Origin of the sequence: Saccharothrix deserti, assembly GCF_009769385.1 — a bacterium.
GTDB classification, from domain to species: Bacteria; Actinomycetota; Actinomycetes; order Mycobacteriales; family Pseudonocardiaceae; genus Actinosynnema; species Actinosynnema deserti.
In genome coordinates this window covers 115,343-173,013 of the sequence record NZ_VKAB01000024.1, presented here as the reverse complement: position 1 = coordinate 173,013, position 57,671 = coordinate 115,343, and the positions used below count along the sequence as shown (strand labels likewise).

Genomic DNA, 57,671 nt, shown 5'->3' with positions numbered 1-57,671 from the left:
GCGCCCGAGCCGCCCGGTTGGGCCGGTACCCCAACCGCTCGATGACGTCGAGGACCTGCCGGCGGGTGTCGGGGTTGACGTTGGGCGAGTCGTTCAGCACCCGTGACACGGTCTGGTACGAGACGCCCGCGGCCGCCGCGACATCGCGGATGCTGGGCGCGGCCTCGCGCCCACGCCTCCGAGCGGGAATGCCGGATGAACGTCCTGTCACCCCGTCATCGTGATCGGTGGCGACGGTGACGTCAAAACCGCTTCAGCTACCGGAGGGCGTCCCGGCGCTGTGGACGGAGACCGCGTAGTCGCCGCCGGCGAACGGCTCGCGGTCCCAGGTGGCGAACCGCTCGACCAACGTCAGCCCGGCCGCGGCGGCGTGCGCGTCGTAGTCGGCGACGGTGTACCCCCGGTCGAGGCTGAACCCCGCGACCAGCAGCCGGCCGACGTGCCCGGCGACGCCGGCGACCAGGGCACGCTGCGTGCCGGGCGGGGTGAAGAGCGGGACGTTGCCGGCCATCACCACGACGTCGAACACCCGGCCGAGGTCGAGGTCGGCGAGGTCCGACTCCACCCAGGTGATGTGCGGTGCCCGTTTGCGCGCGGTCGCCAACATGGACGGGTCGACGTCGGCGCCGACCACTTCGATCCCGTGCCTGGCCAGCTCGATCCCGACCCGCCCGGTCCCGCAGCCCGCGTCCAGCACGCTCGCCGGCCGGTAGGCCCGGACGAACGTCGCCTCGCCGTGGACGTCGGCGCCCGTTGCCGCGAGATCGTCGAACCGGCGCTGGTACCCGTCGCCGTCCCACTGGATGCCCGTCACCGGGTCAGTGTCCCATTCGCCCGTGTCCGTTGTGGATCGACGGCGGCCCGCACCCGCGCGGGCGTCAGGCCGGGACCAGGAAGACCCACGCCCGACCGGGCGCCAGTGGCAGCTCCGTGCCGTCCGCCGTGGTGAACCGGGTCGGGTCGGCGGCGGTGGGGCGTGACCAGGTCGCGTCGAACGCGACACCGTCCCGCAGGACCACGGCCGCGCCCGACCCGATCGTGACGACCACCGGCGACACGGTGCCCGAGGCGTCCTCCACGAACCGACCGGTCCGCGTGGGCACCCGCTGCACGACCACGCTCGCCGCCTGCACGGGTCCGGAATCCGTCGACACCAGCGGAGTGCCGTCGAGCGAGATCGCCCAGCCCGCCGACCACGAGAGGTCGAACGCCGCCCTTTGGAAGGTCACGGACCAGTTGGTGGCAGGGCGGCCACCGGGCGGCGCGGGCCCGTACTGCAACACGGTCGCGCCCGCACCGGTCTCGGGCTTCGGCAGCCGCGGCGGGTGGACGTAGAGGTTGTGCGGCGCGCGCTTGCTCTCGTCGCGCACGTAGGCGTCGCCCACGTCCTGCGGTGACGCCTTCGTCAGCCGGGCCTCGTCGAGCAGCGGGACCAGCTCCGGCGCGGAGCCGGAGAAGGCGAGCACGGGCGTGCCGTACTGGGCCAGCAGTTCCACGTCGGTCTCCCGCGCGCTGCGCACGGGACCCACCACCTCGGGCAACGCGTTCCAGTACACGGCCGCCAGCCTGGTGAGGCCTCCCTCGACGGGCTCGACGTACACCACGTCGGCGGACCCGATCCCGGTGTGCGGACGGGCCGCCGCCGCGTTGTCGACCTTGACGACGAGCGCCGCCGGCTGAGCCGCCCCCGACGCGCCGGGGGCCGTTTCCGCGACCGGTTCGGCGCCGCACGCGGACACCGCCACGACCAGCAAGACCGCACACACCGCGGAGAACCACCGAGCACCCACCGGACTCACCTCGCACGGACCCAGCCCCACCGCGGACCGCCCGCCCGAAGCGGATGGCGATCCGCGACTCCAATCATCCTCCGAAATCGCCTGCGCACCAGGGAAAAGGAAGAAGAACCGGTCCGATCGCCGGATCGGCGACCGGACCGGTCTGGTTCACCCTCGGAGGATCACGGTCAGCGGACGTGGGTCAACGTGCCGAAGCCGAGGTGGTCGAAGCCGCCGCTGTTCGGGCCGTAGTCGCCGCCGCCGCCCTCCGGGTAGACCCGGTCCATGTACGCGGTGGTGTTGGGCGCGGCCAAGCCCCGGCGCTTGACGTAGTGGTTGCGGATCAGCGCCCAGATCGGCCGGTTGTCGCCCCGGCCCGCCTCCGAGATCACGGTGTGCTCCCGCTGGGCGCAGTTGGTGCCGGTGCCCCACCGGTAGGTGGTGAACGGCACGGTGTTGCCCAGGTTGTACCGGGCCACGTACTCGGCCGCCTGGAGGACCCGGTTGTTGCTGTAGCCGTACAGGTCGATGCCCTGGTTCCAGGCCATCTCGCAGAAGCTGCCGAGCAGGCCGATGCCCATCATGGTGTGCCCCTGGTCCCGGCCGCTCTCCTGGAACTGGGCCAGGCCGCCGGAGTGCAGGAACGGGATCGCCTTCATGATCGAACCGTTGCCGGCGCCGGTCTTGAAGTAGTTGACGGCCTGGTCGATCTTGGCCTGGTCGTCGCAGAGCACGCCGATGGCCAGCACCGAGTTGATCGTGCACAGGTCCCAGTTCGCCCAGTAGTTGGTGATGCAGGCCCCGTTGTGGTTGCGCAGGAAGTCGTTGTTCAGCGGGTAGAAGACGTTCAGCATCATGGTCTTGAACCGGTTGAGGTCGAACCCGCTGTAGCCGCGCATGATCTCGGCCGCGTTGGCGAACTGGTAGCCGTAGATGCCTGCGGCCAGGAACCGGTCGGCGTTGCCGGTGACCGTCTTCAACCTGCCCGACCAGGCGTTGAGGATGTTGCGCGCCGCGTCGCCGTGCGCCGCGTCGCCGCTGATCTTCCAGCGCAGGGCGTTCTGGTAGGCGGCGTGGATGTCGTTGTAGAGGATGCCGTAGTTCTGGCCGTCACCGCCCCGGATGATCGTCTCCTGCGGGTTCGCGACCCAGGAACTGGCCGAGTGGCGGTTCGCGACGAGCTTGTCCCAGCCCGCCTTCCACGGGTTGGTACCGGCGCTGACCCGCGCCTTCATCCGGTCGAAATCGGCCTGCGTGTGCAGCAGGCCGGGATGGGTGGCGGCGTACGCGGTGCCACCGGTGTGGGGCAGGACCGCGGCCCCGACCCCGACGGCGAGCGCCGCCTTGAGGACGTTGCGGCGGCTGGGGGCGTTCGAGGGCGTGTTCGTGGACGAGTCGTCGGTCATGGCACTCCTTTGTGCACTGGTCACGACGGCCGGCAGGGGCGGCGGAGCCCACCGTTGCATAGATAGAAAACGATACCGGAATCCGTGCTGCCGAGACAGCGTTGAGACGCCGGTTGACGTGCATGACGCTGGGCTTCTACCGTAGACAACGCTTTCTAGACCGGCCTGGAATGGAGCTGACTCGGTGGCGAATCGCCCGACCGCACTCTTCGCGATGAGCCGCGAGCACCTGCCGATGATCTTCCCGGAGCACGTCATGAGCCAGCTGCGCCGGCTCGTCGAGGTCGACGAGACCCTGGTGGCGGAGCGGTTCGACACCCCCGAGGCGGTCGCGGCGCTGGCCGACGTCGAGGTCCTGGTGACCGGCTGGGGCTGCCCGCCCATCGACGCCGCGGTCCTGCGGGCGGCGCCACGCCTGCGCGCCGTCCTGCACACGGCCGGCTCGGTCAAGACCCTCATCACGCCCGAGTGCTGGGAACGCGGCGTGGTGGTGTCCTCGGCCGCGGACGCGAACGCGTTGCCGGTGGCCGAACTGACCCTCGCCATGATCCTGTTGGCGGGCAAGGACGTGCTCGGACTGCGCGAGCGCTACCGGACCGAACGCCACTTCACCCTCGGCGAGGTCGTGCCCGACATCGGGAACTTCCGCCGCCGGGTGGGGATCGTGGGCGCGTCCAGGATCGGCCGGCGGGTGGTGGGGCTGCTGGAGCCGTTCGACCTGATCGTGTCGCTGACCGATCCGTACCTGACCGCTCCCCTGCCCGGCGTGCGACTGGTGGAGCTGGACGAGCTGTTGCGCGACAGCGACGTGGTGAGCCTGCACGCCCCGGCCACCCCCGAGACGCACCACATGCTCGACAAGAGGCGGCTGGCGCTGATCCCCGACGGCGGCGTGCTCATCAACACCGCGCGGGGCAGCCTGGTCGACACCGACGCGTTGATCGACGAACTCTCCACCGGCCGGATCAGCGCCGTCCTCGACGTCACCGAACCCGAGCCGCTGCCGTCCGACTCGCCGCTGTTCGACCTGCCGAACGTGTTCGCGACCCCGCACATCGCGGGTTCGCACGGCAACGAGCTCGGCCGGCTCGGCCAGTCCGCGGTCGACGACCTGGAACGCCTGATCGCGGGCGTCCCGCTGCACGGCCAGGTGCTCCCGACCGACCTGGACCGGGTGGCCTGAGCACCCGCCGACACCCCTCCGGGCCACCGTTCGCCCCTGGCCGCCAAGGAGATCCGGGGCGCCGCCGGCGCGCCTCGGCTGTCGTGCGAGGGGGTGCACTATCGTGGTCGTAACCGGTTCCGCCACGACGAGAAGGACCACATTGGCCAGACGAGCCAGCCCCGAGCAGGTGGGGCAAGCCACGGTGAAGGACGTCGCCGCGCTGGCCGGCGTATCGATCTCGACCGTGTCGAGGGTGCTCGGCGGAACGTACCCGGTGGCCACCGCGACCCGCGCCAAGGTGGTCCGGGCGATGCGCGAGCTGGACTTCGTGGTGAACGCGCACGCGCGGGCACTGGCCGGAGCGCACACCAAGGTCGTGGCGTTCGTGCTGGACGACGTCACCGGGCCGTTCCACGCGGCCGTCGCCAGGGGTGTGGAGCACCAGGCCACCACCGAGGGCAGGCTGTGCCTGCTGTGCACCACGCACGGTGACCCGCAGCGCGAGCTGGCCGTGATCGAGCTGATGCGTGAGCAGCAGGCCGACGCGGTCATCCTGGTCGGCGGCGCGTGGGAGGACTCCGAGCACCAGGAGCGGATGACGCACTTCGCGCGGGCGCTAGACCGGTCCGGTTCGCGGATGGTGCTGTGCGGGCGTCCCACGCTCGGACCGGACGTGCCCGCCACTGTCGTGGAGTACGACAACGAGAACGGCGCGTACGCGATCACCAGCCACCTGCTGTCGGCGGGTCACCGGCGGATCGCGTTCCTCGGCGTGATCGACAAGCTGACCACGACCACCCAGCGGGTGCGCGGGTTCACCGAGGCCCACCGCGCCTACGGGCTGGAGCCGGATCCGGGTCTCATCCTCAACGGCGACTTCACCCGCGCTTCGGGCCACCAGATGACCAGGCAGCTGCTGGCCGACGGCAAGCGGTTCACCGCGATCTTCGCGGCGACCGACATCGTGGCGGCCGGCGTGTACCAGGCACTGCGCGAGGCGAACCTCCGGGTGCCGGAGGACGTGTCGGTGGTCGGCTACGACGACATCCCGCTCGCGCTCGACCTGGTGCCCACCCTGACCACGGTGCACGTCCCGCACGACGAACTGGGCCGCACCGCCGTCCGGCTGGCGATCAACCGCGCCACCGAACCGGTCCAGCACGTCATGCTCGGCACCCACATCGCCGTCCGCCACTCCGTAGGCCCACCCCCAACCCCCTAGACGTTCAACTCTCGCGAGAGTCGAACCCCCAGGTGCCGAGAGTCGAACGCTCAGGTGCCGTGAGTTCAACGTTCAGGGGCGCGTGACCGGAACCTGAGTGTTGAACTCGGCCTACCTGAGTGTTCGACTCTCGGCACGCGAACGTAGGACTCTCGCGAGAGTCCTACGTTCGGACGGGTTGGTTCAGCGCTTGGGGCGTAGGCGCAACAGGCGGGCGCTGGTTTCCTCGGGCAACGTCAGCTCCAGCACGCCGTCGCCGACCGCCACCGCCTCGCCGGCCCACGTCGGGTACAGCACTTCGACCTGCGGATCCGGGCCCAGCCACTGGGGCAGCGGGATCCTGGTCGCGGCACCGCCGCCGCGCCGCCATACGGCGAGAAGCAGTTCGTCGGAGGGGGTTCGCGTGCCCAGAGCGATCCAGTCGTCACGCCACCCCGGCAGGCCGAGCGGCCACACCGGCTCACCGGCGGCGATCGACGGCCGCAGCTCGCGGTAGACGTCGAGCGCCGCGCGGACCACCTCGCGCCCGCCCTCGTCGAGCGTGTCGATCCGGCCGGCCAGGTGGATGCGCGCCGACATGCCCGAGATCAGCGAGAACGCCAGCTCCTCGTGGCTCATCGTGCCGTCAACCGACGCCCACACACCGGCCTGTTCGGGGGTGATGGCCAACGGCGCGGCGGCCGCGATCGGCGGCATGTTGCGGAAGTCCTGCTGGTCGGTCAGCGACTGGATCGGGAACAACGCCCCGGTCGCCGCGTCCGTGCGGCTGCCCCCGGCGGCACAGCCCTCGATCGTCAGGCCGGGATACCGGTCGAGCACGTCGCGGACCCAGTCCAGGTGCGCGCGGTTGTGTTCGAGCAGGCCCAGCCCGACGCTGCCGGCGAGTTCCGTCCCCGCGCCGATGTCGATGTTGTAGTCCAGCTTCAGGTAGCCGAGGTCGAAGTCGGCCATCAGCCGGTCCACCACCCCGTCGAGGTGCTTCAGAGCCGCCGGGTGACGCAGGTCGAGCTGGTACCGGCCCCATTCGAGCACCCGTTCGCCGGACCGCCGGAAGAAAGCGGCCTCGGGCAGCGACTCCGCCAGCGGACTGCGCAGCCCGACCACCTCCGGCTCCAGCCACAGGCCCGGCCGCAGCCCCGCGGAGCGGATCCGGTCGATCACGGCCTTCAGCCCGCCGCCGGGGAAGCGCCGCGCCGAGGGCAGCCACTCGCCGACGGCGTCCCACCAGCCGCCGTCCTCGTCGTCGTACCAGCCGGCGTCGATGCAGTACCCGTCGACGCCCAGCGCGGCGGCGGCCTCGACCAGCGGCAACACCCGGTCGGTGGTCGGGTTCGACATCAACGCGTTGAGGAAGTCGTTGTACACCACCGGCAGCTCGACGTTGTCCGGGTGCGGACGGCGGATCCGCCTGCGGTGCGCGGTCAGGACGGCGCCAACGGCGTCCAGCCCTCCCCCGGGCACCACGGCGACCGACGCGGGCACCGTGCGGAACGACTCCCCCGCGCCCAACGGCACCGAGCACTGGTGCTCGGCGGCGGTCGGGCCGGACACGACGAGGTACACCGCGCCGAGCCGGTCACCGAGTTCCCAGTGCCACGCGCCGCAGTGCTCGACCTGCCAGGCGAGCATCGCACCGGACCGCTCGTCGGAGAGGATGCCCATCGGCAGCATCTCCGACGTCGACCACGCGCCGGTGCTGGTCGCGGTGATCCGGTTCTTCGACCCGAGCTGGTCGTAGGCGACCATCCCGACGTCGTAGAGCCCCTCGGCTGCCAGGGTGCGGGCGCTCCACCGGAACTCGCCGCTCCACGGGTTGGCCGCCCGCCACAGCACCAGTTCCGATTCCCAGCGCCTGCCGTGCCCGAGCCCGGCGAGCACGAAGCTGGACACGTACTCGACCACGACCGGCCGTCCGCCCGCCACGACCTCGGCCCACGTGCGCACGACCGGGATGCCGGAGGCGATCTCGTAGTGCGCCCGCACCCGCACGCCGTCGTCCGGTTCCGCCAGCTCCAGCACCAGCCGGTGCACACCGTCAACGACCTCGGAGTCCTTGGACACCAGGCGCAACCGCTGTGCGGCGGCACCGTCGACGTGCCGCTTCCCCGCCGTGCCGTGCCGCCCGTCGCCCGCCAACGCCAACTCGACCACCGGCAACGCCGACCGCCACAACGCGGCCGGGTCGTCGGGTGCCCGGTCGTCAGGTTCCCGGTCGGCCGGCGTGACCGCGAGCAGCCGCGGTGGCGTCTCCGGGCCGTGCGCGAAGTGCAACCGGACCTCGTCGCTGCCCCACTGCCAGTGCTCCACACCGTCAACAGACGTCACGACTTCACCGCGCCGAGCGACACGCCGCTCTTCCAGAACCGCTGCATCATCAACATGACCGCGGTCAACGGGATCACCGACAGCAACGCGCCCGTGATGACGATCGCGGTGAAGTCGGTCGAGGCCGAGGCGTTCGTCATGCTCTGCACCAGCCAGTTGTAGATGCCCAGCGTCATGGTCCAGTTCTCCGCGCCCTGCAACATCGTCATCGGCAGGAAGAAGCCGTTCCACGACGCCACGAACGAGAGCAGGAAGATCGTCGCGCCGCCGGTCGCCACCATGCGCACCACGATCTGGAAGAAGATCCGCAGCTCGCCCGCGCCGTCGATGCGGGCCGCCTCCAGCAGTTCCGGCGGGATCGCGCCCTCGGTGTAGACCTTCGCCAGGTACACGCTGAACGGCGAGATGAACGTCGGGATCAGCACCGCCCACACCGTGTTCACCATGCCGAGCTTCGAGAACAGCAGGTACAGCGGCAGGGTCAGCATGGCGTACGGGATCAGGAACGAGCCGATCACCAGGCCGAGGATCAGCTTCTTGCCGGGGAACGTGAACCGCGCCAGGCCGTAGCCCGCCGCGAGCGCCAGCACCGTGTTGACCACCGAGCCGACCCCCGCGTACAGCAGCGAGTTCAGCGTCCAGCGCAGGAAGATGCCGTCCTCGTAGGCGAAGATCTGCCGCAGGTTGTCGAACAGGTTGAACTCGGCGAACCACAGCCCGTTGGTGTTGATCAGGTCCGACTCGTTCTTGGTGGCGGACACGAGCAGCCACCACACCGGGGCGACCGAGTAGATCAGGAACAGCACCAGCCCGACCAGCACCAGGATCCGCGACGACCGCGGCACCTGCACCCCGACGGCCGGTTCGTCGCCCCCACCGCGTCGCGGCTTGCCGGTGACGCCCGGTTGCCGCTCGGACGCGTCCAGCTGATCGCCGTCTTTGCCGGTGGCAGCGAGAATGGTCATGACTGCGTCCTGTTCCCGAGGCGGTAGAACAACGCCGAAGCCGCTCCGACGACGATCGCGAGGATCACCGACAGTGCCGCCGCGTAGTTGTAGTTGCCCGCCTTGAAGGCCTGGTTGAAGATCATCATGATCGGGGTGAAGTTCGACGTCACCGTCTCCGGCGAGGTCACCCGGAACACCGTCGGCTCGGCGAAGATCTGCAACATCCCGATGATCGACAGCATCCCGGTCAGCACGACCGTGCCGCGCACGTAGGGCACCTTGATCGACAGCGCGATGCGCAGCTCGGAGGCACCGTCGATGCGCGCGGCCTCGAACAGCTCCCTCGGCACCGCGCGCAGCGCGCTGTAGAGAATGAGCATGTTGAAGCCGACGTGACCCCAGGTCAGCAGGTTGCCGATGGAGTACCACAGCAGGTCGACGGAGAAGAAGTCGAGCTCCAGCCCGAGTCGCCGCCCCGCGTCGGTGAGCGGGCCCAGGCGCGGCGAGTACAGGTACAGCCAGATCAGCGAGCCGACCATCAGCGGGATCATGTACGGGATGAGCAGGCCGAGGCGGAAGTACCTGGTCTTACGCCCCGTCACGGCGTCGAGCAGCAGGGCCATCACCAGGGCCAGCAGCAGCATGACGGGGATCTGCACGACCGCGAACACCACGACCCGGAACGTGGCCTGCCAGAAGACCGGATCGGACAGCCCGCGCACGTAGTTGTCGACCCCGACGAACTCCGTCACGGCACGGCCGAAGCCGGAACCGGACTTCCGCTCGACGAACGCGCTCTGGTACAGCGCGTAGCCGAACGGGACCAGGAACACCAGCGCGAAGCCGACCAGGAACGGCGCGGTGAACAGCAGGCCCGACAGGCGGGGAGCGCCGTGCACCCGGCGCGACCGCCGTCCGGGCGCCGCGCGCGGCGCGGCATCCGGCCTCACCGCGCGCGGTGGCCGACTTGCCGTGTCAACGTTGACCATCCGACACCTCTCCGGTCACGTAACGGAACCACCCTTGGAAACCGTTTGCTGACGCTACAACTCAAGCTTTGATCGGGTCAACGAGCAGGCAACAGACTCGTACACCTGGTGAGACGACCGTTGACAGTGACCGCAACGGGCCTCAGGATAGAAAGCGTTTTCTTCCTGCTGCCGGGAGACCCCTTGCTCCTGGCGGTCGTGCGGGTCGGCAAGGAGCAAAGATGCGAAACGCAAGGACGCGTTGGGCAACCGCGGTGGCCGGGGTGCTCATCCTCTCGCTGGCCGCCTGTGGTGGCGGCGGAGCCGGAGGGTCCCAGGAGGCCGCGGCGCCGAGCACGTACTCGGGCGAGCCGGTCACCATCGAGTTCTGGGGCAGCAACCAGTACCTGAAGGGTCTCGCCGACGAGTACAACAAGCTCGGCGGCCCCATCACGGTGAAGTTCACCCAGCAGCAGGGCAACCCCGAGTTGCACAAGGCGCTGCGCAACGCGTACGCCGCCGGCGGCGGTCCCTGCGTGTTCGACACGATCACCGAGACGGTCAACTCGCTGGCCTCCGACGGCATCGTCGCGGACATCAGCGACTACATCGAGCCGTACAAGGCCGAGTACACGCCGATCGCGTGGGAGGCCGCGCGTGCCGGCGACCGCGCGTTCGGGTTGCCCGCGGCGAACATCCCGAACTTCATGCTCTACAACGCGGCGGTGTACCAGAAGGCCGGAGTGCAGTACCCCACCACGTGGGAGGAGTTCGTCGAGGCGGGCAAGAAGCTCAACGCCCAGGGCGTCAAGATCTTCAACCTGGCCGGCGAGGACTACACGACCTACGTGTACCTGGCGTGGCAGGCGGGCGCCCGCTGGTGGCAGCTCGACGGCGACGGCTGGAAGGTCGACGTGGACAGCGCGGACACCAAGCAGGCCGCGGACATCCTCCAGCAGCTCATCGACAACGACCTGGTGGAGAAGATCTCCTACGCCGAGTTCGCGGCGATGATGCAGCAGTACAACGACGGGCGCATCGCGACCCGCCAGCTGTCCACCTGGCAGACCAAGAGCATGCAGAAGAACCTGACCACCGGCCTCGGCCAGTGGGAGCCCGCGCCGAACCTGACCTTCGCGGGCGAAGCGCCGGCCAACGTGTCGTTCACCCGGGTGTACTCGGTCAACACCAAGTGCGCGAACCCGGCCGCCGCGGTGGAGTTCGCGCACTGGGCGTCGACCGACAAGACCGCGATCAGCCTGATCGCGGACCCGGAGAAGGGCTCGTCGTGGTTCCCGGCCGTGGCCGACCCGGCGCCGTACACCGACATCTCCAAGCCGGTCCAGCTCATCGGCGCGCACGCGGACAAGTGGCAGTCGGTCGTCACCGGTGCGGTCAAGACGCAGAAGGGCGACTGGCAGTACGGGCCGAACTCCCAGCCCGCGTTCGAGCACCTCGCGGACCTGTGGGGCAAGGCGGTCGACAAGCAGATCCGGGTGGCCGACATCGCGCCCGAGATGCAGAAGTGGATCGTCGACGACCTCAAGCAGAGCGGGATCACCGTAGTCGAGTGATCCTGCGGTGCACGGCCCCTGGCGCCCCTGCAGCGCCAGGGGCCTGCCCGTTGTGTCAGAGCGTGGAGAGCCAGTCCAGCAGCAGGTCGCAGAACGCGGCCGGTCGCTCTTGGTGCAGGTAGTGACTCAGCCCCAGCCAGGTCACCACGCGTGAACCCGGCGGCAACGGCAGCGACTCCGCCCAGTGGGCGGCGTACTGCGTGGAGTACAGGCTGAGCAGCGGCACCGGCAGCCGGGACAGGTACTCCGCAGCGGCCTGTCGACCGCCGATCGCACCGTCGTCCAGGTACATCGACCGGTACAGCCGGGCCAGCACGGTGCCACTGGTGGCCGACATCTGGCGGCGGGCGTCACGCCAGAGCGCGGAATCGCCACTCCCACCGTCGAATGCGGCATCCACGAACTCCGCTCCCGCCTCACTCCCCCGTCGTTCGAGGTCGGCGAGCCGGTCGGCACACCCGGCCAGTTCGTCGTCGTCGGCCCCGTAGGCCGGGTCGATCACGGCCACGGCGCGGACCAGTTCGGGATGGTCGACGGCCAGCCGCACGGCGATCTGCCCGCCCATCGAATGACCGACGACGACTGCGGGCGTTCCGGCCGACGCGGCGATCACGGCGGCCAGACCGTCCACAATGCCCGGGATGTCGGCGCCCGCTCGACATCCCGGCGTGACGCCGTGACCGGGAAGGTCCAGGACGATCGCGTGACGACCGGCGAGCAACGGCAGGTGCGCGTCCCAAGCGGCAGCCGACGCACCCCAGCCATGCACGAGCACAACCGCTTGCTGTACTTCCATCTTGTCTGTTCCCTACCTCACCGCTAGGTTCATAGAAACCGCTTTCTACACCTGCACACAGAGGGTGGCACTCGCGATGATGCGATACGTCCGGCTCCCTGCATCGGTGACCGCGGTCACCCTCACACTCGTAGCCGCGCTCCTGCCGGCCACGACAACAGCCGCCGCGGCAGCCACTGGCGGCACCGTCGACACGGTCACGTTCGGCGACCCGGAATCCGAACGGGCGCACGACTTCTCCGGTGACTCGACCACGGTGGTCGACGGCGCCAACGGGCGCAAGGCGCGCGTGGCCGAGCCGTTGTCGCCGCCCACGAGCCACCTCGGCGACCTCAGACTCTCGGTCAAGGTCGACCCGGCCGCGCAGAACTACCTCAGCCTGAAGTTCTGGGGCGAGGACGTCTCGACCTACAAGACCGTGCTGTTCGTCAACGGCGCACAGACCACCTACCGGTCGCAAGGCGACTACGAGGCCATCAACACCGGCACCGGCAAGGGCCTCGACGGCCGGTTCTTCGTCAACACGGCCATGTTGCCGCTCTCGTCGACCCAAGGGCGCGAGCGGGTCGAGCTGATCCTCCGCACCTACCACCCGAGCCTCACGGCCACCGCCACCGAGCGGTCCCGCAAGTACTACCAGGCCCTCGTGCACACCAGCCCCGAACTGGACATGGCGGACGAGGACGACACCGGCTACCAGCCGACCACCAAGGCCGCGCCCGCGCTGACCGCCGCCGAGGAGAAGGCCAAGATCGACGGGCTGCGGTCCGAGCAGCTCGCCCTGTTCGACCGGCTGAGCGCGAAATCGGACGCGAGCCCCGGCGCCACCCTGAACATCAGCCGGTACCAGGACGAGCTGCGGTTCTACACCGAGGTCCTGCTGACCGACTGGTCCCCCGCCAAGACACCGGCGGACAAGCGACTCGCGCTCGACCGCGTCTTCAAGTCGATCGACAACTTCACCAAGCAGTACTACGGCAACGTGCGCAGCCTCGGCGACGGCGGCCACCAGTCCGACTGGGGCGGCTACTACTCCGCGCTCGGCGAAGCGCTGTACATCGTGGAGAACCTCATCGCCGACGACCAGGTCTACGGCGCGCAGCGGTTCACCGACTTCCTGGGGCAGCCCTTCGAGACCGGCACCGCCGACGGCCCGAACAGCCTCGCCGGCGTCGACTGGACCGGCGGCGCGCTCACCAGGGGCGAGGCGTGGGAACGCGTCCTCAAGGCCAACTTCGACTTCGCGCGGTCCCGGCTGTCCTACATCTACAACCAGGTCATGTACACCTACGAGGGCGCGTGGAAGGCGCACGAAGGCCTGCGCGTCATCGGGTCCGGGTTCTTCGAGGGCAAGCCGCGCAGCCACGCGATCGTGGGCGAAGCGCTCGGCTCCCGCCCGTTCCTCGGCGAGGAAGTGCTCGTCGGGCCGAACGGCGAGGAGCTGGACCTCTACCACTCGTTGTTCCAGCACGACCGCAACGCCGTCTACAACGAGGCCTACCTGAAGGTCGTCATGCGCGGGTTGGCGAAGAGCAAGCTCGACGCCGAGGGCAAGGTGGTGCGGCGGCTGCCGTACGGCAAGCACTACACCGGCGTCACCCGTGACGGCCAGACCCGCGAGAACACCTACGTCGGCAACTACGGCGAGTCTACGAACTACGTGACGTCGTGGTTCTTCCGCACCTTGGACCACGCGGGCGACGAAGAGCTCAACAACGAGATCCTCAAGCTGGCGCTGCGCAACGTCCACGCCCGCGGCCACACCCGCTACCAGAGCACGGACGCCAACGGCAACCGCGTGATGCTCATGCAGCAGGTGATCGACGAACGCAACGCCGCCTACCCCGGCCGCATCGCGTACGCGTCGGACATCAACTCCGGCCGTGGCCTCATGTTCGCCGCGCTGGAGCAGTTCATGGCCGACAACGCGGACAAGTACGCCGGTCCCGAGTGGACACCGTTCTGGGGCTACGCCCGCGAGGCGGTCGGGTTCGCGCAGCAGCAACTGGTCGACAACCAGTACTTCCCGTACTTCAACAACGTGCTGGCGAACCACAAGTACGACCTGCGGCTGCCGAAGACCTACGAGTACGTCACCGGCAAGCGCGCGGAGTACGCCGTGCTCGGCGGCAAGGCCGCCGCCGGTGTCGTGCTGCCGCACACCGACCCCGCCCGGTACACCGACGAGGAGCTGGCCAGGCTCGGCATCTCCCGCGACGACGCCAAGCGGCCGTTCGCGTGGGTGGACATCGACAACATGTACGTCTCCGTCCGCGACGGCGACACCCACCTGTTCGGCAGCCTGTTCCAGCGCAACCGCGGCTTCCTCGGCAACGGCAGGCTGCACGCCCAGCACGGCGACCACGACCAGCTCGTCCAGCTCCAGACCCAGGGCGTGCTGGCGTACCAGGACTACGTGCTGCGCCCGAACGCGGTGGAAGACCCGATGTTCTACGACCGGTACACCGCGCCGGACCGTCCGCTCGCGATGACCGGCGAACTCGCGCCGATCGCGTACCAGCCGGGCGTCGGCACGGTCGTCCGCGACAACTGGATGTCCGACAACCCGTACTCCGGCTACCCGGACCTGCTGACCGCCCGGTACGGCAAGTACCTCATGGCCGTGAACGGCACCCGTCCCGAACACGGCAACGCCAAGGCGCACCACGTGCGGCTGCCCACCGCCGCCGGAGGCGGCAATCAGACCACAGCCGGGGAAGGTGACGGTCAAAACGCAGTCGTGGACCTCGTGACCGGCAGGCGTCTCCCGATCATCGCCGGTGTGGTGGCGGTGCCGCCGTCCAGCGCCGTGGTGCTGGACCTGGGCACCGACGAGGTCAAGCCGAGCGCGCCGTCGGCCGTCGACGTCGCGGTGGCCACGCCGGGCTCGAACGCGGTGGGCCTGACCTGGCGCCCCGCCGCGGGCGCCACCTCGTACACGATCACCCGGGCCGTTCGCGAGCAGGGCCCGTTCTACCCGGTCGCCCACGGCGTGCGGGGCACGTCGCACATCGACAAGACGCCGTCGGCCGGGACGTTCTTCTACCGGGTCACCGCGGTCAACGGCCAGGGTCTCGGCCGGCCGTCGAACGCGATCAAGGCGGTGGTCACCCAGGCGCACACCGCCGGCCTGCGCAACGGGCCGTGGCGGGACGACGTGATCGGCAACGCGACCGGCGGATCGTCCTCCGTGGAAGGCAGTGCCATCACGGTGAACGGCGCGTCCGGCACCGGTTTCGGCGGCGGTGACGACACCGCCATCTACAACCGCTTCCACGCCGACTCGCTGGTCACGGTCAGCAGGCTCGCCCAAGGCAGCACGGTCGTCTCCGCCAAGCTGGACGGCGCGGGCGGCGTGATCCTGCGCGACAGCGCCGACGCGGTCGGCCGGTACGCCTACCTCGGCGTGGACGCCACCGGCGCGCTGTCGTTCAAGTACCGCTCGCTGGACACCCGCACCGACATCGGCACCGGCACCGCCGGCCAGAACGCCACCGGCGGGATCACCCGGAGCCCGTTCGCGGTGGACCTCAAGGGCCACCAGGCGGCCACCCACCCGTACGTCAAGCTGATCCGGCTCGCCGACAGCCACCGGATCACGGCGCTGGTGTCCGAGGACGGGCAGGTGTGGGAGCAGGTGGCCACCGCGGACGTCCCGATGGTGGACGTCGTGCACGCCGGTGTCGCCACCACGCAGACCGCCAGGTTCGGCGACGTCGAGGTCGACTCGCTGCCCGCCGGCACGGTGCTCGCGTCCGGCCGGTTCGGCGACCGGACCGGGACCGTGTCGTGGACCAGGCCGCGGGACGTGATCGCGTTCGACCTCTACCGCACCCGTGACGCGGCGGTGGCCGGCACCGACCCGAGCACCGATCCGGGCTCAGGCTGGGAGAAGATCGTCGACAACCGGTGGGCGCTGTCCTATGAGGACACGATCTACGGTGGCGCCATGCACTACAAGGTCGTCGCACGACGGCTCGACGGCTCCACCACGGTCAGCGCACCCGTGACGATCACCGCCGAGCCGTTCCCGACCGTGCTGGCGAAGGCCAGGACCGTGTCGGCCGACGACTACACCGCGGCCAGCTTCGGGGCGTTCAAGGCCGAAGTGGACGCGGCCGAGCAGGCGAGCACCCAGCCGGGCGCCGACGAGGCCGCGTTGATCAAGCGGGTCTACGACGCGTACCGCCTGCTGGTGCCGGTCCACCGGCACAGCTTCGAGGCGGACGAGTCGGACGTCTGGCAGGCGGCGGGCACCGGCCCGTACACCAGGGTGATCGCGTCCGACCGCGGCCGAACAGGCACCCGGTCGCTGTACTTCGCCAGCACCGACACCAGCGGCAACGGCTCGTTCAACATGTCGTTCCACAACCGCAAGCAGGGCGCGTCGCCCATCTCGGTGACTCCGGGCAAGACCTACAAGGTGTCGTACTGGTACCAGCTGACCAACTACGTGCCGGGACGTACCGTGGGCGCGTACCTCTTCGTGTCGTCACGTGACGGCGGCGCGCAGATCGGCGTGGAGCAGCGGACCTGGCTGCCCGCCGGCGACACGGCGCCGGGCCAGTGGAAGTACGTCGAACGCACCTACCGTGCGGACGCCAACCCGGTCGTGGACAACGTGTCCCTCGACTTCGGGTTCCGGGGTTCCTCCGGCGAGTTCCGCGTGGACGACGTCCGCGTGGAACCCGTGGACTGAGCTGTTTCATCGTGTGTGGAGAGGTGGAGTCGGTGTCCGGGTTCGTGTCGTCGGGTGGCGTCGAAGTGCGCAATCCGATCCTGCGGGGTTTCCACCCCGATCCCTCGATCGTGCGCGTCGGGGCGGATTACTACATCGCCAACAGCACGTTCGAGTGGTTTCCCGGCATCCGGCTCCACCACTCCACCGACCTCGCCCGGTGGCAACCCGCCGGGTACGCGCTCACCGATCCCGACGCGCTCGACCTGCGCGGCGTGCCGGACTCCGGCGGGATCTGGGCGCCGTCGCTGAGCTACCACGACGGGCGGTTCTGGTTGGTCTACGCCGTGGTGTGCACCAGGGAGGGTCCGTTCAAGGACCTGGACGTCTTCCTGGTCACCGCGCCGTCCGTCGAAGGCCCGTGGACGACGCCGCTGCACCTCGGTTCGGGCGGGTTCGACCCGTCGATCTTCCACGACGAGGACGGCAGGCACTGGCTGGTCAACATGACCTGGGACCACCGGCCGGACCGACCGAGCTTCGCGGGCATCGTGCTGCAGGAAATCGACCCCGCCCACGGGCTCGTCGGTGGACGCAGGCTGATCCACACCCATGACGAGCTGATCGAAGGACCCAACCTGTACCGCCGGGACGGGTGGTACTACCTGATGCTGGCCGAAGGCGGCACGGGCTGGAACCACGGGATCAGCGTGGTGCGGTCACGTGACATCGCGGGCCCTTACCAGGCCGATCCGGACGGCCCCCTGCTCACCACGCGGGACAGGCCGGACCTGCCGTTCCAGAAGGCCGGGCACGGCGAGCTGGTCCAGACCGAGACCGGCGAGTGGTACCTGGTGCACCTGGCAAGCCGCCCGCTCGTCGTGGACGGCGAGCGCCGGTGCATGCTCGGCCGCGAGACGTGCCTGCAGCAGTTGGAGTGGAACGCCGAGGGCTGGCCACGACTCGCGCACGGTGACCACTGGCCACGGGAAACCGTGACGGTGCCGTCGCCGGCCGGACCGCCGTTGTCACGTCCGTCGCGGGACGAGTTCGACACCGATCGGCTGTCCGACGAGTGGAGTTCGTTGCGCCAACCGGTGAGCGAGCGGTGGTTGAGCCTCACCGAGCGTCCCGGCTGGCTGCGGCTGCGCGGCAGGCACAGCCTCCACTCACGCTTCGCGCAGAGCCTGATCGCACAACGCCTGACCGACGACCGCACGGTGGTGACCACCGCCGTGCAGATCAGTCCCGAACACCCGGGCCAGCAGGCGGGTCTGGTGTGCTGGTACGACACCGGCACGCACTTCTTCCTCGGCGTCACGACGGGAGACGACGGCCCGTTCGTCGTCCTGGCCGTGTCGGACCTCGGCACGTACACCGAACACGACACCGGCATCCGGCCCGCGCTCGCGGCCGTGACGCACCTGCGCGCCACCATCGACCGGGATCGACTGCGCTTCGCCGTGTCCCACGACGGCACGGACTGGGTGGACATCGGCCTGGAGTTCGACGCCAGCGTCCTGTCCGACGACTACGGCACCTCACTCCGCTTCACCGGGGCCTTCGTGGGCCTGGCCGCACACGACCCGGTGACCGGAACCCTGCCCGCCGATTTCGCCTACTTCGATCACCGCGAATTCGATCACCGCGAACCACCCGGCTGACCGCCGCCGCGACGTGAATGGTTTTCGGTTTACACTGAAGCAATAGTGATCACGGAACGGCGCGGATCCACTCCAGCACGAGCCGGGCGACCTCGTCAGGTCGGTCGAGGTGCATGAAGTGGCCCGCGCCGTCCAGGATCCGCACCGAGGAGCCGGGAGCGAGCCCGGTCTCGGCGTCGGCGAAGTGCTCCGGAGCGACGCAGCCGTCGTCCGCACCGCCGAGCACGAGCAGCGGAAGCGTCGCCTGCACCTCGCTCCGGGCGGCCACCGGCGCCAGCTCGGGGTCGTGCGACGTCCGGTCGAAGTTGCTCCGGTAGATCCGCAACACGTTGCGCAGAACCCGGGGATCGCCGTACATCTCGTGCACCCGCACGCGATGCGCACCGGGATCGAGCCCGGGAGACCACGTGGACCACAGGTAGTCGATCAGGCTCCGGTCGGCTTCCAGCACGGCCTCCGCCACACCGGGCACCTGGAACAACCACATGTAGAAGAACCGTTGCTGCTGAGCCGGATCACGCAGCGCAGCGGGCAACGTCTTCGGCGGCGGCACAGCCATCGTGACCCCACGCCGCAACCGCTCCGGCCACGCCGCCGCGACCCGCCCCACCATGCCCGCACCGATGTCGTGCCCGATCATGTCGACCCCGGCGTCCGGCGCCAACGCCTCGGCGACCGCGGCGGCGTCAGCGGCCAACGTGAGGCCGTCGGCATGAGGCATCTGGTCCGCGGTCGCCGGGTGGTGCCCACGCAGGAACGGCGCCACCACCCGACGTCCGGCGGCCACCAGGTGCTCGGCGAGCGGCCCGAAGGTGGCCGGGTGGTCGGGAAACCCGTGCCAGCACACGACAACCGGCCCCTCCCCCACCGCCAGCGCGGGGAAGTCGAGCCGATCGGTCCGGATGACGATCTCCTCGAAGTCCATGGACCGAAATCTAGTCCCGGACGACTCCGGCGCTCACCGGGGCAACGGCGAGGTGGCTCCGTTCGCGGCCGGGCTTGCCGGGCACGTGCCGGCGGCCAGCCACTTCTCCTTCAGGTCGGCCGGGATGTCCAGGGTGGTGGACTGTCCGTCGGTGAGGGTGCGGACGCTGCCGCCGAGGAGGAGGGCGCCCGCTTTGTCCAGGACGGTCGCGGCGATCCTGCTGCTGTCCTCGGACCGTTCCAGGGCTCGCATCAAGCGGGTTCCGGCGCGGACGGCTCGGGTCCAGCCCCGCGAGTGGGGCACGTTCATCCAGTCGGCGACCTGCGGATCGATCGTCTGGCGGACCATGGCGGCGACGACGCCGTCGAACACCTTGCCGGGGACCATGTCCTCGTACAGGTCGAGGAGATCTCGGGTCAGCGCAGCGCCTTCGGCCGACGGTCCGTAGGACGCCTCGACGAGCGCGGCGTTGAGCCACCGGGCATCGTCCAGGGTCTCCGGCATGGCCGCGGCCGGAATGCCGAGCATCGCGCCGGTCACCCGCCAGACGTAGTAGTACGCGGCGGCTTCCTCCTCGGTCACCGCGATGCCGATGCGCCGCATACCGTCGATCACCTGCACCGAGAAGATGAGCAGTGCGCCGAGCATGTCCTGCTGGCACACGGGAACACCGTCGGCCTCGACGTCCCACTCGCCCGAACGGGTGATGAAGTACCGCACGGCCGCGTGGATCAACCGGGTTTTCTGGACCGTGGGCACGAACGCGCCACCGGAGCCGAACGGCTCGGACCCCATCATGTTCAGCACGAACTGGGACGTCTCCGACAGGCGCCGGTGCGGTTGGTTCAGCCGGTGGGTCAGGCTCAGCACCCGTGACGGGCGGGGCTGGGCGTAGCAGTTCACCATCGCGCCGAACGACAGCACGGACGCGACGTGCACGCCGTCGTCGACGAAGAACTCGTACGCTCCCGCCACCCGTTCGAGATCGGCCCAGTCGGGTGGGTCGTCGGTGGCGACGAGGTACGCGCGCACCGACTCCGGCAGGTCCTCGGGGATGGGCTGGTCGTTGGCGCGGAACTGGCCGAGCACCCGGTTCACGGAGTCGATCCGCCCGGTCGCGACGAGATCCGCGATCACGGCGTCGGCGAGCGGGTCACCCTGGAACTTCAGCGCCTCCACGGCGGCCATGTCGATCACGTCGGCGCCATCCCCCACTTTTGCACGATGCGCACATTGCGCCCGCTGAGTAAACGGTTCCACCGGTGATGGGGCCATACCCCGGACAAGCCGGCCCCCCGAATGCCCGCTCGCATCATCCGAACGGCCTACGGTTCGGGTGTCACGGGGGCCGCGGAGTCTGCCGTCGCGGTCTGTCGCAAGTGGACGGTGCCGAGCGCTGCCGCTGCACCGGACGCCCGGTGTGCCGCGACTCGTCGTGCCCCGTTCGGCGGCCCAGTTCGCGCGGAACTCCTCGCTGCGCGTGGACAGCTCACCGACGAGGTTCGACAGGGCCTGGTCGTGCGGGTTGCGGCTGCTTCGGCTGGTCCGCACGGATTGGGTGGGCACACCCGACCGCCCGAAATGATATGCATCCCGCTCGGTTCGGCGCAGGCCTTCTCGTTGCGCGACATCTTCGATAAAGTCCGCCGGGAGCGCTCCCAGACCTTGTCTCCGGCTCGACTTCCGAAGCCGGCAAGAGTCCTGTCGTCAATCAACGAAGATGCGGCGGTATTCATGCTCCCGATTGCCAAGACCGTCATGCGCACGGCGCGATCCCGGCTGGCGGTCGCCGCCGTCGTCACGACCACCGTGGCCGCCGCCGCGATCACCGCCACCGTCCCCGCCCAAGCCGCCGCCGGCTGTCGGGTCACCTACAAGGTGACCAGCCAGTGGTCGGGCGGCTTCGGCGCGGACGTGAGCGTCGCCAACCTCGGCGACCCGATCACGAGCTGGCGGCTGACCTGGTCGTTCACCGCCGGCCAGACGATCAACCAGCACTGGAACGGCAAGGCGACCCAGTCCGGCGCGCAGGTCACGGTCGACAACGCGAACTGGAACGGCGCCCTCGGCACCGGGGCGAGCGCCGGGTTCGGCTTCAACGGTTCGTGGAACAACTCGTCCAACCCGGCGCCCACCGACTTCGCGCTCAACGGCACCACGTGCACCGGCTCCGCCGGTCCCACCACCACGACGACCACGACGACGTCCACACCGCCCGGGTCCGACGTCCTGGCCCGAGCGCACACGGCAGGCCGCGTGGTGAAGACCGCCGAGAACACCGCCCAGTACACCTGGCCCGGCGTCTACTTCGAAGGCCGCTTCCGCGGCACCGGCGTCGGGGTCGTGCTCAACGACGCCAACAGCGACTACGACATCCAGGTCGACGGGACGACCGTCGCCAGCCTGGTGACCCCGGGCCGGACCACGCACTGGATCAACAACCTGACCAACGCCGAGCACAGCGTCCGGCTGGTCAAACGCTCGGAAAGCCCGTGGGGCGCAGGCGAGTTCGGCGGTTTCGTGGCCACGACGGGTGGCGGGATCCTGACCAAGCCCGCCGCCCGCACCCGGCAGATCGAGTTCATCGGCGACTCCCTGACCGCCGGCTACGGCAACACGTCCACCACCCGTGACTGCTCGAGCAACGGCGGGATCAACCGGAACACCAACGCCAACCTCAGCTTCGGCGCCCTCGCTTCGCGCAGCCTCGACGCCGACTACCAGATCAACGCACAGTCCGGCCTCGGCATGGTCCGCAACTACAACGGCGGCACCCCCGACGTCGACTTCCGCACCTACTACGACCGGGCACTGCAGCACGTCCCCGGCGACGTGTGGCAGAACCCCGGCACGTGGCGACCGCAACTCGTCGTGGTCGGCTTGGGCACCAACGACTTCTCGACCGCCATCAACCCCGGCGAGCGGTGGACCCCGGAAACCCTGCTCGCCGCCTACAAGACCGCCTACCAGGGCTTCCTCGACAAGCTCCGGGCCCGTTACGGCCCCGACACGATCATCGTGGTCGGCGGCCTGAACGGCTTCGCGCAACCCGCCGAACAGGTCGTGCAGGACCGCAACGCGCAGGGCGACAGCCGAGTCCGCTACTGGTACTACGACGACCCGAGCCTGGACCGCCTCGGCTGCGACTGGCACTTCTCCCTCCGCGACCACCGCGTCATCTCGGGGCTGCTCACCGACTACATCGCCACCCTTCCGCTCACCTGGTGACCCCCGAGGCCAACACGGTCTCGTCACCCGAGCGCTCCCCCGACCGGCCGTTGCCCTGGGGCCCCAGACGAGGCCCTGCCCACTCCTTCGGGCAGGGCCTCGCGGCACATCACGTGCTCGTTGGCGCTTTCGGCAGGTCCGTTGCGGTCTGCCGGCCCAGGTGGTTGAACAGCAGGTTGAGCGAGAACGCGAGGATCGCGGTGACCGTGATCGGGCTGCCGCAGATCGTCTGCAACCACGCCGGGAAGTGCTGGAAGAAGATCGAGTTGCCGAAGCGGTCGACCGCGAACGCCGGCAGCAGCCCGACACCGAGCGACACCGCGACGACGAAGGTGTTGTGGTTGCCGGAGAACTCGACCTTCTTCAGGTTCTGCATACCGACCGCCGCCACCATCGCGAACATCACCACCGCGACCGCGCCGATCACCGGCTCCGGGACCGCCGCCACGATCGCGCCGACCTTCGGCACCAGACCCATCACCACCAGCACCCCGCCGGTCACCGCCACGACCCACCGGCTGCGCACCCCGGTCATCTGCACCAGGCCGACGTTCTGCGCGAACGCGGTGTCGGGGAAGGAGTTCATCACCCCGCCGAGCACCGCCGAAGCCCGTCGGTGGCCAGGCCGCGGGCGAGGTCGGCGTCCGAGGGACGCCGTCCGGTGATCTCGCCGACCGCGATCAGGTCCGCGGTGGACTCGGTCAGCGTCACCAGCATCACCACGCACATCGACAGCACGGCCGCGACCGGGAACGTCGGCGCGCCGAAGTGGAACGGCGAGGCCAGGCCGAACCAGCCGGCCTCGCCGATCCCGTCCCAGTGCACCAGGCCCATCGGGATCGCCGCCACCAGGCCGATACCCATCGCCAGCAGCGGCCCGATCTGGCCCGCGAACCCGCGCAGCACCCTGGTGAACAGCACGACCAGCGCGATCACCCCGAACGCCAGCGCGATGTGCGACGGCGAGGCGTAGTCCGGCGACCCGGTGTCGTGCCCGGCGATCATCGCCGTGCCCGGCCCGACCAGCGACACCCCGATGACCACCAGCAGCGTCCCCGACACCAGGGGCGGGAAGAACCGGATCAGCTTCGCGAACGGCCTCGCGATGAGCAGCCCGAACACACCGGAGACCAGCATCGCGCCGTAGACCGCGGGCATCCCGTACTGCGAGGCGATCAGGATCATCGGGTTCACCACGCTGAACGTCGCACCCGCCACGACCGGCAGCCGGATGCCGAGGACCCGCCCGACGCCGACGGCCTGCACCAGCGTCGCGATCCCCGGCGACCAGCAGGTCCGCGTTGACCAGCAACGCGATCGTCGCGGCGTCGAGCTTCAACGCGCTGCCGACGATCAACGGCACCGCGACCGAACCGGCGTACATGATCGACATGTGCTGCAGGCCGAGCAGCGCGAGCCGCCCGGCGGGCAGGCCCTGGTCGACCGGATGGACATCCCGACTCGTCATACGACACTCCCCGTCCACGTGACTGGGCACGACAGCCAACACGGCGTGCATGACCGCAGGGGGGGTCGAGGTCATGATGATCCTGTTTCCCGACCCGGACGACCCGGACGACCCGGACGGTGGCGGCCGGTGGCGGCTGGTGCGGCACACCGAACCGCGGTCACAGGTTCATCGATTCCGACGACAGCGCGCAATTGCTGTGATTCACTCGATAGAGATCACCGAAAGGCCAAGGCGCAGACCGCAATTGTGCGGAGGTGTTTGAGGGGGTGGCGTTGGTGCGTGAGCGTTTCAGCGCCTATCTCCGGCGCACCGAAGGCAGGTTGGCGCTGATCGCGGCTCTCACCGCCGTGTCCACGATCGTCCTCGGTCTCGTCGGGATGACCGTCCTGCGGGATCGGCAGGCCCTGCTCGACGACGCGGTCGACCGACGGGGCGCGCTCACGTCCGCCGCGCTCGACATCTACCGCACGTTCGCCGACGCCGACGCCACCTCCCTCGACGCCGTCCTCGTCGACCAACAGCGCTCACCCGGGCTCCAGCGGAAGTTCCGCGAGGACATCTTCGACGCCGTCGACGCCTTGCGCGAGGCCGCGTCGCGGGACGCCGGAGGCAGTTCCTCCGAACGGGTGCGGAGGCTGACGGATCTCGTTCCGCAGTACGTGCAACTGGTCGAGGTCGGCTGGAGCGCCAGCCGCAACAACCACCCCGTCGGCACGTCCTACCTCTCGCAGGCCTCGTCCCTCGTGCGCGACACCATCCTCAAGGACGCCGACGAACTGCACGACGAGCAGATCAAAGCCCTCACCGAGGCCCAGCGCAACGCGTCCGAGCACGCCTGGTTCACCTACCTGCTGGGCGTCGTCGTGCTCTTCATCCTCTACCGGTCGCAGCGGTTCCTGTTCGCGCGCACCCGGCGCAAGGTCAACATCGGCCTGCTGGCGGCGACCGCGCTCACGGCGATCGCCGTGCTCTGGTTGCCGATCGCGCTGCTCGTCTCGTCGGGCAACGCGGAGGACAGCATCGTGAAACGGGAGCAAGTGGTGGCGCCCCTGGCCGAGGCGCGCAACGTCGGCCGGTCCGCCGACGGCAACGAGGCACGCATACTGATCTACCCCTCGGTGGGCGACATCAAGGCGCTGGAGAACGACTTGAAGAAGATCGGCGCCCTCATCGAGGAGGCCAGGAGGTTCGCCGAGCCCGGCCCCGACCGGGACCGGGTCGACCAGGCCGCCTGGGCGTTGCAGTCGTGGACCGAGATCGACACGGCGTTGATCAAGACGCCGAACGAGCCGTTGACCTACCCCGAGACCGTCGCACTCGTGACGCCGCCGGTGGGTGACGAGAAGTCCTACGCCGAACAGGTCGACGAGCACCTCACGGCAGCGATCTCCGGCTACACCAGGAGTTCCGCCGAGTCCACGGCGTCCGCCCGCGCCGCGCTCAACGGTCTGGACATCGTCTTCGCGCTGCTGATGGGCGGCGCTGCGGTGGCGGCGGTGGCCGGGTTGTGGCCCCGGATCGCGGAGTACTACCGATGAGGGCGCGCGCCGGCTTGGTCGCCGCGGCCCTCACCCTGCTCGTGGCCGGGTGCTCGGCTCCCGCTCCGGCGCCGCAGGAGGAGCGCACCGCGCCCCTCGTGCTGCCCGACGGCTACTCCGACCCGGGGCTCGAGGCCACGTTGGTCCCGGAGTGCGGCACACCGGAGGGCAGGGCCCAGTACAACCCGCGACGCACCCTCAACCCGGCGGGCCTGACGCGTGACGCCGCGGGCACGCCCACCGGCCCGAAGTTGGACAAGATCCGGGAGGACGGGCTGCTGGTGGTCGGCGTCAGCCAGACCACGCCCCTGCTCAGCCGCCGCAACCAGGCGACCGGGCGCATGGAGGGCTACGAGATCGACATCATCAACCGGATCGCGGCCGAACTGTTCGGCGGTCCGCTCCCACCCGACGACCCGCGCCTGCGGCTGGTGACGATGCCGACCGGCAGCCGGCTGCTGGCCCTGGACACGGACAAGAACGACGTGGAACGGCAGAAGACCCCGGAGCTGGCCGAGGTGCCGGAGGTCGACATGGTCGTCGCCGACGTGACCCTCACGTGCAACCGGGTGTTCACCCACGACGTGATGTACTCCTCGCCCTACCTGACGACGAACGCGGGCCTCCTGACCCGCACCGGCGCCGAGCGGCGCGACTCGCTGGCGGACCTGTACGGGCAGAAGGTGTGCGCCGCGTCGGCCACGACGAGCATCGCCGACCTGACCGCCGCACGGCCGAACACCGGGATCGTGCCGGTGTCGGTGCCGGACTCCAGCGAGTGCCTGATGCTGCTGCAACGCGGCCTCGTGGACGCGGTCTACACCGACTTCCCGATCCTGCAGGGCCTCCAGTTGCAGGACCCCGGCACCGCCCTGGTCGACCTGCGCGGCCAGGGCGGCGGGGAGGCGGGCATCGCGATGAGCAAGGACCACCAGGACCTGATCCGGTTCGTGAACGGCGTGCTGGACGAGATGCGCGCCGACGGCACCCTGGTGGCCTCGCGCAACAGGTGGTTCGTGGACGAGGTGCGGGCGGCGGGGCTGGGCGACCCCGGGCCGCCGCTGGACCTGCCGCCCGTCAGCTACATCGACTGAGCCGTCACATCGACTGAGCCGTCACGGCTCCTCGACGGTCTCCTCCTCCGCCGGCAGGCCGTCGCGGCGCCACCGGAGCTTGACCTCGAACTGGCCCTGAACACCGGTCCGGGCGATCACCGCGCCCGCCTCGGCGTCCATCTTGAGGCCGAACTTCAGCTCGACCTCGTCGGGCGCGCGGGTCATCGACGTGAACTGCGCGAGGGCCGCCGCCGCGGCGTCCCGGACCCCGGCGACCGCCTGTTCGAACGTGGCACGGGCCTCCTGCAACACCCTGGTCGATGACCGGCCGGCGCGGGAGATGCCGGCACGCTCGTCCACCTCGATGAGGACCGAGCCACCTTCGGCCAGCGGGAACCGGATGAGCTCCGAGTACGGGTGCTCCGTCGTCACAGGGTTTTCTCCTCGGTGTTCTCGGTCGTCGCGCGGTGTTCTCGGTCATCACGTGGTGTTCTCGGTCGTCACGCGGTGTTCTCGGTCGTCACGCGGTCAGCGCCGTGCGGCAGCCGCCGCAGAACCGTGCGGTCGCGGGCCACGTCTTCCCGCAGTTCGGGCACGTGATCTCGGGCGCGGCCGCCGTCGTGGCCTTCGCGGCGGGTGAGCGGTAGTCCACCGGTGGCGCGTCGGGGCTCATGCTCGACATGACCGAGCTCATCCCCACGGACAGCAGGTCGACGGCCGCGAGGTTGTCCTTGAGCCGCACCACGCCCTCGCTCGGATCGCCCACGACCTCGACCAGCCTCAGCAGCCGGCCCAGCACCTTCTCGTTGCCCAGAGCCGTGGCGAGGGCGACCGCGCGGCCCCACTCGACCGCCGCCGTCACCAGGTCGTTCGCGTCGTGGGCGTCGCACCCGCGCAGCACCGCCTGGCCCAGCTCGGCCTGGTCGGTGTAGTGGGCGACCTTGGGGTCCATCTTGCTGGACTGCTTCAGGTCGTCGGTCCAGTGCGCCAGGACGAGCACGGGCGGGCACGCGCTCTCGAACTCCGTCGCGCCCGCCCGGCGCACCTCCAGGTCCACCCGGCCGACCCGGATGTCGCTGTCCAGCTCGGCGTCCGACGAGTCGACCGTGAGCCGCAGGTGGAACTCGCGGCTCTCCGCGCCCCACGACCCGGTGGTGAACGCGGTGGTGCGGGCGTCGAGTCCGTCGCCGACGAGCGCGGCCTCGGTGGGGAAGGTCTGGCGCAGGAAGTCCACTTCCGCGCGGGTCGTCGTCTTCACCACGATCCGCGCCTCGGGGACGATCTTGTCCATGGCGGCCTTCGTCATGGCCTCGAAGTCGGCGACGAGGTCGGCCGGCCGCCGGACGGCGTCGGCCGTGCCGTGCAGCGCCGCCGCGATGCGGAGCAGCTCACGCTTCTCCCAGTCCGCGCCGATGCCGCGGGCGTCGCAGGTGAACACCCGCGAGCACAGGGAGAGTTCGGCGTCGAGCTTGCGGTCGGACGGGTTGTTCTGGCCGTCGGTGAGCATGATGACGTGCCGCACGGCCGTCGGGTGGTCGGAGAGCAGGCCGCGGGCCAGTTCCAGCCACTCCCCCATGTTCGTGCCGCCGCTGGCCTGCAACCGGCTCACGGCCTTCTTCGCCGCACGGCGGGTCTCGGGGGTCGCGGCGACCAGGCGCGGGCCGGTCGGGTAGACGACCCGGGCGCCGTGCGTGCCCTCGATCACCGCGAACAGCGCGCCGTCGCGCAACGCGTCGATCGCGGCCTTCGTCGCCCGTTGCGCCGCCGCGATCTTCGTCGGCGGGTACGTCATCGAGCCCGAGCAGTCGATGGCGATCACCTCGGCCACCTCGGGCGCGGCGGCGGCGGTCACCCCTTCGGCGGTGACGGTGAGGACGGCGTGCATCTCGTCGTCCTCAGTGGACAGATAGCGGTTCTGGCTGACCGCCAGGCTGAAGCCGGGCACGTTGTCCATGTCCTCGTCCCTGTGGCTCATCGGAAGGTCACCGGCCGGTACCGGTTCGCGAGGTCGACCAGGTGGGAGCGCTCGGCCCTGGTGTCGGCCTGCCGGGCCAGCGCGCGGTACGACCGCTCCAGGCGCAGCCGCAGCGCCTCCTCGTGGTGCTGGAGCACCTCGTCGCCGGCCAGGGACGCGGCGAGTTCGGCCTCCTGCACCACTGCTTCCAGGCGGACGCGGGACTGGCCGGTGGGCGCGCCGCCGTCGAGGTAGAGCTGGGACAGCCGGCCGGTGGCGGCGGCGAGGTCGGCGGCGTTCGGGCGGTCGAGCCGGCCGGGCCTGGTGAGGATGCCGCTGAGCACGCGCACGGCCGCGATGCGTGCGGCGTCGTAGTGCCGCGACACCGGCGGCGTCTCGTCGAGCAGGTCGACCGCACCCACGCGGTCGCCCTGTGCCAGCCGGACCCGCGCCAGACCGAACACGGCGCTGACCACGGACCGGTCGCGCCGCCACACCGCGCGGTACAGGGCCTCGGCCCTGGTGAGCAGGCGCTCAGCCGTGACGAGGAGGCTGTCGTTCTCGGTGAGCAGGCCCTCGTCCTTCGTGCGCAGGCCCTCGTGCTCGGCGCAGTAGGCCAGCGCGAGCTTCGGCGCGTCCTCGCCGGGCAGTTCGGCGTAGACGGCGTCGAACGCCTCCTCGGCTTCCTCCACGTCCTCGTCGGCCAGCGCGATGAGCCCTTCGTGCCACCGCAACCGCCAGTCACCGTCGCCGCCGAGCAGCTCGCGCGCCTGGCGCAGGCTCTCGGCCGCCGCGTCGAGATCGCGCGCGGCGAGTCCCGCGCGGCACCGGACGAACGCCGTCTCGGGGGTGCGCAGGCCCTCCGCCTCCAGCCGGTCGAGCAGGCGTTGCGGGTCCTCGGCGTCGGCGGCGGCCAGGACGTCGGCCGCCGGGTCGTCGGCGGTGGCGCGCGGCACGGGCAGGCCGATGGCCACCACGTCCGGTGCGGGCCTGCCGTGGTCGAGCACCAGGTCGTCGGGCAGCGCGTCGACCCACCGCCGCAGCGGGGGCACGGCGCCGAGGCCGGCGTCCAGCAGCGTGGCGGTGTGGACGAACAGGGTCGACGGCTCCGGGCGCGGCTGCTCGTCGCGCAGCGAGGCGACCTCGCGCAGCACGCCGCGCAGCTGATCCGCCATGTCGGCGGCGGAGGCGAACCGGCGGTCCGGGTCGCCGTCCAGGGCGCGGGTGCAGACCCGGCGGAACGATTCCAGGCCGACCTCGACGCGTTGCCGGTCGGCGGTGCCGTACTGGCCGGTGCGGTCCGCGGTGGCCGAGTAGAGGTGGCGCAGCAGCTCGCCGACGGTGTGCAGGTCGGACTGGACGGTGAGGCCGCGTTCCGCGATCTCGGTTTCGGACACCTGGTAGGGTCGGGTGCCGACGATCTTGCCGGACCGGTCGCCGAGCCGCCGGACGGCGCCGAGGTCGATCAGCTTGACCCGGTTGCCGCGCTCGCCGTGCCTGCCGGAGCGCACGATCACGTTGTCCGGCTTGAGGTCGCAGTAGAGCAGGCCGCGTTCGTGCAGGTAGTCGAACGCGGCGAGGACCTGGAGGCCCGCGGCGATGACGTGCTCGGTGCGCAGCGGCTCGCCCAGCGGCAGCGTGCCGTGGCGGGACTGCTCGGCGACCTCGTTGAGCACCAGGCCGTCCACGTACTCCATGACGATGTAGGTGCGCGGCGCGCCGGTGTGGGCGTCGGGGTGGCTGACGAAGTTGAAGATGCGGACGATGTTCGGGTGGTCGATCGTGGTCAGCGCCTGGCGTTCGGCGGTGGCCAGGTCCTCGTCGGCGACGTCGATGAGTCCTTTGAGGACGACCGGGTTGTCGTCCAGGTGCGTGTCCTTGGCGAGGTAGATCCAGCCCAGCCCACCGCGCGCGAAGCAGCCGACGACGCGGTACTGGTCTTGGACGAGGTCGCCCGGTTCGAGGCTGGGCAGGAACGAGAACGCCGTGCCGCACGCCAGGCAGAACCCGGCGCCCTGCGCGGGCAGGGCCGTCGGGTCGGGGCAGTCGGGGTTGCCGCAGCGCCGGACGCGGACCGGGACCTGGGGGTCGGTGAGGATGCGGCTGGTCGGGTCGGGGAAGTCGAAGACGGGCAGCGACAGCGGATCGCTGGTGCGCGACCGGCGGCTGCCGGCGCTGGTACTTGTGCCGGTGCCGGTGCCGGTGCCGGTGCCGGTGCCGGTGCCGGTGCCGGTGCTGGTGCTGGTGCTGCTCACCGTGACGGCGCGCGGCGCCTCGGCCGGACGTCCGCAGGTGTCGCAGAAGCCGGTCTCGTCGATGGTGCCGTCGCAGTCCAACCTGGTGCAGGCCGTCATCCGTGCTCCCCTTTCGCCAACGCCCGGCGCACCGCGTCCTGGTACTCCCGCACGGCCTTGCGGGCGGCGGCCACGTCGACCGGGTCGGCCGCCAGCCGCGCGTGCGCCTTGCGGTAGGCCGTGGCGATGCCGATGTGCTCCACGAGCCCGCCGTCGCCCGCTCTCGCCTTCCACGCCTCCAGGAGACCGCGCAGGTCGGACAGGTCGTTCTCGTCTTGTCGCGCGGCGCTTCGCTCTCGTTCGACCCGGGCGATGGCGCGGTCGAACCGGGGCAGCCGTTCGGCGACGAGAGCCCAGTCGTCGGCGGCGGCGCGGCGCAGGGCGGTGAGGCGGATGCGCAGCCGGCCGGCGTCGCTGTCGGGGCCGGACCGCAGCAGCACGGCGATGCGTTCGGCGAACCCGTCGAGCCGTGCGGTGACCGCCTCCCGGGCCAGGGTGCGTGCCGTGTCGAGGGCCGTCGAACCGTCCTCGCGGAAACCGAACACGAGGCGTGCGCCGCTGGAGACCATCGGCCTGAACACGTCGTCGAGGAGGGCCTGCGGCTCGTCGGCCTGGTCGACGCCGTCCACGACGACGGTCATCGGCGGTGTGCCTGCCTGGACGCGTTCGGTGCTGGAGCCGTGGATGGCGAGTCCGGCGCGGTCGACGATGCGCCGTGACACGTCTTCGGCCGTGAGCCCTTCGACGTCGAGGGCGAGGTCTGGTTCGGCGGAGTCGCCGACGCTGGAGAGCGCGACGGCGTGCCGGAGGTCGGTCAGCTCGTCACCGACGATGATCAGCACGGCCGCTCCGTCCTGCCGGCGGGCGAGCCAGTCCATGATCTCGCGGACGCGTTCGGCGGGCTGGGAGCTGTTGGCGGGCGGGACGAACCGGTCGGAGTCGATACCGCGGTCGCCGACCGACCACTCGGAGATGAGCGGCAGGTGGGCCTCGATGGCGGCGACGGGCATCATCCACGACAGCCCGGCGTCGTCGTCGGTGTACTCGCTGACCACGATGCCGAGCACGTCCCCGGTGGCGTCGTCGGCGACACCCGACCCGCTGAACCCGGCGCGGACCCGCTGCTCGCCGTCGGAGCGGCGGTTCATCTGGAGCCACTCGGACCCGGCCCAGGCGGCGAGCGTCATGCGTGCCCAGACGCCGATGTCGAGCCCTTGGCCGTGCGGGTAGCCGAGGGTGTGGACAGGCCGGTCCCAGGTGAGCGCGGCCTTGCGGAGCCTCGCCCCGACCCCGCGCGGCTGCCTGGTCTTGAGCTTGAGGATCGCGACGTCACCCCGGTCGTCCCCTTCCGGCGGGACGCAGGCGAGGATGCGGGCGTCACTGGCGGGAGAGCCGGGCAGGGCGACCATGTCGACGGCGAGCTCTTCGGCGGCGAGCGCGACGTGGGCACAGGTGAGAACGTGCTCCGGGTCCAACAGGACCCCGGCGCCGAGCACGCCACCCCCACCCCGGTCCCGCACCCGGACCCGCCACGGCTCGGCCCCGTGGGCGAAAGGCCCGGCACGGCCCGTACCAGCGATCATCCTTGAACGATAAGGCAGGGGTGGCGCGAACGATCACCCTTCAGGAACCCCGTCCCCGTTCGGCCTAGAACGTCGAGGAGACGCCTGGTGCGGGTCGTGCGATCACCCACTGGAAGGTCGCCGGGCCTTCGGGTTCCCGCATGGTCACCTGTTCGTCGACGAGCAGGGTGAGGCCGGCTTGCCGGAGCAGTGCGCGGTTGGTCGCCGGGTCGTGGCTGCTGAAGTACATGGGTGCGCCGAGCCAGTCGTCCTGGACACCGTCGGAGCTCCCGCAGGCCAACGCGGCGAGGAACAACCCGCCGGGACGCAGCCACCGCGTGATCCGCGCGAAGAGGGCGGCGTGCTCGTGCCTGGGGATGTGGCCGATGGAGTAGAACGCGGTCACCGCGTCGAAGCTGTCCGGCGGGAACCTCAGCGTCGTCATGTCCTGCTTGAGGAAGCGGGCACGCGGGACCAGGCGGCGGGCGAGGTCGAGTTGGGCCGCCGATATGTCGACTCCGAGGACGTCGTGGCGCTCGGCGAGTGCCGCTGTGCAGGGAACGCCGGCGCCGCAGCCGAGTTCGAGCACGGACGCCGAAGCGGGCAGCCGGGTCGACAGCGCTTCCAGGAACCGCATCCGCGGGTCGCCGTCGATCCGGCCGATCCAGTCGAGGTGCTCGGTCGCGATGGCGTCGTAGCCCGATTCGACGATGTGCTTGGGATCGCTGACCACGAGGGCGACCGTAACGCGGTGATCTGGGCAGCCGGAACGAGTTCGTCGGGCGCTGTCCGACAGAGGGACCGCTCACGTGGTCGCGGAATTGGTCAGCGTGATCGCGTACACCTCCACCCGCGGGTCGTCGGGCAGCGTCACCGAGTGCACGACCTTGGCCTGGTCGAGTGGGAGGGACAGGCCGAACAGCCGTACCGGCGGCCCGTCCACGCCTTGGCCCGCCTTGATTCGGTGTGGCATCTCCAGCACTGCGGTGCCTCCGGAGCCCGCCCAGTCGCCGACGGTCATCGGCACCTCGGCGGTACTGCCGTCGGCGTACCGGACGGTCACCGCCGTGGTCACGGGGCCGTTGTGGGACGCCGCCACGAGCCGCAGGGCACCGTACTCCCCGGCGGGCAGCAGCATCGCCTGGCCGCGCGCCTCCACGAAGTTCGCGGCCGTCCCGGTCGCGTCCGGGGCCTGGTAGGTCACGCCACCCCACGACACCGGACCCGCGGCGGGCAGCAACGCGGCGTCGTAGCTCCAGCCCTGGCCGTCGAAGTCGCCTTGACCGGACGCCGTGACCGTCGCCGTGCCGTCGTGGTCGAGTTCCCGGGTCAGGTCCACCGCGCACTGCTCCCCCGCCACCGCGCACGTCGCCGCCTGCCGGACCTCCACGACGGCCTCACGCACGACGGTGTTCGGCCCGTTCACGGTGGCCTGAACCGGATAACGGCCGATCGGCGTGCCGGCGGGCACCGTCACCACGACCTGGACCGACCGCTGGGTCGGCAGCCGGCCGGACTTGATCACCAGCTGCCGCGTCGTCGTGACCGACCAGCCGGCCGGCACGCTCGCCGACACCTCGACCGGCACCGTGCCGGGCGCCTGGGCGAGCACGTCCAGGGTCAGCGCCACGGTCTGCGGGGCGTCCGCCGTCGGCACGACCGCCGACGACTGCCGCAGTGACGCGTCGACGTGCCGCCGACCGTCGGCCTGCGCGCGGTTGATCGACGGCGGTTCGGCGCCGGGTTCGGTGCCCCAGGACGAGGGCGTGGTGCCGAGCTGGTGCGCCAACGTGCCGCCGCGGACGACGGTGTCCCAGTCCAGCCACGTCTTCCGGACGTCCCGGCCGTCGAACGACACCCGCCGGACGTACCGGTTGGTGTCACTGGCGCCCGGCGCGGTGATGGTCAGCGTGTTCTGCCCGGTCCGGACGGTCGCGGCCGGGAACTGGGGGCTGGACAGCGCCAGGAAGTCGCCGCCGCTCATCGTCGGGTACAGGCCCAGTGACGAGAACACGTACCAGGCCGACATCGTGCCCAGGTCGTCGTTGCCGGTCATGCCGTCCGGGCCGGTGGTGAACAGCGTCATCGCCGCCCGCACCACGGTCGCGGTCTTCGCGGGCGTGCCCGTCGACAGGTAGAAGTACGGCGCGAGCAGGTCGGGTTCGTTGTTCGGGTTGTAGGTCGGCTTGCCGTAGTAGTCGTAGGGCTGGGTGATCCAGTCCTCGCGCACGGTCCCGGCCGGGTCGGCGAGCAGCTTGTCGTAGGCGAAGAACGCGTCGAGCCGCTGCTCGGTCGCCCGCCGTCCGCCCATCAGCCCGACGAGCCCGTTCGGGTCCTGCGGCACCAGCCACTGGTACTGGAACGCGCCGCCCTCGTGGAACTGGTGCCCCGCGTCGACGGGGTTGTACGGCGTCACCCACGTGCCCTCGGCCGTGCGGGGGCGGAAGTGGCCGGTCGAGGCGTCCCACAGGTTGCGGTACCACTGCCCGCGGTCGGCGAACACGCGCGCGTCGTCGTGCCTGCCCAGGCCACGGGCCATGACCGCGAGCGACGCGTCCGCCGCCGCGTACTCCAGCGTCGCCGACGCCGGGTGGACGCAGTCGTTGTCACCGCCCTTGTGCGCGCAGTCCGTGCCGAGCTTCAGCCCGGACGGGATGTACCCGCGGTCGCGGTAGAACTCCACGCCGGAACGGCCGTTGTACGGGGAATCGGCGGGCGGAACCGTGGTGGCGTTGCGCTTGAGCAGCTCGTACGCCTCCTGCTCGTACCCGGCGAGCAGGCCCTTCGACCACGCCTCGACCAGGAACGGCGTCACCGGGTCACCGGTCATGATGTTGGTCTCGCTGTTGGCCAGCGCCCAGCGCGGCAGCCACCCGCCGTCCCGGCCGCTCGCGACCACTGACAGCGCGACGTCACGGGCGACCTTCGGTTCCAGCAACTCCAACAGCTGGTTCTGCGGCCGGTAGGTGTCCCACAGCGACAGGTTCTGGTACGGCGTGAAGCCTTGCGCGGTATGGGGTTTCCCGTCGAAGCCCATGTACCTGCCGTCCACGTCGCCCGCCAGGTTCGGGTGCAGCAGCGAGTGGTAGAGCGCGGTGTAGAACGCGGTCCGCCGCTCGGGTGCGCCGCCGTCGATCCGGATCGAGCCCAGCCGTTCCGCCCACGCCCGGTGCGCTTCGGCTTTCGTGGCGTCGAAGTCGTAGGAGTCGCCGGTCTCGGCGGCGAGGTTCTTCCGGGCGCCTTCGATGCCGGTGTACGACAGGCCGACCTTGAGCACCACGTCCCGGTCGGCGGTCGCGTCGAAGCTCACCCACGCGCCGTTGCCGCCCTGGCCCGCCGCGTCCGGCACACCCGGCGCGCGGGTCGTGCCGCGCCACGTGCCGAAGCTCGCGAACGGCCGGTCGAACGTGGCGGTGAAGTACACGGTGTGCTCGTCGCGGCCGGCGCAGAACCGCCCGGCCCGGACCCGCCCCTCGACGGTCCGGTCGCCCACCACGTGCACCTCGGAGTCGAGCACCTGTTGGTTCGCCTTGCCGGTGTTGAACAGGACGTTCGCCTGGGTGCCCGCCGGGAACGTGTGCCGCTGCCAGCCGGTTCTGGGCGTGGCGGTCAGCTCCGCGTTCACGCCGTACCGGGACAGCCCGACGCGGTAGTAGCCAGGTCGGGCCTCCTCGTCGGCGTGCGAGTACCTCGACCGGTAACCGGTGATGTCAACGTTGTCCACAGGCCCGGTCGTCGGCATGACGGGTAACTCGCCGGCGACGCCGCAGCCCACGCCGGACAGGTGCGTCTGGCTGAAGCCGTGGATCTCCTGCTGCTGGTAGTCGTAGCCGCCCTGGCCGCCGGTGTCCGGGCTGACCTGCACCATGCCGAACGGCATGCTGACACCGGGGAACGTGTTGCCGAAGTTCTGCGTGCCGACGAACGGGTTCACCAGGGTGGTCGGGTCCACGGCGTCGGGCGAGTCGGGTGCGGCGGTCGCGGCGGTCGCCGGTGTTCCGACGAGCAGCAGTGCGGCGGCCAGCAGGAGTGTGTTGCCTCGTCGGAGCGGCATCAGCAGGGCCCTCTCTGGGTGACAACGTTGTCACGTGATCCGCGTGCCCGATCACCTCCCCGACTCTGGCGCACCGCGCCCCCGTCGTCCAGCCCCGGGAAGACAGGGCATTGACCAGATCGAACTGAGTTCAATACTGTGCGGTCCTGATCGATTGCGTTGCCCTGCTGTCGGAGTGAGTGGGTCAACGATGTCCCTGCACCGCCGTCACCCCGTCCCCCTGCTGCTGGCGATCGCGGTAGCCGCCGTGGTGCCCGCCCTGCCCGCGAGCGCGGCGGAGCCGCCCGTGGACGTCTGCTCCTACCTGGAGAACCCGCAGATGGTGGCCGAAGGGCAGGTCGGGCACCACGCCGAACTGCGGCCGTACGCCGACACCGCTGCGGCGTTGCGCGCGGGCCGCGAGCCGGACACGAAGTGGACCCGCTCGTTGGACGGCAAGTGGCGCATCCGGATGGCCGACCGGCCGCAGGACGTGCCGAGCGGGTTCCAGGCCGAGGGCTACGACACCTCGCAGTGGCGCGAGGTCACCGTCCCGCACACCTGGCAGCCGACGGCCTCGACCACCCGATCTTCCGCAACATCCCCACCGAGATGTGGCCGGACGACGCACGTGACGAGCCAGCCGTTCGGCTTCCGCGAGATCGAGATCCGGGACAGGCAGCTCCTGGTCAACGGCGAGCGGGTGCTGATCAAGGGCACCAACCGCGCCGAGACCGACCCCGAGACCGGGCGGCCCGAGTGGCAGATCGCGTTCATGGACCGGTTCGTTGGCATGGTCGAGCGGGACAAGAACCACCCGAGCGTCTTCATGTGGGACACCGGCAACGAGGCGGGCCTCGGCAAGGCGCACTACGCGATGGCCGAGTGGGCCACCGCCACCGACCCGAGCCGTCCGCTGTACCACCAGTCCAACGGGCCGGACGGCGACGCGCCGTTCGCGCACGTGTGGGGTCCGCGCTACCCGTCGCCCTCCGGTGTGGAGGCGATGGCGAAGCCGCTGAAGCTGGACGCGGGCGCCACCACGACCGTGCAGCTGCCGACGCTCCCGCCCGACCCGAGCGGGGTCGAGCGGTGGCTCGACGTCGAGGCGGTGCTGGCCAAGCCCACCGCGTGGGCGCCGGCCGGTCACGTGGTGTCACACGGCCAGTTCGCCGTGGGCGGCAACCAGGTCCGGGGCATCACCTCGCCCGAGACCGGCGGGAACGTGGGTGTCGAGCAGTCCGGTGACGACACCCTCGTGTCCGGCCGCGACTTCCGCTACGCGTTCGACAAGAACAGCGGCACGCTCACCTCGATGAAGGTGCGCGGCAAGGAGCTGCTGACCGGCGGGCCGGAGCTCGACGCCTGGCGCGCCCCGATCTACAACGGGCGCCACTGACGGGAACCCGATCACCGTCAACGGCAAGACGTACCCGACCGGTCTCGGCGTGCACGCGGAGTCGTACGTCGACATCTACCTCGGTGGTCGTTGCACCTCGTTCACCGCGGAGATCGGTGTCGACGACGAGGTCGGTCCATCCGGCAGCGTGGAGTTCGAGGTGTCGGCCGACGGTGTCAGCCGCTACGTGAGCCCGACGCTCACCGGCGACGACGACGCCGTGCCGATCGCGGTCGACGTGGCCGGCGCGAAGGTGCTCCGGTTGAAGGTTGCCGTGGGTGCCAACGGCAATGCGCACGACCACGCCGACTGGGCCGCGGCAACGGTGCACTGCGGGAGCTGACTGCCGAGACTCGCCATCGACCCGGAGTGGTCTGCGCTACGCTGCGCTGACGACTTTGGGGGTTGTGACCGTGTTCTACTTCGGGGGCCTTTTCGGCGTCCTCACGCTGGGTCTGTGGCTGTTCTGCCTGGTCGACGTCATCACCACCCAGGACGGTGACGCCCGGAACCTGCCCAAGATCAGTTGGTTGTTGATCGTGCTGTTCTTCCCGCTGGTCGGCTCGATCATCTGGCTGGTCGCGGGCAGGCCGGTGCGGACGGTCGGCAGGCCGCAGGCCTACGAGCGCACCATGCCGGCCTTCCCCGAGTACGACCGCCCCGGCCGGTTCGCCGCCACGGATTCCGAGTCCGACGCGGAGTTCCTGCGCCGCTGCCGCGAGCGCGCCGAGGAGCAGCGGCGCAAGGCCCGCGAGTCGGGCGGCGAAACCCGCTAGGCCCTGCCTCCCCCGGTCTGTCACTTGTGGACGGCCGGGCCCGCGCTACGGCAGCGAAGGCGCGTTGTGAGGTGCCGGCCATTTCCAGGCAGATCGGGCGATGGCGACGAGGAGTACCACCTCGACGAGGCTTCCGACGATGTAATAGGCCCACTTTTCGCCTATGCACGACACGATGATGCTGATCGTGTAGAGAACGCTGACGACGATGTTGGCGATCCGGTTGACCCGTGGTTTGAGAACGAGCGACAGGACCACCATCAGGATCGGCGGCATGATGTACATGGTCGTGGAGATCAGGAACACCTGGTCCACCGCGAATGCCGTGGTCGCCATCTTGCCGTCGAGCGCGGCGTCGAGGACATCGGCGCGGTAGAACCCGAAGATGTCGACGTAGGCGAACACGAACAGCATCGTGATCCACAGTGCGCAGAGCACGAGTTTCACATCGACTCGGGTGTCCCGGTACTGCCTGGTTGTCGTTGTCGTCACGGGGATCTGCTCCTCCTGCCGGGCCGTGGAGGTCCAGTGTCGCCGCGTCGTGTTCGTGACGCACCGGCACTTCGGCCGGTGTCGCCCTGACCGATCGGCCGACGCCGGAACCGCACTTCCGGTCGATCCGCCGCCTGCCGGGCACGGACACAACGCGCCCGGCAGGCACCTTCCGTCGTCCGCAGAGCACCGACAGTTCCGAATGGACACGCTTGCTTCCTGTTCACGTTCCGTACGCCCACCGCACGGCTGCCCGTGGCCGTGGCAGCCTAGTTTCCCGTCGACTCACGACCTGGTGAAAAGAGGCGCCCCATGCCGAATCCGACTCAGCCGCTGCCGGAGTGGGCCGATCCGGGCGTTCCCGCGGCGGCGCTCGACGCGCAGGGCATCTCCCGGCGCGGGCTGCTGCGCCGCGCGGGCCTGTTCGGTGCGGTGTTCGCCGGTGGCGCCGCGCTCGGGCAGGGTTCCGCCGCGGCTGGGGCGCCGCAGGTCGGCGGCGGAGACCCCGACCTGGTGTACCTGGTCGGCGACCACCACGTGCACACCGTCTACAGCCACGACGCGAAGTACACGTTCTCGCAGGTGGCGAACGCCGGGGCGCGGTACGGCCTGGACTGGCTCGTCTTCACCGAGCACAGCAACTTCGGGCACGCCAACGCGGGCGGCGCCCAGGCCGAGCACCGGGAAATCCTCAAGGCCAGGGCCGAGAACGAGCGGATGCTGATCTTCCAGGGCCTGGAGTGGTACATCCCCGGCGCCGAGCACTGCACGGTCTTCTCCGCGCCCGGACCGCACGAGGTCGACCTGCTCACCCGGTTCGAGCTGGCCTACGACGGCAAGCTGCTCGGCTACACCGCCGGCGGTCCGGACCACCCGGACACGGCTCGCAACGAGGCGCACGCCGTCAAGGCCCTCCGGTGGCTCGCCGAGCAGCGCCGCACCGGCTACGTCGACGACGTCCTGGTCCTCGCCAACCACCCGATGCGGCTGGGCATCGACTCACCGCACGAGATCCGGAACTGGCGTGACGCCGCACCGCAGATCATGATCGGCATGGAGGGCGCTCCCGGTGCGCAGGGCGGGGCGATCCCCGGGTGGCGGGGCCCGACCAGCATCCGCGGCGAGTACGAGAACAGCCCGTCCGCGAACTCCTGGCCCGGCTACCCGCGCGAGGCCTACGTGACCCACGGCGGCTTCGACTGGGCGACGGCGACCGTGGGCGGGCTGTGGGACGCCATGCTGTCCGAGGGACGCCTGTTCACGATCACGTCGAACTCCGACGTCCACCGGGTCGTGTTCGACACCTGGCGCAACGGCGACTGGCTGCCCGGCCAGAACTTCGACAACACCGGCAGGCTCCCCGACCCGGTGAACACGACCCAGCCCCAGCCGGGCGGCGACTTCTGGCCCGGACAGTTCAGCCGCACCCACGTGGGTGTCACCAGGTACGGCTACCGGAACGTCATGGCGGGTCTGCGGGCGGGGCGCGTCTGGGTCGACCACGGTCACCTCGTCGACGGTATCGACGTGCGTCTGACCAGGCAGAACGGCACCGGTCGCGGGGTGACGCTCGGTGGACGGCTCCGGGTCAGGCGCGGCGAGAACCTCGTGCTCACCGTCACGGTCACCACCGCGTCACGCCCCCACGACCACGGCGAACTGCCCCGGCTCGCCCACCTCGACGTCATCCGCGGCGCCGTGCGCGGCCCGGCGGCGGACCGGGACCGGTGGCGCGCGCCCGACACCCGCGTCGCGCACACCGCGGACGTCTCCGACCGCACCGGCACGTTCGTGCTCCGGATCCCGATCACCGGCGTCGAGGAGTCGACGTACCTGCGGCTGCGCGGCAGCGACGGCAAGCGCAACGGGCCGGGCCTGCTCGGCGCCGCGATCGACCCGCACGGTCCGGTGCCGCACGAGCCGGGCAACGGCGACCCGTGGCAGGACACCTGGTGCTACACCAACCCGATCTTCGTGGACGTCGTCGGCTGAACCGCGTGCCGGTGGATCAGTAAGGCTTGACCGTCGGTATGCCCGGTTCCCGGCCGGACCCGCCCAGGGTGCGGTCGTAGATCTCCCGCCAGGTGCCGTCGTTCAGCGCCTTGTTCAGGATGTCGTTGACCTTGTCGCGGGTCGGCTTGTCGTCGTGGGCGAGGCCGATGCCGTACTCGTTGGAGGTCGTCGAGTAGACGTACACGTCGAACGTGTCGATCACGGTGGACGACGCATAGCCTTCCAGCACCGGCTCGTCGGAGATGACCGCGTCGACGCGCTTGTCGACGAGCGCGTCGACGCAGTCGTCCCACGTCTCCATCAGCACGATGTCCGAGTGGTCGACTTCGCTCCCGTTCCGGAGTTCCCGGGCGGAGGACGTGCCGGTCACCGTGCACACCTTGTGCCCACGCATCGAGGCGGGCCCGCCGACCTGGGTTTGTCCCGTGCGCACCAGCATGCTCGGTGCGCTGGTCAGGTACGGGCCGGCGAAGCTCACCCGCTGCTTGCTCTCCTCCGTGATCGGGTAGGTGCCGACGACCATGTCCACCGCGCCGGTGGCGAGGGCGTTCTCGCGCTCCGCCGGGCCGACGCGGGCGAAGGTGATCTTGTCCTCGCCGAAGCCCAACCCGGCCGCGATCAGCTTGGCGATCTCGATGTCGAAGCCGACGAACGACTGGGACACCGGGTCCCACCAGCCGAGTCCTGGCTGGTCGTCGCGCACGCCGATGGTGACCGTGCCGCGCTGGTCCATGCGCTCCAAGGCCGAGGAGCCCGCCCACTGCGGCCAGGCCACCCACAGGATCGCCGCGACGCCGACCGCCAGCACCACCGCCAACGTGACCGCCACCTGGCGCCGTTCGCGGGCCGGCATGCCCTGCTGCGCCGGTCGCGGAGCCGGTTCCGGCCCCGCTTGCGGCGCGGGTTGTGCCGTCGGTCGCGGCCCTGGTTGCAACGCGGGTTGCGCCCCCGGTTGCGGCGCCGACTGCGGCCCGAGTTGCGCCGTCGGTTCCGACCCAGGTTGCGGTGCCGATTGCGGCCCGGATTGCGACGCGGGTTGCGGTACTGGTTGCGATGTCGGTCGCGGAGTCGGTTGTGGCCCCGGTTGCGTCGTCGGTCGCGTCGTGCGCAGGGTCGGGGGCTGGGTCGCGGGATCCGGTGTCATCCGCCGGGTCGGCTGCCTGCCGGGGGCGAGCAGCGCGACGGCGTCGGCGGCGGTGAGCCGGGCGGCGGGATCCTTGCGCAGCAAGCCGACGATCAGCGGCCCCAGCGCTCCGGGTACCGGCGGCGGCTCCCGGGTGAGCACGGCCGCGAGCACCGCTTGCACGTCGTCGCGCTGGAACGGGGTGGCGCCGGTGACCGCGAAGTACAGGGTGACGCCGAGCGCCCACAGGTCGCTCGCCGCCCCGGCGCCCGCACCGTTGATCCGCTCCGGCGCGATGTACTGCGGCGAGCCGATCAACTGGTTGGTCGCGGTGAGCGCGGTGGCGCCCTCGACCGCGGCGATGCCGAAATCCGTGAGCACCACCCGGGTTCCGTCGATCAGCACGTTGGCCGGCTTGACGTCCCGGTGCAGGACGCCCCGCTCGTGGATGTAGGCCAGCGCGACGAGCAGCTGCCGGGCGATGTCGACCGCCCGATCCTCCGGCAGCGGACCGTCCCGCTCGACGACCTCGGCGAGCGAGGGACCCTCGATCAGCTCCATCACGATCCACGGCCGGCCGTCTTCGAGCACCACGTCGTGCACGGTGACGATGTTGGGTTGCCGTAACCGTCCGCTCGTCCGTGCCTCGCGGAGCGTGCGCTGGAACGCGGGCGCGGACTCCTCCACGGCGTCGAGGAGCGTCATCTCCTTGATCGCGACCTCGCGTTCGAGGAACTCGTCGGTCGCGCGCCACACGGTGCCCATACCGCCGCTGCCGAGCCGGGTGCGCAACCGGTACCGGCCGGCCAGCAGTCTGCCCTCGGGATCGAGCATGTGAAGAAGATACGCACACGGTCACGTGCCGTGGGTGCGGCAGTGCGCACCGCGTTGCCACGATCAGGTGTTGTCGAGTCCCGGACCCGAACGAGCCCTACCCTGGGTCACGTGGCGATCGCGATCCTGTGCGCGCTGACGGGTGCGGTGTTCAGCGCCGTGGGTGCGGCGCTGCAGCACGGCGGCGTCCAAGACGTCGGTGAACTCACGGTGCGCCGGCTCACCCGGCTGGTGCGCAACAGGCGGTGGCTGCTCGGGTTCTCGGTGCTGTCCATCGCCGCGGTGCTGCAGATCGTCGCCCTGGCGCTGGCTCCCGTGACGGTCGTGGCGCCGCTCGCCGTCCTGTCGCTGCCGATCATCGCGGTCATCGACGTCCCCCGTGTCACGCCGGGGTTCGCGGTGGCGGTGGCGGCTGCGACGGCCGGGGTGGCGACGTTCGTCGCGGTCGCCGCGGGCTCCGCGGTGGCGACGGACGTGCCCGCGGCGGTGGCGCTGCGGGCCGGTCAGGTGGTTGCGGGCGTGGTGTGCGTGTTCGCCGTCGTCGCGGCGTTCCGGAGCGGAACGGCGCGCGCCCTTGCCTTCGCCACCAGCGCGGGTGCCGCGTACGGGCTGGTCGCGGTGCTCGTGCGCGACGTGGCGACCTCCCTGCCGCAGATCCCGTGGGTGTCGTTCGTCGGGCTGGCCCTGGCTTTCCTGGTCGGCGCGTCGATGATCCAACTGGGGTACGCGAGCGGGCCCGCCGACCTCGTGGTGGCCGGCCAGACGGTGGTGAACCCGATCGTCGCGGCGTGGATCGGGATGGTGCTGCTCGACGAGACCGAGGGCGCCGGCCGCGGCACCGTGATCGCGCTGGTGACGAGCGCCGTCGTGTCGCTGGCCGGTATCGCCGCCATCGCACGGTTCCACCGCCAACGGCTGGCGGGCTGAGTCAGGCGGGGCGTGCGGAACCCGGCACAACGCGCTCACCTCGATCGTTTCGTCAAAACGACCTCGGAGTGCGTGCCCGCACGGGTAACCTCCCCGTACGGCGAATCGACCGCGTACCGATTCCGGCACGAACGGTCTCGGACTCGTGCCGCGGTCGGCGGGGCTTCTTGCTGCCGCCACGTTCCCGGGCACGGTGACGTCGCAGTCGCACTGCCCGAGTTCGCCACGGCGTCCGCGTGGAATCCGAGGGGGGATTGGTTGTGAAACGGGTTGCCGACGGGCGCCTCCTGGCCGTCCTGCTGTGCCTCCTGGTCGCCGCGGGGTGCGGCGCCCTCACGGAGGTGATGAACCTGTCGAACCGCGTCAAGGACGCGGGCTACACGAACGTCCAGGCGAACCACAGCACGAACAACGGCTTCGACACGGTGACCATCACCGCCAGTGGTGGCCCGGAGGGAAGCGATGGCGAGGACATCGCCCGCCTGGTCTGGGACACCTACCCGGCCGAGGTCGACCGGCTGGTGCTGCGCCTCAACGGCAAGGACTACTCCGCCACCAACGCGGAACTCGAGAAGGCCTTCGGCCCGCGCAAGATCCAGCCCGACCCGGACAACGCCATCAGCGGCGAGTCGATCCTCTGGTGGGTGATCGGCATCGGCCTGTTCTTCCTGCTCCTGGTCGGCGCTCTGATCACGGTCCTGGTCGTCGTGATGCGCAAGCGCCGCCGCCGGATGCAAATGCAGATGCCGCCACCACCACCGCCGTACCCGTACTACAAGCCCTGACCGCGGACGCATAGTCCACAGTAGACACACGCGTCCGCCTGGGCCGCACGTCGCGCGGTCAGGTGCTCTCCGGCTGCGGTTTGACCGCCGGCACCGGTCGGTCCGCGTCGAGCAGGATTCGCTGTGCGCCGCCGCCCGACCAGGTCGTCGGCGTGGTCGTCATACGAGCTCCTTGCGGGAGGCGGCGCGGCGGCGGATCGCGGCGCGGACGGGCGGCACGAGGATGACGAGGACGAACGTGGCGAGCAGCACCCCCGAGATCGGGCGGGTGAGGAAACCGGTCGGGTTGCCGTCGAACATGAGCAGCGATCGCCGCAGCGAGTCCTCCAGCAGCGAGCCGAGCACGAAGGCCAGGACGAGCGGGCCCGGGTCGAAACCGAACTTCTTCATCAGGTAGCCGACCGCGCCGAAGACGATGACCAGGACGATGTCGAAGACGTCGTTGTTGACGGTGTAGACGCCGACCAGCGTGATCAGCACGGTGATGGGCGCGAGGACGGTGGCCCGGACCCGCAGGATCTTCACGAACAGGCCGACCAGCGGGATGCTCATGATCAGCAACAGGATGTTGCCGATGTACATGGAGTTGACCACGCCCCAGAACAACTCCGGTTCCTGCGTGACCAGCTGCGGACCGGGGCTCACGCCCTGGATGAGCAGTGCCCCGAAGATGACCGCCATGGTGGCGTTCGCGGGGATGCCCAGCGTCAGCAGGGGGATGAACGACGAGGTGGCGGCGGCGTTGTTGGCGGATTCCGGCGCCGCGACGCCCTCGACCGCACCCTTGCCGAACCGCTCGGGGTGCTTGGCACGGCGCTTCTCCCAGGCGTACGCGGCCAGCGAGGACAACGTGGCGCCGCCGCCGGGGAGGATGCCGAGGACGAACCCGAGCACGGAGCCGCGTCCGATGGCGCCGGACGACTGCCGCAGGTCGGCCTTCGACGGCCAGACGTTGGCGACGGTCACCGGCGCCTGCGTCGCGCGGTGCCGTTCCTCCAGGTTGTAGAGGATCTCGCCCAGGCCGAACAGCCCCATCGCGATCGGGACGAAGTCCAGGCCGTCGGCGAGCGAGAGGTTGTCGAAGGTGAAGCGCTCGGCGCCGGTGAAGCCGTCGCGGCCGACGGTGGCCAGCAGGAGACCGGTGCACGCCGCGATCAGGGCCTTGAGCCGGTGACCGCTGCTGACGGTGGAGACCAGGAGGATGCCCAGCATCGCCAGGGCGGTGTACTCCGGCGGCCCGAAGTCGAGGGCGAACCCGGCCACCAGGGGCGCGAGCAGCGACAGGGCGACGATGGAGACCGTGCCGCCGATGAACGAGCCGATGGCGGCGATGCCGAGGGCGGTGCCGGCACGGCCTTGGCGGGCCAGCGCGTGGCCGTCGAAGACGGTGACCACCGAGGACGCCTCACCGGGCAGCCGCAGGAGGACCGAGGTGATCGTCCCGCCGTACTGGGCGCCGTAGAAGATGCCGGCCAACATGATGATCGAGCTGACCGGCTCGATGCCGATGGTGACCGGCAGCAGGATGGCGATGGTGGCCGCGGGGCCGAGCCCCGGCAGCACGCCGATCAGCATCCCGACGACGACGCCTATCAGGCAGTACAGCAGGTTGGTCGGTTCGAGGACGACACCGAAGCCGTCGAGGACTGGCGACAGGTCCACGGACCCTCCTAGAACAGGTGCGGGATGGGGACGGACAGCGCCCCCACGAAGACGGCGTAGAACGCGACCACCACGCCGATGCTGACGGCAGCGGACGTGCGCCGGCCCTCACGTCCCAGGAAGCGGAGCCACACGAAGGCGAGCAGGGCCGCCGGGATCTCGAAACCGATGTGCTCGATGACCGCGACGAACACGACCATGGTGGCCAGGCCCGCCAACACCAGCCAACTGGTGCGCGAGAACCGTTCGGCGTCGGTCGTCCTCCTCACCGTCGCGAGCAGCGCGACGCCGAGGGCGACGAACACGACGGCCACCAGCAGGGGCCACGTGCCGGCTTCGGGGACACGCGCGCTGCCGACACCCAGCGACCACGAACCGACCAGCGCGGCGATCCCGAACAGCAGCACGACCGCCGCGATGACGGTGTTGCCCACGGGACCCGCGGCCGGTGGTCGGTACTCGTGCTCGGCGGCCTCCACCTCGTGGAGAACGTCCGCGAGGCTTTTCCCGCCGTCGAGGTCGTTCTCACCGTTGACGTCGCCCCCGTCGCGCAAGCCGTCACCGCCGTTGACGTCGCCGCCGTCGCGCAAGCCGTCGCCCGAGCCGTGGGGAGCGGTCACTTGTCGCCACCCATGTCGATGCCGTACTGCTCGACCACCTTCTGGTACCTGCTGAGGTTGGCGGTCCACTCGTCGCGCAGCTTCGGGCCGTCGACCTCGTTCGGCGTGAGCTGGTTGTCCTGGTTGAACTTCTTGTACGAGTCGGACCCGAAGACCTTCTGGAACGACGTGCGCAGCCGGTCGAGGACGGGTTGCGGCGTGCCCTTGGGCGCGAAGACCGCCCGCGACTGCTGCACCGGGACGTCGTAGCCCTGCTCCACGGCGGTGGGGGTGTTCCGCAGGTACGACGGGCGCTTCTCGGCGAAGGTGACGATCGGCGTGAGCTGCCCGGCCTCGATCTGCTCGATGGCCTCGCCGAGCTGGATGGCGCCGACGTCGACCTGTCCGCCGAGCACGGCGGTCAGCGTCGGCGCGCCGCCGTCGAACGGCACGGCCGTGCTCTGGATGCCCGTCTGGCCGAACAGCAGGGCCTGCGCCAGCTGGCTGCCGGTGCCCACGCCGGTGGTGCCGTAGGTGATGGGCCGGCCGGCGTTCTTCAGGGCGTCGATGGTGGTCAATCCGGACGACGGCGCGGTCACCAGGACGTAATCGTCCTGGGAGACGCCGGTGATGATCTCGTAGTCGGCGATGTCGACGGCCTGGTCGTCCGCGACGGCCAGCGGCGTGATGTAGGCGAGGCTGCCGTTGAAGACCATGAGGGTGTGCCCGGTCGGCTTCTCACCGCTGAGCTCGCGCGCCGCCAGCGCGCCGTTGGCGCCCGGCTTGTTCTCCACGGTGACCGCGACGCCCAAATCGTCGGAGGCGCCGTCGGCGAGTGCGCGGGCGATGAGGTCGGTGCTGCCACCGGGGTCCGCGCCGACGTAGATCGTGACCGGGTCGCCGCCGGGGAAGTCCTCCGCCGCGGCGTCCGAGCCGCCGCCGAGGTTGCCGCCGCACGCGGTGATCGAGAGGGTCAGGCCCAGCGCCAGGCCGGTCGCGACCCGCCGTTGAACACCGTTGTTCCTGGTCATGTGCTCTCCCCTTCGAGAATCGACCATTCGGCCCCGCCGATTGCTGTGAACGAATTCACAGGTCGGCGAACGAACGGAGCCTAAGAGGCTTTTTCACGCCTACCCAAATTCCGATAGAGCATCGATTGATACCTTTTCGGCATGACCTTCACCCTGGAGCAGCTGCGCGGATTCGTGGCTGTCGCCGAGGAGTTGCACTTCAGCCGGGCCGCCGCCCGGCTCGCCATGACGCAGCCGCCGCTGAGCAGGCAGATCCAGAAACTGGAACGGGCCGTGGACGCGCAGCTGCTGGTCCGCGACAACCGCCGGGTCACCCTCACCACGGCGGGCGAGGTGTTCCTGGTCGAGGCGAGACGGTTGTTGTCGCTGGCCGAGACCGCGCCGGAGCTGGCCCGGCGGGTGTCGTCCGGGTCGACCGGCGTGGTGCGGGTCGGTTTCACCGCGGCGGCGACGTACGGGATTCTCGGCCGGGTGCTCGACGAACTCGCCGAGCAACTGCCGGACGTCGACGTGGAACTGGCCGAGATGCTGACCCGCGAGCAGGTCGCCGGGCTGTTGAACGAGGAGATCGACCTCGGGCTGGCACGTCCGCCGTTCGACGACGCGACGTTCGGGTCCCGGCTGCTGTACCGGGAGCGGTTGTTCGTCGCCGCGCCCACCGGCCACCCGTTGCTGGCGCTCGGCCGTGCCGCGACGGGCGCCGACGTGGTCCGCGAGCCGGTGATCATGCACTCCCCCACCAAGGCGCGGTACTTCTACGACCTGGTCGCGGGGACGGTGCCGATCGCGCACGAGAACATCGTGCACACGGCGAGCCAGGTGCTCACGATGTTGTGGCTGGTCGCGGCCGGGCGGGGTCTCGCGTTCGTGCCGGAGTCCGCGTCCAGGCTGCGCATCGACGGTGTGGGGTTCGTCCGGCTGGAGACCGCCGTGGCCGAACCGGTGGAACTGCACCTGCTGTGGCTCAACGCGTCCGCGAACCCGGCCCTGTGGCGGACGTTGACGGCGCTGGAGGGCCGCACGCCGTTCGAGTGATGCACTTAGAGTATTGAGCAATGCGAAACAACTCTTGGACAAGCATCGCTCGTGGTTCATACCGTGACTCCGACCGCCGTGCCGCGCTACTCCGAACGCGGGACGCCACCGCCGGAGCAAGGACATGAACCCGTGACGCCGACGCCGATGCCGCCAGACGCCCTCGCCGACCGACTCGCATCCGGGCTGCTCTCCTTCCCGGTCACCCACTTTGACGCCGACCTCCTGTTCGACGAGTCCCGGTACCGGGAGCACCTGGCCTGGCAGGCGGGCTTCGACGTGGCCGGCCTGTTCGCCGCCGGCGGCACCGGCGAGGGCTTCTCCATGACCCCGGAGGAGGTGGACCGGGTCGTCCGCGCCGCCGTCGACGAGGTGGGCGGCCGGGTCCCGGTCGTCGCTCCGGCCACCGGCGCCACCGTCGTCTCCGCCGCGCAGGCGCGGGCCGCCCAGGACGCGGGAGCTTCGGGCGTTCTGCTGTTCCCGCCCTACCTCACCGAGGCGAGCCAACGCGGCCTGGTCGAGCACATCAGCGCGGTGTGCCGGGCCACCGACCTGGGCGTGATCGTCTACAGCCGGGCCAACGCCGTGCTCACCGACGCGACCGTCGCCGAGGTAGCCGACCGCAACCCCAACCTCGTCGGGCTCAAGGACGGGGTCGGGGACATCGAGCAGATGACCCGCACCTACTCCAGGGTCGGTGACCGGCTGGTCTACATCGGCGGCCTGCCGACCGCGGAGACGTTCGCCCTGCCGCTGCTGCAACTCGGCGTGAACACGTACTCCTCGGCGCTGTTCAACTTCCTGCCCGAGTTCGCGCTGCGCTTCTACGCCGCCGTCCGCGCCCAGGACCGGTCCGCCGTCTACGGGATGCTGGCCGATTTCGTCATCCCCTACCTGGACATCCGCGACCGGGCCCGCGGCTACGCGGTGTCGATCGTGAAAGCCGGCCTGACCGCCGTCGGCCGGGACGGCGGCCGGGTGCGACCACCGTTGAGCGACCTGACCGAGGACGAGCTCGCGGAGTTGACGGCCCTGGTCCGGAAGATCGCCTGATCGCCGCTCCCCCGGCAGAGCCGCTCACCCAGCAGAGAGGACGACCACGATGACCGGCCCCGCAGTGGCGCGTGTCGAGGTGGTGCCCGTCGCGGGGCACGACAGCATGTTGCTGAACCTCAGCGGCGCGCACGGCCCGTTCTTCACCCGCAACATCGCGATCGTCACCGACAGCGAAGGCCGCGTCGGCGTGGGCGAGGTGCCCGGTGGCGAGGCGATCCGGCGGACGATCGAGGACGCCCACGAACTCCTCGTCGGGCAGCCGGTGGCCCTGTTCGGCCGGTTGCTGCGGTCGGTCGCGGACACCTTCGCCGACCGGGACGCCGCCGGGCGCGGGCCGCAGACGTTCGACCTGCGCACCACCGTGCACGCGGTGACGGCGCTGGAATCGGCGCTGCTGGACCTGTTGGGGCAGCACCTGGGCGTGCCGGTCGCGGAACTGCTCGGGGACGGGCAGCAGCGTGATGTGGTCCCGATGCTGGGCTACCTGTTCTACGTCGGGGACCGGAATGCCACCGACCTGCCCTACGTCGTCGAACGGCAGCCCGCCGACGAGTGGGAACGGCTGCGCCGTGAAGCCGCGCTCACGCCCGAGGCGGTGGTGGCACTGGCCGAGGCGGCACGGGCCCGGTACGGCTTCTCCGACTTCAAGCTCAAGGGTGGCGTGCTGCCGCCGGAGCAGGAAGTGGCGGCGGTGCGCGCGCTGGCCGAGCGGTTCCCGGACGCCCGCATCACGGTCGACCCCAACGGGGCGTGGCTGCTGGACGAGGCCGTCGAGCTGTGCCGCGACCTGCACGGCGTGCTGGCCTACGCCGAGGACCCGGTCGGCGCGGAGGGCGGTTTCTCCGGTCGTGAGGTGATGGCGGAGTTCCGGCGGGCCACCGGCCTGCCCACGGCCACGAACATGATCGCGACGGACTGGCGGCAGATGGCGCACGCCGTCCGCACCGGCGCGGTGGACATCCCGCTGGCCGACCCGCACTTCTGGACCATGCGCGGATCGGTCCGCGTCGCCCAGTTGTGCGCGGACTTCGGCCTCACCTGGGGTTCGCACTCGAACAACCACTTCGACATCTCGCTGGCGATGTTCACCCACGTCGGCGCGGCGGCGCCCGGCCCGATCACCGCCCTGGACACGCACTGGATCTGGCAGGACGGGCAGGCGCTGACCCGCGAGCCGTTGCGGATCCGGGACGGCGGCATCACCGTCCCGACCGCGCCCGGCCTCGGGGTCGAACTCGACCGGGACGCCCTCGCCGCCGCGCACGAGCTCTACCTGGAGCACGGGCTCGGCGCGCGGGACGACGCCGTGGCGATGCGGTACCTCGTGCCCGACTGGCGGTTCGACCCCAAGCGCCCCTGCCTGGTCCGCTGACGGCTCGGCCGCGAAGACACCCGCCCCCATCGACCGCATCGAAGAGGAGCCCCATGTCGACCACGTCCACCGCACGTCCCGCAGACGCGACCGCCGTGCAGGATCGGATCAGCTCGGTGGTGTTGTCGTCGGTGACGTTGCCCCTGCCGGGCGGGATCAGCGACGCCAAGGTGTTCACCGGTCGGCAGCGGCCGATGACCGAGGTCGCGTTCCTGTTCGCCGAGATCCGGACCGAGGCGGGGTTGGAGGGTGTCGGGTTCAGCTACTCCAAGCGCGCCGGCGGGCCCGCCCAGTTCGCGCACGCCCGCGAGGTCGCGCCGGACCTGATCGGCGAGGACCCCAACGACATCGGCAGGTTGTGGAACAAGCTGGTGTGGGCGGGCGCGTCGGTCGGGCGCAGCGGCGCGGCGACCCAGGCGCTGGCCGCGTTCGACGTCGCGCTGTGGGACCTCAAGGCCAAGCGCGCGGGCCTGCCGCTGGCCAAGCTGCTCGGCGCCCACCGCGACTCCGTGCGCTGCTACAACACCTCCGGCGGCTTCCTGCACGAATCCGTCGAGCAGATCAAGGACAACGCCGCCCGCACCCTCGACTCGGGCGTCGGCGGCATCAAGATCAAGGTCGGCCTGCCGGACTGGAGCGAGGACCTGCGCCGGGTGGCCGCCGTACGCGAGCACATCGGCGGCGGCGTGCCGTTGATGGTCGACGCCAACCAGCAGTGGGACCGGCCGACCGCCATGCGGGTCAGCCGGGTGCTGGAGGAGTTCGACCTGGTGTGGATCGAGGAACCGCTCGACGCCTACGACGTCGAGGGGCACGCCGAACTCGCCCGGTCGCTGACCACGGCGGTGGCGAGCGGCGAGATGCTGACCAGCGTCGCCGAGCACTACGAGCTGATCCGCCACAACGCCGTGGACGTCCTGCAACCGGACGCGCCCCGCGTCGGCGGCATCACCCAGTTCCTCAAGCTCGCCACCCTGGCCGACCACCACCACCTCCAGCTGGCGCCGCACTTCGCCATGGAGATCCACGTGCACCTCGCCGCCGCCTACCCGCGCGAGCCGTGGGTGGAGCACTTCGACTGGCTGTACCCGCTGTTCAACGAGCGGTTGGAGACCAGCGGCGGCCGGATGCACCTGTCCGACCGCCCCGGCCTGGGCATCACGCTCAGCGACCAGACCCGCGCCTGGACCGTCGACACCGTCACGGTCGACGCACGCCGTTGAGGAGCGCCGATGGCCGACGTGCCGGAGCTGCCGGAGTGAACCCGGTGGTGCCGCGGTCGCCGTGGGCGGTCGGGGTCTGCGGGACCACCGGGTGAACGGTGTGCTGGGCGGCTTCGCCACCCTCGCCGCGGTCATCGCCGTCGGCTGGATCACCGCCCGTGCCCGCGTCCTCGGGCAGGGCGCGACCGGTGTGCTGTCCCGGCTGTCGTACTTCGTCGCGACACCGGCGCTGCTGCTGCTCACCCTCGCCGACGCGGACCCGGCCGTGCTGCTGTCCACGACGCTGGTCGCCACGGCGGGCAGCGCGGTGCTGTGCGCGCTGGTCTACGTCGTGGTGGCGCGGTGGCGCTGGAAGCTGCGTGCCGGACACCTCGCCACCGGCGCGCTCGCCTCGTCCTACGTCAACGCGGGCAACCTCGGCGTCGCGATCGCGGTGTACGTCCTCGGGGACGCCTCGCTCGTGGCGCCGGTCCTGCTGTTCCAGGTGCTGGTCCTGGCGCCGATCGGGCTGACCGTGCTGGCCGCCTCGCGGGACCCGGGCGACGACGCCCCGTCGCGCGGCCAGGTGCTGACCCAGCCGCTGCGGACGCCGCTGGTGATCGGCTGCGCCGTGGGACTCGCCCTCGCCGCCGCCGGGTGGACGCCGCCGACCCCGGTGCTCCGGCCGTTGGAACTCCTCGCCGACCTCGCGGTGCCGACCGCCCTGCTCGCCTACGGCGCGAGCCTGCACGGCGCGCCGCGCCCGGCGTCCGGCGGCACGGCCGGTCAGGTGTGGCTCGCCGTGGTGCTGAAGAACGTGGTGCAGCCGGCCGTGGCCTACACCGTCGGCCGCTGGGTGGTCCACCTGGACGACCCGGCGCTGCTCGCGGTCACGATCGCCTCGGCTCTCCCCACGGCGCAGAACGTCTTCGTCTACGCCACCTCCTACGACCGCGGCACGGAACTCGCACGGGACGCCGTCCTGCTCAGCACCGTCCTGTCGGTACCGGTCCTCACGGGAGTCGCCCTCGTGCTGGGTTGACGCGCCGCCACCGCGCGACTGGACGCGGTCGAGGTGGCCGCGCCGATCGCGGTGTGCGGGTCCGGTCGGCGCCGGGGATCCGCCGGTCGGGAGCGGGCACGGCGGCTACCTCTATCATCCCGCGGGTGACCGCCTACGACGATCTTGATGCCTTCGAGCACCTGGACACCTCGACCCTGCCGCCGCGTCAGCAGCGGATCCTGGTCGCGATCCGGGACTGGGTGGTCAGGTACGGGTATTCACCGAGTACCCGGCAGATCGGTGACGCGGTCGGCCTGCGGTCGTCGTCGGCGGTGTCGAAACACCTGACCAGCCTGGAGGAGAAGGGGTTCCTCAAGCGGAGTGCCGCGATGTCCCGTCCGATGGACGTCCGCGTGTTCCTGCGGGAGCCCTCGACGCGGGAACACGCGGACGACTCGGTGACCGTGCCGGTGGTCGGTCACATCGCGGCGGGAAGTCCCATCTCGGCCGAGGAGCACGTCGACGACATCCTGACGTTGCCCCGCGAACTCACCGGGCGCGGCAGCGTTTTCGGTCTGCGCGTGCGCGGCGACTCGATGATCGACGCGGCGATCTGCGACGGCGACATCGTCGTGGTGCGGCAGCAACCCGAGGCGCACTCGGGCCAGATCGTCGCCGCGATGATCGACGGCGAGGCCACCGTCAAGGTGTACCGGCGCCGCAACGGCCACGTCTTCCTCGAACCGCGCAACCCGGCGTACGACGTCATCGACGGCGACGAGGCCGTTGTGCTGGGCACCGTCGTCTCGGTCCTGCGCAGCGTCTGACGCGTCCCGCTGACAGCTCTTCACCGCAGGAGGTCCCTCATGACCCCACCCGTTCCCACCGCCGACCTCGTGGACGAACACGGCGACCGGCTGCGGGTGTGCGACACGCAGTTCCGCCAGTTCGGCGGTCACCGCTCCTTCTGCGGCCCGGTTCGAACGGTGTCCTGCCACGAGGACAACGGGCTCGTGCGCTCCCTGCTCAACACCCCAGGGGACGGGCACGTCCTGGTCGTGGACGGCGGCGGCTCGATGCGCACCGCGTTGACCGGCGACCTCATCGCGGGCGCCGCCGTCGCCAACGGCTGGGCCGGCCTGGTGCTCAACGGCGCGGTCCGCGACACGACCGCCTTGGCCGCCCTGCCCATCGGGATCAAGGCGCTGGGCACCACACCGCGCAAGAGCGCCAAGACCGGTGCCGGTGAGGTCGACGTCGCCGTGGACATCGGCGGCGTCACGTTCGCACCGGGGGACTTCCTGCACGCCGACGACGACGGCATCGTCCTGCTTCCCCGACCCGCGGAATGACCGGAGGTCAGCTGATCAGGCCGTCGCAGACGTTGGTCGAGCGGCCCTTCAGCGGGGCCTGACCAGCCCGGCGTCGTACGCCATGATCACCGCGTGGATGCGGTCGCGCCCGCCGATCTCGGCGAGCACCCGGCCGACGTGCTTCTTCACCGTGGACTCCGTGAGGACCAGTTGTTCGGCGATCTCCGCGTTCGTCCACCCCGAACCGATGGCGACCAGGACCTCGTGCTCCCGCTCGCTCAACGCGCTCAGCCTCGGGTCCGCACGCGATTCGGCGGCGCCTGCCGGGGACAGCACCTGGTGGGCGTGGGCGTCCAGCAGGCGCCTGGTCAACGCGGGCGCGACGACCGCGTCACCGGTCGCCACCGCCCTGATACCGGCGACGAGTTCCTCCTCCCGGACTCCGGTGGTCGGGCGGCGATCGGACCCCTCCGCGGCTTGCGCCGCTGTTGTCGCGTTCACCGGTGCACCTCCTCGGCGCTGGTCGGGTGCACATCGTGCCGGTCGGTCCGGCGTTCCGGTCGGTCAGGCGGTGGCCGTCAGGCGTCGCGGCGAGCCAGTCGGTAAGCCGCAGCGACCAGCGTCACCGCCACCCATCCCGCGAACACTGCCACGCCGGTCCAGGGGCCGAGCGAGTCGGCGGCCTGGTTCAGGTGCGTCACCGCCTGGCCCGCGTTGCTGGGCAGGTAGGGGGTGACGTTGTCGGCGATCGAGGCGGGCAGCAGCGAGCTCAGGCCGGGCACGATGAGCAGCATGCCCACCAGCACGGCGATACCGCCCGCGCTGGAGCGCAGCAGCGCGCCCAGGGCCACGCCCCACATGCCCACCAGGCCCAGGTAGATGCCCGTGCCGGCCAGGACCCGGAGCACTCCGTCGTCCCCGAGGGACATCGCGATCGCCTCGCCGTCCAGGATGGCGGCGCCCAGCAGGAACGCGCCCAGCGCGCCCGCCGCGGTCACGATCGTGGCGACGACACCGAAGACGGCGGTCTTGGCCCACGACGTCGGCAGGCGCTTGGGCACCGCCGCCAGCGTGGCGCGGATCATGCCGGTGCTGTACTCACCGGCGGAGACCAGGACACCGAGCACGCCGATGGCGAGTGAGGCGAAGATCGTGCCCATCAGTGCCAGGCTGATGGCTCCGTCGGTGATGGGCGGGCCGTCGTTGCCGCCCGGCGCGGCCGCGGGGTCGAAGGTGAGGGAGGCGATCGCCCCGATGCCCACCAGGAGGAACAGTGCCGTTACGAGGGTGATCGGGCTGGAGCGCACCGACCAGAACTTGGTCCACTCCGAACGGAGGACCCGGAGCCAGGTGACCTTGTAGGCGGGCCGGGCGGGTGCGGCGGTGGTCGTGGGAGCGGTGGCGGTGGCGGTGGTCATCAGGCAGCCCTCCGGGCGGCAGTGTCGGCGGGGGCGCTGTGGTACTCCACAGCATCGCTGGTGAGGTCCATGAACGCCTCTTCCAGCGACACGGTCTGCTGGCCGAGTTCGTACAGCGGCACTCCGTGCTGCGCGGCGATCGCGCCGATCCGGTGCGCGTCCAGGCCCAGGACCACGAGTTCCTCGGCGGTGGTCGCGGTGATGGTGACACCCGGACCGGACAGCAGCGCGCGCAACCGTTCCGCCTGGGTGGTGGCGACCTTCACGTCCTGGCGGCCGGCCTGCCGGATGAAGTCGTCGACCGTGGTGTCCGCGAGCAGCCTGCCGCGTCCGACGATGACCAGTTGGTCGGCGATCAGCGCGGTCTCGCTCATCAGGTGGGAGGAGAGCATCACCGTGCGCCCCTCGGCGGCCAGCCCGGACAGCAGGTGGCGCACCCAGAGCACGCCCTCCGGGTCCAGGCCGTTGACCGGCTCGTCGAGCATGACGATCTCCGGGTCGCCGAGCAGCGCCGCCGCGATGCCGAGCCGCTGGCCCATGCCCAGGGAGAAGGTCCCGGCGCACTTGTGGACCACGGTCTGCAACCCGGCCAGCTCGATGACCTCGTCGACGCGGCGGCGCGGGATGCCGTGGGTCTGGGCGAGGGCCAGCAGGTGGTTGAAAGCGGTGCGTCCGGAGTGGACCGCTTTGGCCTCCAGCAGCGTGCCGATCTCCTGCAACGGCGCGGCGTGCTCGGCGTAGCGGCGGCCGTTCACCGTGACCGAGCCGCTGGTTGGCGCGTCCAGGCCGATGATCATGCGCATCGTGGTGGACTTCCCCGCGCCGTTCGGGCCGAGGAATCCGGTGACCTGGCCGGGCTTCACGGTGAAGCTCAGCCGGTCGACCGCCGTCTTGTCCCCGTAGCGCTTCGTCAACTCGTGCACGTCGATCATGTGCGTCGATCCTCCGGCTCCGGCGGCCCGGTCTGCTCCGAGGCGCTTGCCCCCAAGCTAGGTGCGCGGCCGGCCGTTTCCGTGGGACCACGGGAGACACTACGAGCGTCCCAGTG

General features: G+C 70.6%; 45 protein-coding genes and 1 pseudogene (1 of these 46 cut by a window edge). 21 read left to right on the top strand and 25 right to left on the bottom strand.

Annotated features, from left to right (window positions below):
- The 4 genes from FM051_RS33110 to FM051_RS33095 all read right to left on the bottom strand — a co-directional run.
- Positions 1-211, bottom strand: partial view of a LacI family DNA-binding transcriptional regulator gene (locus FM051_RS33110; RefSeq protein WP_158850309.1) — the 5' end (the start) only. The gene continues 842 nt to the left of window position 1, outside the view; only the first 211 of its 1,053 coding nucleotides appear in the window; it begins with the start codon at positions 209-211; its stop codon lies beyond the left edge, outside the window.
- Between the two features lie 42 nt (positions 212-253).
- A complete protein-coding gene (locus tag FM051_RS33105; RefSeq protein WP_202919141.1) occupies positions 254-814 on the bottom strand; it encodes a class I SAM-dependent methyltransferase in 561 nt (186 codons plus the stop codon).
- A gap of 64 nt (positions 815-878) precedes the next feature.
- A complete protein-coding gene (locus FM051_RS33100; protein ID WP_238412823.1) occupies positions 879-1,790 on the bottom strand; it encodes a DUF3048 domain-containing protein in 912 nt (303 codons plus the stop codon).
- Between the two features lie 176 nt (positions 1,791-1,966).
- Positions 1,967-3,184 carry an alginate lyase family protein gene (locus FM051_RS33095; RefSeq protein WP_158850307.1) on the bottom strand — a complete coding sequence of 406 codons (1,218 nt, stop codon included), beginning with the start codon at positions 3,182-3,184 and terminating at the stop codon, positions 1,967-1,969.
- A gap of 184 nt (positions 3,185-3,368) precedes the next feature.
- On the opposite strand from FM051_RS33095, the gene FM051_RS33090 reads away from it, so the two are divergent.
- Both FM051_RS33090 and FM051_RS33085 read left to right on the top strand, forming a co-directional pair.
- Positions 3,369-4,367, top strand: a complete 999-nt coding sequence (locus tag FM051_RS33090) for a hydroxyacid dehydrogenase (protein ID WP_158850305.1) — start codon at positions 3,369-3,371, stop codon at positions 4,365-4,367.
- A 142-nt stretch (positions 4,368-4,509) separates the two neighbouring features.
- Positions 4,510-5,571 (top strand): LacI family DNA-binding transcriptional regulator, encoded by a 1,062-nt coding sequence (locus FM051_RS33085; protein ID WP_158850303.1) that lies wholly within the window; start codon positions 4,510-4,512, stop codon positions 5,569-5,571.
- 183 nt (positions 5,572-5,754) lie between these two features.
- On the opposite strand, the gene FM051_RS33080 is transcribed toward FM051_RS33085, so the two are convergent.
- From FM051_RS33080 to FM051_RS33070, 3 genes are read right to left on the bottom strand one after another with little or no spacing between them, the layout of a single operon-like run.
- The gene (locus FM051_RS33080) at positions 5,755-7,896 is read right to left on the bottom strand and encodes a glycoside hydrolase family 36 protein (protein WP_202919140.1); all 2,142 of its coding nucleotides are present in this window, start codon (positions 7,894-7,896) and stop codon (positions 5,755-5,757) included.
- Positions 7,893-8,861: a carbohydrate ABC transporter permease gene (locus tag FM051_RS33075; RefSeq protein WP_158850301.1), complete on the bottom strand. Its 969-nt coding sequence runs from the start codon at positions 8,859-8,861 to the stop codon at positions 7,893-7,895. The genes FM051_RS33080 and FM051_RS33075 overlap by 4 nt, the downstream gene beginning before the upstream one ends.
- Complete coding sequence (locus FM051_RS33070; protein WP_158850299.1) at positions 8,858-9,832, bottom strand: carbohydrate ABC transporter permease; 975 nt, start codon at positions 9,830-9,832, stop codon at positions 8,858-8,860. The genes FM051_RS33075 and FM051_RS33070 overlap by 4 nt, the downstream gene beginning before the upstream one ends.
- 221 nt (positions 9,833-10,053) lie before the next feature.
- On the opposite strand from FM051_RS33070, the gene FM051_RS33065 reads away from it, so the two are divergent.
- Entirely contained in the window at positions 10,054-11,385 is a 1,332-nt protein-coding gene (locus FM051_RS33065) for an ABC transporter substrate-binding protein (protein ID WP_158850297.1), read from the top strand.
- 55 nt (positions 11,386-11,440) lie between these two features.
- On the opposite strand, the gene FM051_RS33060 is transcribed toward FM051_RS33065, so the two are convergent.
- On the bottom strand, positions 11,441-12,181 hold the full coding sequence (locus FM051_RS33060; RefSeq protein ID WP_158850295.1) for an alpha/beta fold hydrolase: 741 nt from the start codon (positions 12,179-12,181) through the stop codon (positions 11,441-11,443).
- 106 nt (positions 12,182-12,287) lie between these two features.
- Here FM051_RS33060 and FM051_RS33055 point away from each other — a divergent pair, with 106 nt between their 5' ends.
- Positions 12,288-16,880: a carbohydrate binding domain-containing protein gene (locus FM051_RS33055; protein WP_158850293.1), complete on the top strand. Its 4,593-nt coding sequence runs from the start codon at positions 12,288-12,290 to the stop codon at positions 16,878-16,880.
- A 32-nt stretch (positions 16,881-16,912) separates the two neighbouring features.
- Positions 16,913-18,523, top strand: a complete 1,611-nt coding sequence (locus FM051_RS33050) for a glycoside hydrolase family 43 protein (RefSeq protein ID WP_202919139.1) — start codon at positions 16,913-16,915, stop codon at positions 18,521-18,523.
- A gap of 49 nt (positions 18,524-18,572) precedes the next feature.
- Here the strand turns inward: FM051_RS33050 and FM051_RS33045 are convergent, their stop codons facing one another.
- Both FM051_RS33045 and FM051_RS33040 read right to left on the bottom strand, forming a co-directional pair.
- The gene (locus FM051_RS33045; RefSeq protein WP_158850291.1) at positions 18,573-19,448 is read right to left on the bottom strand and encodes an alpha/beta fold hydrolase; all 876 of its coding nucleotides are present in this window, start codon (positions 19,446-19,448) and stop codon (positions 18,573-18,575) included.
- Positions 19,449-19,481: 33 nt separating this feature from the next.
- Positions 19,482-20,663 (bottom strand): oxygenase MpaB family protein, encoded by a 1,182-nt coding sequence (locus FM051_RS33040; protein ID WP_238412822.1) that lies wholly within the window; start codon positions 20,661-20,663, stop codon positions 19,482-19,484.
- Between the two features lie 519 nt (positions 20,664-21,182).
- On the opposite strand from FM051_RS33040, the gene FM051_RS33035 reads away from it, so the two are divergent.
- A complete protein-coding gene (locus FM051_RS33035) occupies positions 21,183-22,676 on the top strand; it encodes a cellulose binding domain-containing protein (protein ID WP_202919138.1) in 1,494 nt (497 codons plus the stop codon).
- Between the two features lie 109 nt (positions 22,677-22,785).
- Here FM051_RS33035 and FM051_RS33030 read toward each other — a convergent pair.
- Positions 22,786-24,144, bottom strand: a pseudogene (locus FM051_RS33030) (nucleobase:cation symporter-2 family protein).
- A 278-nt stretch (positions 24,145-24,422) separates the two neighbouring features.
- On the opposite strand from FM051_RS33030, the gene FM051_RS33025 reads away from it, so the two are divergent.
- Positions 24,423-25,685 (top strand): hypothetical protein, encoded by a 1,263-nt coding sequence (locus tag FM051_RS33025; RefSeq protein WP_158850289.1) that lies wholly within the window; start codon positions 24,423-24,425, stop codon positions 25,683-25,685.
- Complete coding sequence (locus tag FM051_RS33020) at positions 25,682-26,779, top strand: transporter substrate-binding domain-containing protein (RefSeq protein WP_158850287.1); 1,098 nt, start codon at positions 25,682-25,684, stop codon at positions 26,777-26,779. The genes FM051_RS33025 and FM051_RS33020 overlap by 4 nt, the downstream gene beginning before the upstream one ends.
- 21 nt (positions 26,780-26,800) lie before the next feature.
- On the opposite strand, the gene FM051_RS33015 is transcribed toward FM051_RS33020, so the two are convergent.
- The 6 genes from FM051_RS33015 to FM051_RS32990 all read right to left on the bottom strand — a co-directional run bounded on the left by FM051_RS33015 (position 26,801) and on the right by FM051_RS32990 (position 36,604).
- On the bottom strand, positions 26,801-27,172 hold the full coding sequence (locus FM051_RS33015; protein ID WP_158850285.1) for a CU044_2847 family protein: 372 nt from the start codon (positions 27,170-27,172) through the stop codon (positions 26,801-26,803).
- An 88-nt stretch (positions 27,173-27,260) separates the two neighbouring features.
- Positions 27,261-28,715 carry a VWA domain-containing protein gene (locus FM051_RS33010; RefSeq protein WP_158850283.1) on the bottom strand — a complete coding sequence of 485 codons (1,455 nt, stop codon included), beginning with the start codon at positions 28,713-28,715 and terminating at the stop codon, positions 27,261-27,263.
- Positions 28,712-31,048 (bottom strand): serine/threonine-protein kinase, encoded by a 2,337-nt coding sequence (locus FM051_RS33005; RefSeq protein ID WP_158850281.1) that lies wholly within the window; start codon positions 31,046-31,048, stop codon positions 28,712-28,714. Before FM051_RS33005 ends, FM051_RS33010 begins: the two co-directional genes overlap by 4 nt.
- Positions 31,045-32,571, bottom strand: coding sequence for a S1 family peptidase (locus FM051_RS33000; protein WP_158850279.1), 1,527 nt, complete (start codon positions 32,569-32,571; stop codon positions 31,045-31,047). Before FM051_RS33000 ends, FM051_RS33005 begins: the two co-directional genes overlap by 4 nt.
- 64 nt (positions 32,572-32,635) lie before the next feature.
- On the bottom strand, positions 32,636-33,283 hold the full coding sequence (locus FM051_RS32995) for a class I SAM-dependent methyltransferase (protein ID WP_158850277.1): 648 nt from the start codon (positions 33,281-33,283) through the stop codon (positions 32,636-32,638).
- 72 nt (positions 33,284-33,355) lie between these two features.
- The gene (locus tag FM051_RS32990; RefSeq protein ID WP_158850275.1) at positions 33,356-36,604 is read right to left on the bottom strand and encodes a GH92 family glycosyl hydrolase; all 3,249 of its coding nucleotides are present in this window, start codon (positions 36,602-36,604) and stop codon (positions 33,356-33,358) included.
- 190 nt (positions 36,605-36,794) lie between these two features.
- Here FM051_RS32990 and FM051_RS32985 point away from each other — a divergent pair, with 190 nt between their 5' ends.
- The 3 genes from FM051_RS32985 (at position 36,795) to FM051_RS32975 (ending at position 38,758) form a co-directional block, all read left to right on the top strand.
- Positions 36,795-37,982 (top strand): glycoside hydrolase family 2 TIM barrel-domain containing protein, encoded by a 1,188-nt coding sequence (locus tag FM051_RS32985; protein ID WP_238412821.1) that lies wholly within the window; start codon positions 36,795-36,797, stop codon positions 37,980-37,982.
- A 49-nt stretch (positions 37,983-38,031) separates the two neighbouring features.
- The gene (locus tag FM051_RS32980) at positions 38,032-38,325 is read left to right on the top strand and encodes an NPCBM/NEW2 domain-containing protein (protein ID WP_238412820.1); all 294 of its coding nucleotides are present in this window, start codon (positions 38,032-38,034) and stop codon (positions 38,323-38,325) included.
- Positions 38,326-38,395: 70 nt separating this feature from the next.
- Positions 38,396-38,758 (top strand): PLD nuclease N-terminal domain-containing protein, encoded by a 363-nt coding sequence (locus tag FM051_RS32975; RefSeq protein WP_158850273.1) that lies wholly within the window; start codon positions 38,396-38,398, stop codon positions 38,756-38,758.
- Between the two features lie 45 nt (positions 38,759-38,803).
- Here the strand turns inward: FM051_RS32975 and FM051_RS32970 are convergent, their stop codons facing one another.
- Positions 38,804-39,205 (bottom strand): DUF6326 family protein, encoded by a 402-nt coding sequence (locus FM051_RS32970; protein WP_202919137.1) that lies wholly within the window; start codon positions 39,203-39,205, stop codon positions 38,804-38,806.
- 357 nt (positions 39,206-39,562) lie between these two features.
- Between FM051_RS32970 and FM051_RS32965 the strand changes: the two genes are divergently transcribed.
- On the top strand, positions 39,563-41,242 hold the full coding sequence (locus tag FM051_RS32965; protein WP_158850271.1) for a PHP domain-containing protein: 1,680 nt from the start codon (positions 39,563-39,565) through the stop codon (positions 41,240-41,242).
- Positions 41,243-41,258: 16 nt separating this feature from the next.
- On the opposite strand, the gene FM051_RS32960 is transcribed toward FM051_RS32965, so the two are convergent.
- The gene (locus FM051_RS32960) at positions 41,259-43,220 is read right to left on the bottom strand and encodes a bifunctional serine/threonine-protein kinase/glutamate ABC transporter substrate-binding protein (protein WP_158850269.1); all 1,962 of its coding nucleotides are present in this window, start codon (positions 43,218-43,220) and stop codon (positions 41,259-41,261) included.
- 111 nt (positions 43,221-43,331) lie between these two features.
- On the opposite strand from FM051_RS32960, the gene FM051_RS32955 reads away from it, so the two are divergent.
- Positions 43,332-44,147 carry a DMT family protein gene (locus FM051_RS32955; RefSeq protein ID WP_158850267.1) on the top strand — a complete coding sequence of 272 codons (816 nt, stop codon included), beginning with the start codon at positions 43,332-43,334 and terminating at the stop codon, positions 44,145-44,147.
- 260 nt (positions 44,148-44,407) lie between these two features.
- Entirely contained in the window at positions 44,408-44,932 is a 525-nt protein-coding gene (locus FM051_RS32950; protein ID WP_158850265.1) for a hypothetical protein, read from the top strand.
- A gap of 159 nt (positions 44,933-45,091) precedes the next feature.
- Here the strand turns inward: FM051_RS32950 and FM051_RS32945 are convergent, their stop codons facing one another.
- The 3 genes from FM051_RS32945 to FM051_RS32935 are packed head-to-tail and all read right to left on the bottom strand — an operon-like array spanning position 45,092 to position 48,224.
- Complete coding sequence (locus FM051_RS32945) at positions 45,092-46,594, bottom strand: tripartite tricarboxylate transporter permease (RefSeq protein ID WP_158850263.1); 1,503 nt, start codon at positions 46,592-46,594, stop codon at positions 45,092-45,094.
- Positions 46,595-46,602: 8 nt separating this feature from the next.
- A complete protein-coding gene (locus FM051_RS32940) occupies positions 46,603-47,214 on the bottom strand; it encodes a tripartite tricarboxylate transporter TctB family protein (protein WP_158850261.1) in 612 nt (203 codons plus the stop codon).
- Complete coding sequence (locus tag FM051_RS32935) at positions 47,211-48,224, bottom strand: Bug family tripartite tricarboxylate transporter substrate binding protein (protein WP_158850259.1); 1,014 nt, start codon at positions 48,222-48,224, stop codon at positions 47,211-47,213. Before FM051_RS32935 ends, FM051_RS32940 begins: the two co-directional genes overlap by 4 nt.
- 141 nt (positions 48,225-48,365) lie before the next feature.
- Here FM051_RS32935 and FM051_RS32930 point away from each other — a divergent pair, with 141 nt between their 5' ends.
- The 7 genes from FM051_RS32930 (at position 48,366) to rraA (ending at position 55,244) form a co-directional block, all read left to right on the top strand.
- Positions 48,366-49,259 carry a LysR substrate-binding domain-containing protein gene (locus FM051_RS32930; protein WP_158850257.1) on the top strand — a complete coding sequence of 298 codons (894 nt, stop codon included), beginning with the start codon at positions 48,366-48,368 and terminating at the stop codon, positions 49,257-49,259.
- A gap of 147 nt (positions 49,260-49,406) precedes the next feature.
- Positions 49,407-50,312 (top strand): 5-dehydro-4-deoxyglucarate dehydratase, encoded by a 906-nt coding sequence (kdgD, locus tag FM051_RS32925; protein ID WP_158850386.1) that lies wholly within the window; start codon positions 49,407-49,409, stop codon positions 50,310-50,312.
- A gap of 49 nt (positions 50,313-50,361) precedes the next feature.
- Positions 50,362-51,687 carry an enolase C-terminal domain-like protein gene (locus tag FM051_RS32920; RefSeq protein ID WP_158850255.1) on the top strand — a complete coding sequence of 442 codons (1,326 nt, stop codon included), beginning with the start codon at positions 50,362-50,364 and terminating at the stop codon, positions 51,685-51,687.
- A 53-nt stretch (positions 51,688-51,740) separates the two neighbouring features.
- On the top strand, positions 51,741-52,910 hold the full coding sequence (locus FM051_RS32915) for an L-talarate/galactarate dehydratase (protein WP_158850253.1): 1,170 nt from the start codon (positions 51,741-51,743) through the stop codon (positions 52,908-52,910).
- Between the two features lie 61 nt (positions 52,911-52,971).
- Positions 52,972-53,931: an AEC family transporter gene (locus FM051_RS32910; RefSeq protein ID WP_238412819.1), complete on the top strand. Its 960-nt coding sequence runs from the start codon at positions 52,972-52,974 to the stop codon at positions 53,929-53,931.
- 125 nt (positions 53,932-54,056) lie between these two features.
- Positions 54,057-54,719 carry a transcriptional repressor LexA gene (gene lexA / locus FM051_RS32905; RefSeq protein ID WP_158850251.1) on the top strand — a complete coding sequence of 221 codons (663 nt, stop codon included), beginning with the start codon at positions 54,057-54,059 and terminating at the stop codon, positions 54,717-54,719.
- Positions 54,720-54,758: 39 nt separating this feature from the next.
- Positions 54,759-55,244, top strand: a complete 486-nt coding sequence (gene rraA, locus FM051_RS32900) for a ribonuclease E activity regulator RraA (protein ID WP_158850250.1) — start codon at positions 54,759-54,761, stop codon at positions 55,242-55,244.
- A gap of 48 nt (positions 55,245-55,292) precedes the next feature.
- On the opposite strand, the gene FM051_RS32895 is transcribed toward rraA, so the two are convergent.
- The 3 genes from FM051_RS32895 to FM051_RS32885 form a co-directional block, all read right to left on the bottom strand.
- Positions 55,293-55,706 (bottom strand): helix-turn-helix transcriptional regulator, encoded by a 414-nt coding sequence (locus tag FM051_RS32895; protein ID WP_158850248.1) that lies wholly within the window; start codon positions 55,704-55,706, stop codon positions 55,293-55,295.
- A gap of 77 nt (positions 55,707-55,783) precedes the next feature.
- Positions 55,784-56,623: an ABC transporter permease gene (locus FM051_RS32890; protein ID WP_158850246.1), complete on the bottom strand. Its 840-nt coding sequence runs from the start codon at positions 56,621-56,623 to the stop codon at positions 55,784-55,786.
- Positions 56,623-57,555: an ATP-binding cassette domain-containing protein gene (locus FM051_RS32885; RefSeq protein WP_158850244.1), complete on the bottom strand. Its 933-nt coding sequence runs from the start codon at positions 57,553-57,555 to the stop codon at positions 56,623-56,625. The genes FM051_RS32890 and FM051_RS32885 overlap by 1 nt, the downstream gene beginning before the upstream one ends.
- Between the last annotated feature and the right edge of the window lie 116 nt (positions 57,556-57,671).

Bases quoted from the DNA above. Each gene is read 5' to 3' on its own strand.
- FM051_RS32965 (WP_158850271.1), top strand. From the start codon at position 39,563: ATGCCGAATCCGACTCAGCCGCTGCCGGAGTGGGCCGATCCGGGCGTT.
- rraA (WP_158850250.1), top strand. From the start codon at position 54,759: ATGACCCCACCCGTTCCCACCGCCGACCTCGTGGACGAACACGGCGAC.
- FM051_RS32885 (WP_158850244.1), bottom strand. From the start codon at position 57,555: ATGATCGACGTGCACGAGTTGACGAAGCGCTACGGGGACAAGACGGCG.
- FM051_RS33060 (WP_158850295.1), bottom strand. From the start codon at position 12,181: ATGGAAGTACAGCAAGCGGTTGTGCTCGTGCATGGCTGGGGTGCGTCG.
- FM051_RS32960 (WP_158850269.1), bottom strand. From the start codon at position 43,220: ATGCTCGATCCCGAGGGCAGACTGCTGGCCGGCCGGTACCGGTTGCGC.
- FM051_RS33000 (WP_158850279.1), bottom strand. From the start codon at position 32,571: ATGATCGCTGGTACGGGCCGTGCCGGGCCTTTCGCCCACGGGGCCGAG.
- FM051_RS33005 (WP_158850281.1), bottom strand. From the start codon at position 31,048: ATGACGGCCTGCACCAGGTTGGACTGCGACGGCACCATCGACGAGACC.
- kdgD (WP_158850386.1), top strand. From the start codon at position 49,407: ATGCCGCCAGACGCCCTCGCCGACCGACTCGCATCCGGGCTGCTCTCC.
- FM051_RS33075 (WP_158850301.1), bottom strand. From the start codon at position 8,861: ATGACCATTCTCGCTGCCACCGGCAAAGACGGCGATCAGCTGGACGCG.
- FM051_RS32990 (WP_158850275.1), bottom strand. From the start codon at position 36,604: ATGCCGCTCCGACGAGGCAACACACTCCTGCTGGCCGCCGCACTGCTG.
- FM051_RS32935 (WP_158850259.1), bottom strand. From the start codon at position 48,224: ATGACCAGGAACAACGGTGTTCAACGGCGGGTCGCGACCGGCCTGGCG.
- FM051_RS33035 (WP_202919138.1), top strand. From the start codon at position 21,183: ATGCTCCCGATTGCCAAGACCGTCATGCGCACGGCGCGATCCCGGCTG.
- FM051_RS32985 (WP_238412821.1), top strand. From the start codon at position 36,795: ATGTCCCTGCACCGCCGTCACCCCGTCCCCCTGCTGCTGGCGATCGCG.
- FM051_RS33020 (WP_158850287.1), top strand. From the start codon at position 25,682: ATGAGGGCGCGCGCCGGCTTGGTCGCCGCGGCCCTCACCCTGCTCGTG.
- FM051_RS33070 (WP_158850299.1), bottom strand. From the start codon at position 9,832: ATGGTCAACGTTGACACGGCAAGTCGGCCACCGCGCGCGGTGAGGCCG.
- FM051_RS33065 (WP_158850297.1), top strand. From the start codon at position 10,054: ATGCGAAACGCAAGGACGCGTTGGGCAACCGCGGTGGCCGGGGTGCTC.
- FM051_RS32915 (WP_158850253.1), top strand. From the start codon at position 51,741: ATGTCGACCACGTCCACCGCACGTCCCGCAGACGCGACCGCCGTGCAG.
- FM051_RS33045 (WP_158850291.1), bottom strand. From the start codon at position 19,448: ATGGACTTCGAGGAGATCGTCATCCGGACCGATCGGCTCGACTTCCCC.
- FM051_RS33095 (WP_158850307.1), bottom strand. From the start codon at position 3,184: ATGACCGACGACTCGTCCACGAACACGCCCTCGAACGCCCCCAGCCGC.
- FM051_RS32930 (WP_158850257.1), top strand. From the start codon at position 48,366: ATGACCTTCACCCTGGAGCAGCTGCGCGGATTCGTGGCTGTCGCCGAG.
- FM051_RS32890 (WP_158850246.1), bottom strand. From the start codon at position 56,623: ATGACCACCGCCACCGCCACCGCTCCCACGACCACCGCCGCACCCGCC.
- FM051_RS33010 (WP_158850283.1), bottom strand. From the start codon at position 28,715: ATGAGCCACAGGGACGAGGACATGGACAACGTGCCCGGCTTCAGCCTG.
- FM051_RS32920 (WP_158850255.1), top strand. From the start codon at position 50,362: ATGACCGGCCCCGCAGTGGCGCGTGTCGAGGTGGTGCCCGTCGCGGGG.